Below are 56878 nucleotides of genomic sequence, written 5' to 3'. Positions count from 1 at the left end.
GGATCAGCACGGGGAGCGAGGCCGAGTGGTCGTCGAGGTCGTTGGCCAGCGTCTGAATTGCGCGGGTCTTGCCCAGCACGACCGGGTCCGCCGCCTCGAGGTGCGACGGGTTGGCGACCAGCGACATATGGACCTTGATCCCGTCGAACTCGCGGTCGGTCGAGGTGCCGAGGTGGTATTTGACGTCGCCCGATCCGCCCACGTCTTCTGGGTTCGCGCTACCGCCGCCGAATTCGTGGAAGATCACGCGCAACGGCTTCGCCATGACGTTGGCGAGGACGTTCAAGCGCCCGCGATGCGCCATGCCATAGACGATCTCGTTCACGCCCATCTGGCCGCCATATTTGATGACGCTTTCGAGCGCGGGGATCATCGCTTCGCCGCCGTCGAGGCCGAAGCGCTTGGTACCCACGTACTTCTTGCCGAGGAAGCGTTCCCACTGCTCGCCCTCGATGACCTTGGTCAGGATCGCCTTCTTGCCGTCGGGCGTGAAGGTGATCGCCTTGTCCTTGCCCTCCATGCGGTCCTGCAGGAAGCGGCGTTCCTCGACATCGGCGATGTGCATGTATTCCAGGCCGACATTGCCGCAGTAATTCGCGCGCAGGATGTCGACGAGCTCGCGGATCGTCGCCCATTGCAGCCCGAGCTGCCCGCCGAGATAGACCGGGCGGTCGATGTCGCTGTCGGAGAAGCCGTGATATTCGGTCTTGAGGTCGGCCGGCATTTCGTATTGCGAGAGGCCGAGCGGGTCGAGGTTGGCGGCCAGATGACCGCGCACGCGATACGTACGGATCAGCATCATCGCGCGGATCGAATCGGCGGCGGCGGCGATGATCGCGTCCTGCGACGGCGCGGCGGCGGGCACGGCCGGGGCGGGGGCCTTGGCGGGCTTGGCCGCGGGCTCCATTTGGGTCGGGTCGAGCGCCGCGGTCAGGTCGTCCGTGGCCGAGGGCGGCCAGGCGGGGTTCGTCCAGCTCGCTACGGAAGGCCCGGCCTCAAGCCCCTCGAACCAGCCGCGCCATGACGGCTCGACCGAATCCGGGGATTCGCGGAAGCGCTTGTAGAGAGTCTCGACGAACGCGGGGCTGACGCCGCCGGCGATCTCGCTGAAATCCTGACCTTCGTAGCCCATCTGGCTTCACCTCGTCGCCCCGGCGAAGGCCGGGGCCGCTAAGTAACAAGAGCCGCCAACGGCCCCGGCCTGCGCCGGGGCGACGGCTATGTTCAACCCTTCAACACTTCCACCAGCGTCTCGCCCAGCAATGACGGGCTCGACGACACCTTGATACCCGCGCTTTCCATCGCCGCGATCTTGCTTTCCGCGTCGCCCTTGCCACCCGACACGATCGCGCCGGCATGGCCCATGCGGCGGCCCGGGGGCGCGGTGCGGCCGGCGATGAAGCCGGCCATCGGCTTCTTGCGCCCACGCTTCGCTTCGTCCTTCAGGAACTGCGCGGCCTGCTCCTCGGCGTCGCCGCCGATTTCGCCGATCATGATGATCGATTTCGTGGCGTCATCCGCCAGAAACAGTTCGAGCACGTCGATGAAGTTGGTACCGTTGACCGGATCGCCGCCGATCCCGACTGCAGTGGTCTGCCCGAGCCCGGCATTGGTGGTCTGGAACACCGCCTCATAGGTAAGCGTGCCCGAGCGGCTGACAACACCCACCGAGCCTTTGGAAAAGATGCTGCCCGGCATGATGCCGATCTTGCATTCGCCGGGGGTCAGCACGCCGGGGCAGTTCGGGCCGATCAGGCGCGACTTGGAGCCCGACAGCGCGCGCTTGACCTTGACCATGTCGAGCACCGGAATCCCTTCCGTGATGCACACGATCAGCGGCACTTCGGCGTCGATCGCCTCCAGGATCGAATCCGCCGCGAAGGGGGGCGGCACGTACACGACAGATGCGGTCGCGCCGGTCGCGGCGACCGCTTCGTGCACCGTGTCGTAATTGGGCAGGCCGAGATGCGTCGTGCCGCCCTTGCCCGGGGTCACGCCCGCGACCATCTGCGTCCCGTAATCGAGCGCGGCCTGGGTGTGGAAGCTGCCGGTATTGCCGGTCATCCCTTGCGTGATGACCTTGGTATTCTTGTCGACGAGGATGCTCACGTCATTTGCCCTTCTTCTTGGCGTATTCGCTGTTGGGGTTGCCCACGACGAGCGTGACCAGCCGCTTATCTTTTTCGAGTGTCACCACGGTGACCAGCACTTCGCCGTTGGGCAGCTTGGTCACAGGATTCTTGGGATCGGTTGCGATCGGTACGCCGATCGCGGCGCCCAGATCGGCGTAGAAGGCGGCGGTGTCGAACGCCGCGTCTGGGTTCGCCATCACGACGCAGCCGCCCTCGCTGCCGGTGCGATAAATCAGCTGGATGTTGTCACGCATGACAATCGCGCCGTCGGAATTGACACCCTTCGCTTCGGCAGTCGTCGCGGGACGCCAACCGGTGAGCCGCGTCGCCTGCCCGTCGGGATCGGCGGTGACCCCGACGCACGCCTTCCCCGCCGCGACGATCGAAGGCTCGGCGGCCGGCTGCAGCTTGGCAGCGGCGGCGTCGGCCGGTGCGGCCAGCAGGAGGGGGAGGAAAAGCGGCATTGCGGTTAGCGGTTCCGTCCTGTGCAAGCGATCATATCATCCCATTCCGTGTTCCCCGGCGAAGGCCGGGGTCCAGCCAGGAAAGCGCGTCCCAATCACACGATGCGTTCGTAGAGATCGTCCCAGTCCGGATTCATCCCTTCGACCTCGCGCAATTTCCAGGCTCGCTTCCACTCCTTCATCCGCAGCTCGCGCTGCCTTGCGTCCTCGATGCTGTCGTAGGCCTCGTACCAGACGAGGAGATGACAGCCGTATTTCTTTGTGAACCCGCCGACGATGCCGTTGCGATGTTCCCAAACGCGTTTGGGTAGGTCGCTCGTTACGCCGATGTAGATCGTGCCGTTACGCCCGCTCGCCATGATGTAGACGAAACCGGCTTTCTCCACTTGGTTCTCCCTGCTGGACCCCGGCCTTCGCCGGGGAACAGCTTATGCCAGCGACCCGTCGATACCCCGACACGCCACCAGCAATTCCTTCACAGCATCGACCGACACGCCGAGGTTGGTCTTGGCTTCGTCGTCGAGCGCGATTTCGATGATTTCCTCGACGCCACCTGCGCCGATCCGGACCGGGACGCCCACGTAGAGCCCATCCACGCCATACTGGCCCTCGACATAGGCCGCGCAGGGCAGGACGCGCTTCTGGTCGCCGAGATACGCCTCCGCCATCGCGATGCCGCTGGTCGCGGGGGCGTAATAGGCCGAGCCGGTGCCGAGGAGCGCGACGATCTCGCCGCCGCCGCCGCGGGTGCGCTTGACGATCGCGTCGATGCGCTCCTGGGTCGATTTGCCCATCTTGATCAGGTCGGGGACGGGGATGCCGGCGACCGTCGAATATTGCACGACCGGGACCATCGTGTCGCCATGGCCACCGAGCACGAAGGTCGTGACGTCGCGCGCCGACACGCCGAACTCTTCGGCGATGAAATGGCTGAAACGGCCGGAGTCGAGCACGCCCGCCATGCCGACGACCATGTGGTGCGGCAGGCCGGAGAATTCGCGCAGCGCCCACACCATCGCGTCGAGCGGGTTGGTGATGCAGATGACGAACGCGTCGGGCGCGTTGTTCTTGATGCCCTCACCGACCGCCTTCATCACCTTCAGGTTGATGCCGAGCAGATCGTCGCGGCTCATGCCCGGCTTGCGCGCGACACCGGCGGTGACGATGATCACGTCGGCCCCGGCGATATCCTTGTAATCGTTCGAGCCGGTGATCTTCGCGTCGAAGCCTTCGATCGGGCCGCACTGCGACAGGTCGAGCGCCTTGCCCTGCGGCACGCCCTCCACGACGTCGAACAGCACGATGTCGCCGAGTTCCTTCTGCGCGGCGAGATGGGCGAGCGTGCCGCCGATATTGCCGGCGCCGATCAGCGCGATCTTCTTGCGGGCCATGAGCACTCCCTTTTGGCGCGTGGACGCGCACTCGGGCGCGCGAGACGCGACGGCGCTTAGGCGCTTCGCTACTCGCTGGCAACCGCTAAAGGGTGTTGGTTAACATCTATTACTGCAACTCATTCGCAAGAGCAATAGTAAGCTTTGGGCGCGTGCGATACGGGGTCTTAACCAGCGCATCGTATGACGGCCGCATGACGGGGGCGGCAAAGACTCAAGTGTTGGCGATCGACGTCGTCCGCTTCTCGTGCGCCCTGATGGTGCTGGGGTTTCACTACACCTATCTGTTTCCGCTCGCCGCCGACAGCGTGCCGTCGCTGTTCGACCCTTCCATCGCGATGCCGATCGAGGGCGCGCGGTTCGGCTGGTTCGGCTGGGTGGGCGTCGAGATCTTCTTCGTCGTGTCCGGCTACGTCATCGCCCTGTCCGGCGCGGAGGCGTCATCGCGGGTGTTCCTGCGGCGCCGCATGTTGCGCCTGGCCCCGGCCGCCTGGATCTGTTCGACGCTCAGCGCGCTGCTGCTGTTGGCCGGCACCATGACGCCGGTCGGTACCGTTGCGTTGCAATGGCTGGCGGCGGCGAGCTTCGTCCATTTCACCAAGCCGATCGACGCGAGTTACTGGACGCTGTCGGTCGAGCTGATGTTCTACATCTTGGTATCGACGCAGTTGCGCGCCGGCGGCAACGCGCCGCGGATCGAGCGTCTCGTCATGGCGATCGGCGGCGCGAGCGTGGCCTTCTGGGTCGCCGCCTATGCCGTTGCCCTGTCGCCGGACATGGCGTTGCGCAACACCGCGATCAACGCGACCCTGTTGCCGCACGGTGTGTTCTTCGCCCTGGGCGCGTTGCTGCAGGGCATGCGCAGCGGACAACCGAGGTCGCTGGCGCGGTCCGGCAGCCGTCCTGTTCCTCGCGGGTTCGCTCGTCGAGATCGCGTTCCATGCCGGCAGCATGCGCGACAATCCCCTGATCGACCCCAATCCGACCGCGCCGATCCTCGTATTCGTCGCGGCGATCGCGGCGATCGCTTCGGCCGATCGGCTACAGGGACCGCTCGCCAGGCTCGGACCGGCGCGGTTGGCGACGCTCGGCCTCGTGACGTACCCGCTCTATCTGCTTCACCAGACCGTCGGCGCCGCCCTCATCGCGGCGCTGATGGCGACGGGGCTGTCGGGCTGGGCGGCGATCGTGTTGGCGGCACTGGGCGTGATCGCGCTAGCCTTTGCGGTCACGCGTTGGTGCGAGCCCTGGGTGCGCCGGTGGCTGGCGCGCGTCAGTGCGCCCCGTGACCCTGCGCCAGATAGTCGTCCGACCGCATCTCTTCCAACCGGCTGACGGTGCGGTCGAACTCGAAGCGGCCGTCGCCCGTTTCGTAGAGCTGCGCGGGTTCGGCATCGGCCGCGGCGAGCAGCTTGACCTTGTGTTCGTAGAGCGCGTCGATGAGGCTGACGAAGCGCGCCGCCTCGTTGCGGTTTTCGGGCCCGAGCTTGGGGATGCCGACCAGGATCACCGTATGATAGCGCCGCGCGATCGCGAGGTAATCGGCCGCGCCCCGCGCCTCGCCGCATAGTTTTTTGAACGAAAAGACCGCGACGCCCTTCAGCGATTTAGGGACATGCAGCGTGCGGCCCTGCACGGTCAAATCCTCCGCGGGTACGTGGTCGCGATCCTCGGGCGGATAGTCGGTCAGGCGGAAGAAAGCGGCGGACAGCTGCTTGGTCGCCTCCGGCCCGTTGGGGACCAGCCACGTCTCCTGCTGGCCGAGCCGATCGCGGCGGTAATCGACCGGGCCGTTGAGCGGCAGCACGTCGAGACGCGTCTCGATGAGGTCGATGAAGGGCAGGAAATGCTCGCGGTTCAGGCCGTTCTTGTAGAGGTCCTGCGGTGGGCGGTTGCTCGTCGTCACCACCGTCACGCCGTGTTCGATCAGCGCGGTGAACAGCCGCGACAGGATCATCGCGTCGGGCGAGTTGGTCACCATCATCTCGTCGAACGCGAGGCAGCGCGCTTCGTCGGCCAATGCTTCGGCGACCGGCGCAATCGGGTCGCCGGCCTCTTTCTTGCGCTCCTCGGCGATGCGCTGGTGCACCTCGAGCATGAATTCGCCGAAATGGACGCGGCGTTTGCGGCCGATGTTCAGGCAGCCGAAGAACAGGTCCATCAGCATCGACTTGCCGCGCCCGACATCCCCCCACAGGTACACGCCGCGCGGGGCATCGGGCTTCTTGCCGAGCATTCTCCATAGCGTGCTGCCGCGCTTCGGCACCGCTTCGAGTTCGTGCTGGAGCCGGTCGAGCCGGGCGGCAGCGGCCTGCTGGTCGGGATCGGCGCGAAGCTCGCCCGCCGCGACCAGCGCCTGGTACTGGGCGAGGACGCTGGTCACCGGAGCGACGGCGGGGGGGCTCGATTTGCGGAGCGTGCCGGTGAAGCTGGCGATCGTCGGCGTGTTTTCCTGCACTACCAGTCCACGCAGGAACAGCATCCGGCTGGTCTCGCGCAGCAACTCGATCCGCGCCTCCAGCGGCTCGCCGATCACCCCGCCGCCGATGAATTGCGCCGACAGATCGAGCGTCACGGCGCCCCCGGCCTGGAGGCATCCGAACGCACGGCTCGCCGCGAACAGCGCCACGTCCATGAAGCCGAGCAGCGCACCGCCATGGACGTTGTCGCGCATGTTCGAATGTTCGTGCCGCGGCATCATCCGCACGCGGGCGATATTGCCTTCCAGCCGGACCTGGAGCGGTTCGAGGAACGCATTGAACCGCGTATTGTCGCGAAACTGCCAGCGCTTCCACCCCGGCGCATCGGGGTCGTCGTCATAGTTGAACAAGGGCTGCGCGGGCGGCGTCTCAGACAATCCGCTCGGCTTCCATCTTCTTGATCTCGGCGATCGCCTTGGCCGGGTTGAGGCCCTTGGGGCACGCATTCGCGCAGTTCATGATCGTGTGGCAGCGATAGAGGCGGAACGGATCCTCGAGATCGTCGAGCCGCTCGCCGGTCATCTCGTCGCGGCTGTCGGCGAGCCAACGATACGCCTGGAGCAGGATCGCCGGCCCCAGGAACTTGTCGCTGTTCCACCAATAGCTCGGGCAGCTGGTCGAACAGCACGCGCACAGGATGCATTCGTACAACCCGTCGAGCTTCTCGCGATCGGCGGGCGATTGCAGCCGCTCCTTGCCCGCGGGCGCCGGGGTGACGGTCTGCAGCCACGGCTTGATCGACGAATATTGCGCGTAGAAGTGCGTGAAATCGGGGACCAAGTCCTTGATCACTTCCATGTGCGGCAGCGGGGTGATCGTCACCTCCGACTTGCAATCCTCGATCGCGGTCGTGCAGGCCAGGCCGTTCTTGCCGTCCATGTTCATCGAACACGACCCGCAAATCCCTTCGCGGCACGAACGGCGGAAGGTCAGCGACGAATCCTGCTCCGACTTCATCTTGATCAGCGCGTCGAGCACCATCGGCCCGCACGTATCGAGGTCGATCTCGAACGTGTCGTAATGTGGATTCTGGCCGGCATCGGGGTCGTAGCGATAGACCTTGAAGCGCTTGATGTTGGTCGCGCCCGTCGCCGCCTTGTGGACCTTGCCCGTATTCTTGATGCGGCTGTTCTTGGGCAGGCGGAACTCGGCCATCGACGTGTCGTCCTATTGCAATGTTGCGGTGCGGCTATGCCTTTCGCCGCCGGAGTGCAAGTCAGATGACGTCGAGCACCAGCCCGAGGTCGCGGGCTTGCTCGGCCTCGATATACCAATTGTCGGGCGCGCGCTGGTGGACCTCGTCGAACGACACGCTGCTGCCCTTGATCAAGTCGCGAAAGCCTTCTTCCTCGATCGCCACCGACGTCTCGATCTCGTTGAGTGCGGCTTTAAGCGAAGCGACGACCATGCGCAGCGGGCCGTTGAGCGTCACCTGCTTCTGGATCTGCCTTTCATGGATCAGTAGCCGCGTGCCGTGGGTCAGGAAGCGGCGCTCGACCGGAAAGGCTGACATGAAGGTCGCCCCCGCCGAATAGACCGCAACCTTGCCGAGGAACAGGATGTCGCGCCCCTGGAATTCGCGGATCAGCCGGATGTCGTCGCCCATCGCGCGTGCCACTTCGGGGTCGCCGCCGAGCGTGGTCATCGTGACGACCAGCATGCCGTCCTTCGGGCACGCGGCAAGCTGGTCGCAGAAGCGATCGTACATCGCATCGTCGACCGCCCCGTGCAGGCGGACATGCGGCGCCGCGAGAAGCGGATATTTCCGCGCGATGCTGTCGGTCACCCGATCACTGCCTTCAGGTTCATGAATTCGTGCAGGCCCCACGGCCCCAGCTCGCGGCCGTGACCGGAGCGTTTGACCCCGCCGAACGGTGCCTCCGGGGTCGAGGCGAGCATGCGGTTGATCGCGGTCATGCCGGCCTGGATGTCGCGGGCGAAGCGTTCCTGCTCGTCCGCATCATTGGTCCAGACCGACGAGCCCAGTCCGAACGGCACGTCGTTCGCCAGCGCGATCGCCTCGTCCAGGTCGGCGACCTTGAACACCATCGCGACCGGGCCGAATATTTCCTCTTTGGCGACCTCCGTCTCGGGATCGACATCGACCAGCACGCCCGGGGTCATATACGCACCGGGCAGATCGGGCTTTTCGGCGCCGAACAACAGGGTCGCGCCGGCGTCGCGGAACTTGGCGAGCTGACCGAGTACGGTATCGCGTTGTTCTTCCGACGATAGCGGACCCATGTCGGTGGCGGGGTCCATCGGGTCGCCGGTCTTGACCGCCTGCATCCCCGCCGAAAACTTCTCCATGAACGCGTCGTAGACGTCGGTGTGGATGATCATCCGCTTGGCGCAGATGCACGACTGGCCGCTATTCTGCACCCGCGCGGTGACCGCGGTCTTGGCGGCGAGATCGATGTCCGCGGAGGGCATAACGACGAACGGGTCCGACCCGCCGAGTTCGAGCACGACCTTCTTGAGCGCCCGTCCCGCGGCCTCGGCGACCTTCGCGCCGGCGCCCTCACTGCCGGTCAGAGTCACCGCGACGATGCGGTCGTCGGCGATCAGATCGGCGACCTTGGCGGACTTGATCGGCAGGTTCTGGAACAGCCCCTCGGGCGCACCGGCCTGCAGGATCGCCGCCTCGATCGCCGCGGCGCAGCCCTGCACCGACGACGCGTGTTTGAGCAGGGCGACATTGCCCGCCATGATCGTCGGCGCGGCGAAGCGGATCACCTGCCAATAGGGGAAATTCCACGGCATCACCGCGAGCACCGGCCCCATCGGCAGCCAGCGCGCATGGACCGGGCCGGCGGGTGTCTCGACATCGGTCGTCTCGAGCAATCGCAGCCCGTGGCGCGCATAGTAACGGAATGCTGCAGCACATTTTTTCGACCTCCGCGACCGCGGATTTGAGCGTCTTGCCCATCTCTTCGGTCGCGATCCGCGCGAGCTTGTCGCGGTCGTCCTCAAACACTTCGGCGATCCGGCGGAGCAGCGCCATGCGGTCGTGCGGGTCGCTGGTGCGCCACGACTGGAACGTAGCGTGCGCTTTAGCGAGCCGCGTTTCGATCTGCGCATCGGTCAGCTCGGCATGGCTCTGGCCGGGTTCGCCGGTCGCGGGGTTGATGCTGGTGAACATGGGCCTCCCAACGCGTGCGTCTGCGCGAATATCCCAAGTATCATTGTGCAACCGGAACAAGCGTGCAACGTTGATGCACCTACCATCGTGGGAGAGGACAAAATGGGTATCATCCGCATGATCGTCGTCGGCTTCATCGTCGGCGTGCTGGCGCGCTTTTTCTATCCGGGCGCGGTCAATATGGGCTTCATCATGACCGTGCTGCTCGGCATCGCCGGGTCGTTCCTGGCCGGGCTGATCGGGATGGCGCTGTCGCCCGCTCAACGCGCGCAGGGGCTGCATCCGGCCGGGTTCCTGTATTCGATCCTGGGCGGCATGCTGGTGATCTTCATCGTCATCCGCTTCCATCTGCTCGGCGCCTGACGCCGTAACCGGCGGATCGGCGGTTGCTCCCGCCGGTCCGCTGACGCATAGCGCGGCGATGGATACGCCGATCGCCGACCTGTCGTTCGAGGACGCGCTGAAGCGTCTCGAGGAAATCGTCCACAAGCTCGAAACCGGCGAGGCCAAGCTCGGCGAGGCGCTCGACCTGTACGAAGAGGGCACGCGGTTGCGCCAGCAATGCAGCGCGCGCCTCGACGCGGCGCAGGCGCGGATCGAGGCGATCCGGCTCGGCCCCGACGGACGCCCGGCCGGCGTCGCGCCGTTCGACGGCGGATGAGTACGAAGCCGGTGGCTTCCTCGCTGACGCTCCAGGCCGCGCTGACCGACGTGGGCGACGAGATCGACCGCCGGTTCGACACGCTGCTCGCGATCCCCGACGATCCCCGCGCCGATCTGTATCGCGCGATGCGCCATGCCGCGATCGGCGGGGGGAAAAGGCTGCGGCCGTTGCTCGTCCATGCGACCGGCACGCTGTTCGGGGTCGATCGCGATTGCATCGCGCGCGTCGGCACCGCGATCGAGGCGATCCACGTCTATTCGCTGATCCATGACGATCTGCCGGCGATGGACGACGACGATCTCCGCCGCGGCAAGCCGACCGTGCACAAGGCGTTTACCGAGGCGGCGGCGGTGCTGGCGGGCGACTGTCTCCATGCGCTGGCGTTCGAATGGCTCGCCGACCCGGCAACGCATCCCGACCCGTTCGTTCGTGCCGAACTCGTCAGCGAAGTCGCGCGCGCGTCCGGTCCGAACGGCATGGCCGGCGGGCAGATGATGGACCTGGAGGCGGAAAAATCGCGCTTCGACCTCGCGACCGTGACTCGACTCCAGGCGATGAAGACCGGCGCGCTGATCGCCTGTTCGGTCGAGGCCGGCGCGATTCTCGGCCGTGTTCAGCCCGAGGGTCGCAAGGGTCTGCGCGGCTATGCCCGCGACATCGGCCTCGCCTTCCAGATCGCCGACGATCTGCTCGACGTCGAGGGCGACGAGGACAAGGCCGGCAAGAAACTCCGCAAGGACGCCGGCGCGGGCAAGGAGACGTTCGTCTCGTTGCTTGGGATCGACCGCGCGAAGGAACAAGCCGCGTTGCTGGTCGATCAGGCGGTGGATCACCTGCGCGGCTTCGGCGCGGAGGCCGACCTGTTGCGCGAGATCGGGCGATTCGTGCTCGCGCGCGAAAGCTGACTTTGGGGGATCTGGCATGACCACACGCATCGGCGTCTATCCCGGCACGTTCGATCCGATCACTTTGGGTCACATGGATATCATCCGGCGCGGCGCGAAGCTGGTTGATCGGCTGATCATCGGTGTCACGACCAACGCCGCCAAGTCGCCGATGTTCAGCGACGACGAGCGGATGGAGATGGTGCGACGCGAAGTCACCGCGATCGGTAATGGCGATATCGAAGTGGTCGGGTTCAACTCGCTGCTGATGGACTTTGCCGAGGCGCAGGGCGCGTCGATCGTCATCCGTGGGATCCGAGGCGTCACCGACTTCGAATACGAATATCAACTGACGGGCATGAACCGCGCGCTCAACCACAAGGTCGAGACGGTCTTCCTGATGGCCGACGTCGCGCTGCAGCCGATCGCGAGCCGGCTGGTCAAGGAAATCGCGACCTATGGCGGGGACATCACGAAGTTCGTGCCGCCGACGGTGCGCGACGAGGTGATGGCGCGAGTCGCCGAGCAGAAGTGCTAGGCTGCCTCAAATACGCCGCTTTATCTCCGCATTGGCGCGCTGACTGATTTGCTTTAAGCGACCAGTCGAACCAAGTTTTCCTCGGAGTCTCCATGCGTTTCTTACTCGGCCTGATCGCGACGATGTGCCTCGCGGTCACCGGCAACCCGTCGATGGCGGCCAAGAAGAAGACGGCCGCGGCCGTTGCGCCCACCGAACAGCGGATCGCGCCACCGGCGCTGACCGACAAGGAAAACCTGCTCTATCTCGACCTGTCGACCGGCGGTCGCGTGGTCGTGCGGCTCTATCCCAACGTCGCGCCGAAGATGGTCGAGCGGATCAAGATCCTGACCCGCCAGCATTTCTATGACGGGCTGAAGTTCCACCGCGTCATCGAAGGCTTCATGGCGCAAACCGGCGATCCCAAGGGCGACGGCACCGGCGGATCGACGCTTCCCGACCTGCCCGCCGAGTTCAACTGGATGCCGCACGTCCGCGGCGCGGTGTCCGCCGCGCGCGAGGGGGCGGCGCCCGATGCCGATGCCGCCGCCAAGAAGAAGGCCGAGGATTCGGCGAACAGCCAGTTCTTCATCGTGCTCGACCCCAAGCTGGTACTCGACAAGAAATACACGGTGTTCGGGCGCGTGATCAGCGGCATGGAATATGTCGATACGGTCGAGCGCGGCGAACCGCCGGCGAATCCGTCGACGATCGTCCACGCGTACATCGCTGCCGACAACCCGCCCGCCTACGCGCCAGCGCCGCCACCGCCGCCGCTCGCCGCACTGGCCCCTGCGCCGACGCCGACCCCGGCCGCCAAGCCGGTCCCGGCGAAGCCCGTGGCGAAGAAGCCGGCCGCGAAGAAGTAATCCGCAAGACCCGGAGGTTGGCGTGAACGTCGACCTGTTCGACTTCGACTTGCCGCCCGAACGGATCGCGCTCCGTCCCGCGTCGCCGCGCGATGCGGCGCGGATGCTGGTGGTCGACGGCGCGACGATGCGCGATCGCGTCGCGAGCGACTTGCCCAGGGAACTCCGCGCGGGCGATCTGCTCGTGTTCAACGATACGCGCGTGATACCCGCGCAGCTCGAAGGTACGCGCGGCGATGCCAAGATCGGCGCGACCTTGCATAAGCGCGAAGGACCGCGGCGCTGGCGGGCGTTCGTCCGCAACGCACGACGGCTGCGTGAAGGCGACGCGATCGATTTCGGCAACGGCGTCAGCGCCATCGCGTCGGATCGTGGCGAGGACGGCAGCTTCGCGCTCGACTTTGCGGGCGACGAGCCGGTCGAACTACTGCTCGAACGCTGCGGGCGGATGCCGTTGCCGCCCTATATCGCATCGAAGCGCGCAACCGATGCGCGCGATGCCGACGACTACCAGACGATGTTCGCCGACGAGCCGGGCGCGGTCGCGGCGCCCACCGCGGCGCTCCATTTCACGCCCGAGTTGATGGCGGCGCTCGACCAGGCCGGGATCGGCCACGTCACGCTGACGCTCCACGTCGGCGCGGGGACCTTTCTGCCGGTCAAGGCCGACGATACCGACGACCACAAGATGCACGCCGAATGGGGCCGGATCGACGGCGCGACCGCCGATCGCATCAACGCGACGCGCGCCGCGGGCGGACGCGTGATCGCGGTCGGCACCACCAGTCTCCGCCTGATCGAGAGCGCCTGCGATGAAGATGGTCGCGTCCGGCCATTCGAGGGCGACACCGCGATCTTCATCACGCCGGGCGTGCCGATCCGCGGCATCGACGGGCTGATGACCAACTTCCACCTGCCACGCTCGACGCTCTTCATGCTCGTCTCCGCGCTGATGGGCCTCGACGTCATGCAAAAAGCGTACGCGCACGCGATCGAAAGCGGCTATCGCTTCTACAGTTATGGCGACGCGTCGCTATTGCTGCCCGCGAAAGGATGATCATGCGCGTTGCCCTAGCCGTTGCCCTCGCGCTGATCGCGTCGCCCGCCGTGGCGCAGACCGATAATAACCGCGTGCCGATCCCGCTCGGCAGCAAGGGCCCGCCGCCGGTCGGCCCGACCCCGCCGAGCCTGGTGGTCGAACCCGTAGCTATGATGATCGCGACATGCGATGCGGACGGCGACGGCCGCACCAGCCGCGACGAGATGCACCGTTGCCTCGCGAAGAGCTTTGCGACGATCGATACGGGCAATACCGGCCAGCTCGGCTATATCGCGTTCGCCGACTGGGCGGAGCGTTACCTCGGCGACCGCACCGCGCTGCCCAGCCCGTTCGAGACGGACGCCGACGGCGATAACAAGATCACGCTGGCCGAGCTCGACGCCAAGTTCGACCAGATCTTCGCGCGGCTCGACGTCAACAAGGACGGGTATCTGACCCGCGCCGAACTGCTGACGATCCGTGCGGTCATCAACCCCGGCTACGAGAAGCGCAAAAAGGGCAAACCGTGACCGCGGCGCACCCGTACAAGCTCGTCATCTTCGATTTCGACGGCACGCTGAGCGACAGCGGCGAGTGGTTCATTTCGATCGTCGATGACTTGGCCGATCGCTTCCGCTTCCGTCGCGTCGATCGCGACGAGATCGAGACGCTCCGCCGGCGCCCGACGCGCGAGGTGATTCAGCATCTCGGCATACCGGGCTGGAAATTGCCGATGATCGCGCGCCACGTCCGGGCGCGGTTTCGCGACAGCGCCGCGCAGATCCGCACGTTCGACGGCGTCCGCGCGATGCTCCACACGCTGACCGAAGCGGGCATCCGCATGATGCTGTGCTCGTCGAACGGCGAGGCGAATGTTCGCGCGGTACTGGGCGCCGACGCAGCGCGGTTCGAAGCGTATTTCTGCGGTTCCGGGCTGTTCGGGAAGGTCGCCAAGTTCCGCCGCGCGATCAAGGCGAGTGGCCTGACGCCGCCCGCTATCCTGTCGATCGGCGACGAGACGCGCGACATCGACGCCGCGCGGGCGGTCGGGATCGGCGCGGGCGCGGTGCTGTGGGGCTATGCCAACCCGGAAACCCTGGTCGCGATGGGGCCGGACAAGGCTTTCGCCACGCCCGACGAGATCGTCGCCTACCTGACCTAGGCGGGTACCGCGTTCCCGATCGCGTCGAGATCGGTCATCGCATCGTCGTCCAGATCGATATCGGCGACAGCCAGGTTCTGCTCGAGGTGCGCGACCGACGATGTGCCGGGGATCAGCAGGATGTTGGGCGAGCGCCGGAGCAACCAGGCGAGCGCGGTCTGCATCGGCGTCGCGCCGATCCGCGTCGCCACATCGTTGAGCGTCGACGATTGCAACGGCGAAAATCCGCCGAGCGGGAAGAACGGGACATAGGGAATGCCCTGGTCGGCGAGGTCGTCGATCAGCGCGTCGTCGTGCCGGTTGGCGACGTTGTAGAGGTTCTGCACGCACGCGACCGGCGCAATGTCCTGCGCTTCGCTGACTTGGTCGGCGGTCGCGTTGCTGATGCCGAGATGGCGGATCAGCCCCTGGCGTCGGAGGTCGGCGAGCACCGCGAATTCCTTGCCGATCGAGCCTTCGGTCGGGCCGTGGCCGTCGCCCATCACGCGGAGGTTCGCGGCGTAGATCTGATCGATGCCCAAGTTCTGGAGATTGCCCTCGACACCGCGCTTGAGGTCGTCTGGCGACATGGCCGGATTCCACGACGCATCGTCGCCGCGCGTCGCGCCCAGCTTGGTAACGATCGCGAGCCCCGCCGGATAGGGCGACAAGGCTTCGCGGATCAGGCGGTTGGTGACGTGCGGGCCGTAGAAATCGCTGGTGTCGATATGATTGACGCCCGCTGCGACCGCCGCCTTCAACACTGCGATCGCCGCGTCGTGATCCTTGGGCGGCCCGAACACGCCCGGTCCGGCGAGCTGCATCGCGCCGTAACCGATGCGATACACTTGGCGGTCGCCGAGCTGATAGGTGCCGGCTTTTGCGAGATCGGACATGCTGGGTCTCCCGTGATCGTCGGGCGAAGGTGGGGAGTGCGGCGGCTTGCGGCAAGCGGGGCGGTCGACAGACCGTGCCTGCAATGGCTAGGAGCCGCGCGATGACTTCCCGTTTCCAATTCACCATCCACGCCACCGACGGCAAGGCGCGCACCGGGGAGGTCGCGATGCGGCGCGGCACGATCCGCACGCCCGCTTTCATGCCGGTCGGCACCGCGGCGACCGTCAAGGCGATGAAGCCGGCCGACGTGCGCGCGTCCGGTGCCGACATCATCCTCGGCAACACCTATCACCTGATGCTCCGCCCGACCGCCGAGCGCGTTGCGCGGCTCGGCGGGTTGCATGCCTTCATGGGCTGGGAACGGCCGATCCTGACCGACAGCGGCGGATATCAGGTGATGAGCCTGTCCGAGCTGACCAAGCGCGACGAGACCGGGGTCGAGTTCAAGAGCCACCTCGACGGCACGCGGCATTTGATGAGCCCGGAGCGGTCGATGGAGATTCAGCGGCTGCTCGGCTCCGACATCGTCATGGCGTTCGACGAATTGGTGCCGACGACTTCGACCAAGGACGTGCAAGCGGCGGCGATGGCGCGGTCGATGCGCTGGGCGAAGCGCTCGCGCGAGGCTTTCCTCGGCGGTGGCGCGCATGCCGACAACGCCGCGCAGTTCGGCATCCAGCAGGGCGCGCTCGACGAAGAGTTACGCGGGCAAAGCGCGGCGGCGCTGACCGAAATCGGGTTCGACGGCTATGCGATCGGCGGCCTTGCGGTGGGCGAGGGGCAGGCGGCGATGTTCGGTTGCCTCGACTTCGCGCCGGGCCAGCTCCCCGCCGACCAGCCGCGCTATCTGATGGGTGTCGGTAAACCCGACGACATCGTCGGCGCGGTCGAGCGCGGGGTCGATATGTTCGATTGCGTGCTGCCGACGCGCAGCGGGCGGACCGGCCAGGCCTTCACGCGCACCGGTCCGATCAACATCCGCAACGCCAAGTTCGCCGAGGATCGCGGGCCGATCGATCCCGAGTGCGGCTGTCCGGTCTGCGCGACGTGGGAGCGCGCCTATCTCCACCATCTCGTTCGCGCGGGCGAAATCCTCGGCGCGATGCTGATGACCGAGCACAACCTTTATTTCTACCAAGCGTTGATGATCGACCTGCGCGGCGCGATCGCGACCGGGACGCTCAATGCATTTGCGAGCGGATTCCGGGCGCGCTACGCAGGCGCCAAGGAGAGTGACGCGTGACCGACGAGATCAAGGAATTCGGACCCGAGGAAAACGAGATCATGCGCGCCGCGCGCGAGGCGAAAGCACGCGCGGAAGGCGCCAAGAAGACGCCCGAACCCGCGACGTTGAGCAAATGGGGTATCGCAGCGATCGGCGCTGGGGTCGGATCGGCGGCGGTCGCCGCGGCAGTGCTGTATGCCAACCGGAACAAGCGAAAGAGCTGAACCGCTTCGGCGCCTCGCAGAGGCGTATCGCTGGCAACGGCGGCTGGGGCATGACGCGATCGAGCTGCCCTGTTGCGGAATCGTCGCGGACGATCGGCATCCGGACCTGTGGGACGCCAATCACGCGGATAACGTGACGGCCGAAAGCGATGCGGAGATCGACGCCGTGCTCGCGGCGATGGATCAGCATCTCGGCCATAGCGAGTGGCGCGTCGTCCATACCGATCCCTTCACGCCAGAACCTTTTCTCGCGCGGCTGGCCTATGACGGGTTCGCGGAGCGGCCGGTCGTGATCCAGATGACGTGCGACCGATTGGCGCCGGCGCGCGCGGCGTCGGTGCTGATCGTCGAGGTCACGGAACAGCGCGAGTGGGATGTGCTGGGCGAGCTCGTCGCGGCTGACGTCCAGGAAGGCAAGCGCACCGGCGGGCTCGACCTTGATCTCGATTTCGTGCGCGGGATGATCGCCAATTACCGGCTCAAGACGCCGGAATATCGCTTCCATCTCGCGGTGCGAGACGGGCAGGCGTTGGCCTATGGCGCGATGGCGATCGCGCCCAACCGGATGGGGATGATCGAGGATCTGTTCACGCTGCAATCGGCGCGGCGACAGGGCATCGCCTCTACCCTGATCGCATATTTCGATCGCGAGTTGCGCGCTGCCGGATGTCACCAGCTATTCCTTGGTGCGGTGGCGGAGGAAGAAGCGAAGTCGCTCTATTTCAACCTCGGCTTTCGCCCCGCAATGCTGACGCGGTGTTGGGTGAAAAACGTCAGCTAGACTGGCCTGCGTCCGGTCAGCACGTCGACGGGTCCGAGCGAGCGCTTGGTATTGAGCGGCCAGGGGATGCCGAGCGTCGCGACGAGTCGCTCCCGGCGAAGATCGTCGACCGCCGCGAGGATCGCATCGAGGCGCGCGGGGTCGCCATAGTCGCCGGTGTCGCGGAATCGATCGATCAGCACGAACCGGCCGCCGGGCTTGAGCACGCGTAGCGCCTCGGCTACCGCCGTCAGCGGCCCCGGCAGCGCTGCCCCCTCCCGCGCAGGGACTTCGTGAAAACACATCACCGACGTGACGCGATCGAAGCTGGCGTCGGGGAAATCGAGATGCCCGGCATCCATCTTGCGGAACGTCACGTCGGGCAGCCGCGCCTCGCATGCCGTTTGCGCATAGTCCCAATCGCTGCCCCAGAAATCGATGCCGGTGGCCGCGACGTCCGGTGCACGGCGTAGCACGGTCGCGAGCAGGCTGGCGTCGCCGCAGCCGATATCGAGCACCGTATCCGTCGCGTCGGGCGCGAGCGCCAGGCGATCGGTAACGAGGTCGTGGATGCGCTGCTGCCACCCGGCGGAAAGTTGGTGCCTGATCCGCAACATGATGAAAGCCGCGACGCTCGCGCCCGCCGCCGGAATCAGTAGGAGAAACGCCCAGGGCGATTGCACCGCCCCCATCACGGCGACCGCGGCGAAGAACAAGGCGATGAAAATCGCGACGCGAATACGTCGCCGCGGAATCCAGTTCGATGCGCCGTCCATCGCTCCCTCCCTGTCGCGATTGACACCCAGCGTCTTAGCACGACACAACACCGCGACCCAACCTCCCGCCGGAGAACCGAATGCGCTTGACCCGTGCTGCCCTGTTGATGGGTGTTGCCCTTTTGCCTCTGGTCGCGACAGCTGCGCCCAAGAAGGCGGCGCCGCGGCCCGCTCCTGCCGCCGGCGTCAAGCCGATCGCCTACACCTCCCGCACGCTCGCCAATGGCCTGCGCGTCTATGCGATCCGCGACACCAAGACGGCGAACGTCTCCGTGCAGGTGTGGTACAATGTCGGGTCGAAGGACGACCCCAAGGGTAAGTCCGGTTTCGCGCACATGTTCGAGCATCTGATGTTCAAGGCGACGCGCAACTTGAAGTCGGAGAATTTCGACCGCCTGACCGAGGATGTCGGCGGTGAGAACAACGCATCGACCAATCCCGACTTCACCAATTACTACGAAGTCGTGCCGGCCAATCACCTCCAGCGGCTGCTGTTCGCCGAGGCCGACCGGATGGCGAGCCTGGTGGTCGAGCCGGTCAGTTACGCGTCCGAGCGCGACGTGGTGAAGGAGGAGCTGCGGCTGCGCACGCTCGCGACACCGTACGGGAAGCTCTATTCGATCTACTACCCGCAGATCAGCTATAAGGTGCATCCCTATGCGCGGCCGGGGATCGGCAGCCTCGACAACCTCGAAGCCGCGACGATCGACGATGTCCGCGCGTTCCATGCGACCTACTACCGGCCCGACAACGCGGTGCTGGTGATTGCCGGCAATTTCGAACCGGCCGACCTCGACAAATGGGTCGATCTATATTTCGCCGGCATCAAACGGCCCGACCGTCCGATCCCGCGCGTGACGGTGATCGAGCCGGCGCGAACCAAGGCGGAGAGCTACACCGTCTACGAACCCAACACGCCGCTGCCCGCGGTGCTGATCAGCTACCAAGCGCCGCCGGACAACGACGCCGATATTCCCGCATTGACGGTGCTCGACGCGATCCTGTCGCGCGGGGATTCGTCGCGGCTGTATCAGGACATGGTCTATCGCGATCAGTTGGCGCAGTCGGTCAACACCTTCGTCGAGACCAAGCAGGCTATCGGCGCGTTCGTCGCGCTGGCGATCATGGCCGAGGGCAAGAACGTCGCCGACGGCGAGAAAGCGTTGCGCGCAGAGATCGCGCGCGTCCGCGATACGCTGGTGACGCCCGCCGAACTGGCGCGCGCCAAGAACCAGTTGCTGACCGCGACGATCGAAAGCCGCGAAACCGCCGACGGCAAAGCGTCGACGATCGCGCGATCGGTGATCGTCGACGGCGATCCGGCGGCGGCCGACAAGCAGTTAACGGCGATCGCGCGGGTGACGCCGGCCGACATCCAGCGCGTCGCGCGTCGCTACCTGACCGACGATCGGTCGGCGGCGATCCGTTATATGCCGGCCGAAATGGCGAACGGCGCGAAGAGCGATGTGATCGGCGTCGCGAAGACGGTCGAGATCGCGGAGCTCAAGACGCCCGGGAACGTCGAGGTGGTGACGCCCGCAAGCGATGCCAAGCGCATCCTGCCGCCCGAACCGGCCAAGCCGATCGTCGCCGCCCTGCCCGCGCCGGTGACCATGAAGCTCGCCAATGGCATGACGCTGATCGTCGTCGAGAAGCACGATTTGCCGCTGATCAGTGCGTCGATGATCGCGAACGGTGGGGGCGCCGCGGACCCGGCGGATCGCGCGGGGCTCAACAACCTCACCGCCGATCTGATGACGAAGGGCACGACGACACGGTCGGCGACTCAGATCGCGACCGAGGTCGAGAAGCTGGGCGGCTCGATCCAGTCGGGCGCGGGCTGGGACTCCGCAGAAGTGGAGCTCCAGGTGAAATCGGACCAGATCGCCCCGGCGCTGGCGGTGCTCGCGGACGTCACGCGCAACCCGGTGTTCGCCGCCGACGAACTGGAGCGTGACCGCGCGCAGACGATCGACGGCGTCCAGGTTCAGCTCAAGGATCCGGCGCGGCTGGCCGGCCTCGTCGCGACGCGCGCGGTGATGGGGGACGGCCCGTACGCGCACCCCCTCGCCGGCACGCCCGTATCGCTCAAGGCGATCACGCGCGGCGACGTGCAACGCGCCTATGCCAAGACGTGGCAGCCCGACGGCGCGACGCTGATCATGGTTGGCGACATCACGCCCGCCGCCGCTAGGGTGCTGGCCGAGCGGAATTTCGGTACGTGGAAGAATGTCGGCAGCCGGCCGGTCGTGCCGGCGCCTGCGGCCATTGTCGACGCAATGCCGCCGCGCGTGATCGTCGTCGATATGCCTGCTGCCGGGCAAGCGGGCGTCGTGGTCGCACGGACGGGCATCGCGCGCAGCAGTCCGGTATTCTACGCCGCCAGCGTCGCCAACGCGGCGCTCGGGGTCGGCTATTCGGCGCGGCTCAACCAGGAAATCCGCATCAAGCGCGGGCTCGCCTATGGCGCGGGCAGCGCGCTCGCGGCGCGGCGTCAGCCGGGCTATGTCGCGGCCAACACGCAGACGAAGAATCCCTCGGCGCCCGAAGTGGTCGGCCTGATCGTCGATGCGATGCGCGGCATGGGATCGGCGCCGGTGTCCGCGAGTGAACTCGCTTCGCGCAAGGCGGTACTGATCGGCGATTTCGGCCGCGAGACCGAAACGACGGGTGGGATCGCCAACATCCTGGGCGATTATGTGATCGAGAACGTACCGCTCGACGAATTGAAAGCCTTCACGCCCAAGATCGACGGCATCGACGCGGCCGCGGTTCAAAGCATCTCGCAGCGCCTGCTAGATCCGACGAACGCGAGCATCATCGTCGTGGGGGATGCCAAGCTCTTCATCGACGAACTGCGGAAAAAATATCCGACCGTCGAGGTGATCGCGGCGGACAAGCTGAACTTGGACAATTCGACGTTGAAGTAGCGTCGTCGCCCCGGCGAAGGACTATCGCGCCGCGGGCAGCCAGCTGAGATCGAGCCCCTGATAGCGATCGACGTAATTCGCCTCGCGGATCAACGCGCGTTCGTTGGCGAAGGTGATCCGGCCGTGTTCGCGCGCGATCAGTCCATCGTCTTCGAGCTGACGGAGCATGCGGTTGACGTGAACGGCGGTCAGCCCGGTCGCGTCACCGATCTCTTCCTGCGTGAGCCCCAGCACCAAAGTATCCGTGATCGACTTGTCGATCATCCGTAGCCGGTTGCGCATGTCGATCAGTACCGCCGCGACCCGTGCCTTGGCCGACGTCCGGCCGAGCGCCGCGAGCCGGTCGGTCAGCGCGGCGCGTTCGATCTGGCCATAGACCATCATCAACGCACCGAGCCGGGGATGTGCGCCAACGATTTCGCTCAACGCCGCGCGTTCGAACGGGCAGATGACGCTGTCGGACAGAGCGGTGAGTGTCTCCGGCGCTTCGCGATAGGCGAGGCTCGACAAACCCATCATGTCGCCGGGAAACAGGAAGCGCAGGATCTGGCGGCTGCCGTCGTCGAGCAGCATCGACGACATCATCACCCCCTTCTTCAGGATGAAGAGCTCGCCGACGCGATCATTTTCTCGCTGGATCGTCGCGCCGCGCCGTACCGCGCGTTCGCGCTCTTCGAGCCGCGCCAACGCGTCGTGTTCAGCCGTTGTGATCGATACCAGATCGCCCAAACGCTCGGCGAAACAACTACCTGACACGCTATACTAACCCCCGCGACCTTTCTTTACACAAAGCAGGGCGCGGGCAGACGTGCATTAAAGTCGATCAATGGTGGTTGCGAACCCGTTGCATTACGCCACTGCTTGCGCGAGCGCGTAACGACGATAGATACCGCCCATGGACCGTATCCTCATTCGCGGCGGCAATCGGCTGTCGGGCAAGCTCCCTATCTCCGGTGCGAAGAACTCGGCGCTCACGCTGATGCCGTGCGCGCTGTTGACCGAGGAACCGGTGACGTTGCGCAATCTGCCACGCCTCGCCGATGTCGACAGCTTCGGTCATCTGCTCAACCAGCTTGGCGCGTCGACCGAGATCGAAGGCGCGCGTCCCACCGATTTCGGGCGCGTGATGACGATGCGCGCGGGCCGGCTGACCTCGACCGAGGCGCCGTACGACATCGTCCGCAAGATGCGCGCGTCGATCCTGGTGCTGGGGCCGTTGGTGGCGCGCGCGGGCGAGGCGACGGTGTCGCTGCCCGGCGGCTGTTCGATCGGCAACCGCCCGATCGATCTCCACCTGAAGGCGCTCGAAGCAATGGGCGCGGAGATCGAGATTGCCGCCGGCTATGTCCGTGCCAAGGCGCCGGGCGGGCGTTTGCCGGGCGGACGCGTGACCTTCCCGATCGTGTCGGTCGGCGCGACCGAGAATGCGGTGATGGCGGCGGTGCTGGCGAAAGGCTCGACGGTGATCGAGAATGCCGCGCGCGAGCCGGAGATCGTCGATCTTTGCAACCTGCTGCTCGCGATGGGCGCGCAGATGTCGGGCGTCGGCACCGAAACGCTGGAGATCGAGGGCGTCGATCGCCTCCACGGCGCGACCTACCGCGTGATGCCCGACCGGATCGAAGCGGGCAGCTATGCCTGTGCGGTCGGTATCGCCGGCGGGAATGTCGAACTGGCCGGGATCAAGGCCGACGATATGCGCGCGACGATCGCGGCGTTGGTCGATGCCGGCGTCACGGTCGAGGAAAAGGGCCATTCGCTCCACGTTTCGTCCGACGGCAAGCTCAAGCCGCTGACGCTCTCGACCGCGCCGTTCCCGGGTTTCGCGACCGACATGCAGGCGCAGTTCATGGCGATGCTGTGCAAGGCCGACGGTGCGAGCGTGCTGACCGAAACGATCTTCGAAAACCGCTACATGCACGTCCCCGAGCTGGCGCGAATGGGCGCCGATATCCAAGTGCGCGGCCGCACCGCCGTCGTGCGCGGGGTCGATCGCATGGTCGGCGCGCCGGTGATGGCGACCGACCTGCGCGCGTCCATGAGCCTGATCATCGCCGGCCTGATCGCCGACGGCGAGACCCAGGTCAGCCGTGTCTACCACCTCGATCGCGGGTATGAGCGGCTCGAGGAAAAGCTTCAGGCGGTCGGCGCCGATATCGAGCGCGTCGGCGACGGCTGATCGTGGCGCGGGGGCTCAGTTCGACGCTCAGCGACCGTCAGGCGATCTGGGCGTTCGCGCTTGGCTGCATCGCCGTCACGATCGGCGTCATGATGCACCTGCCCATGTTCCTGATGGGGCGGATGATGCATTTCCGCCTCGCCGGTATGGCGATGGGCTGGGACATGGTCGCCGGCATGGGGTTGATCATCGCCGGGGTCGGGATCGCCGCTTATGGCTTGCTCCCCCGTAACCTAGCCGATCAGCGCGCAGCCGCGGAGACGATCGAGATTTCGGCGCCCGAGGATGCCGCGCTCGGCTGGCCGCACTGGCGGCTGATGCTGGTGCTGGTCGTCGCGCTGATCATCGACGTGATGAAACCGGCTTCGCTCGGCTTTACGATTCCCGGCATGGTCGGCGAATATGCGGTGTCGAAGGCGACCGCGTCGCTGGTGCCGTTCGCGGCGCTGATCGGTACGGTCACGGGATCGGTATTGTGGGGTGTGATCGCCGATATCTACGGGCGAAAGGCGTCGATCCTGTTGTCGGCGGTGATGTTCGTCGGCACGTCGATCTGCGGCGCGATGCCCAGCCTCGCCTGGAACATCGGCATGTGCTTCATGATGGGCGCGGCGGCCGGCGGGATGCTGCCGGTGACCTATGCGCTGCTCGCGGAAATGATGCCCAACCGCCACCGTGGCTGGAGCTTGGTGTTGGTCGGTGGACTGGGCGCGGTCGGCGGCTATTTCGCGGCGAGCGGGCTGTCGGCGCTGCTCCAGCCCGTGTTCGGATGGCGCATCCTGTGGCTGCTCAACCTGCCCACCGGGCTGACGCTCGTTCTGTTGGGCGGGTTCATCCCGGAATCGGCCAAGTTCCTGCTCGCGCGGGGTCGCGACGCCGAGGCGCGTGCGGTGATGGCGCGCTTCGGAGCGACCGCCGTTCGCCACGACGCCCCGCCGCCGCTCCCCGCCGGAACGGTGAGCCACGCACTGACCGGGGCGAAGCTGATCGGTAAACTCGCCGCGCTGTCGACCGCTGCGATTGCCTGGGGTCTGGTCAATTTCGGGTTGCTGCTGTGGCTTCCCGCCGATCTGGTCGCGAAGGGTTATTCGATGGCGGTGTCGAGCAAATTGCTCGCCGAATCCGCGCTAATCGCGTTCCCGACGGTGTTCGTGTGTGCGTTGATGTATAGCCGCTGGAGCACCAAATGGTCGCTCGTCACGATGATCGGCGTCACGTTCCTGGGCCTTGTCGGCGTGTTGCGGCTCGAATTCGCGGGCGTCGGAAGCCCCGTCTTGCCCGTCGCTCTGCTGATCGTCGGGTCGAACGGGATCATCGCGATCCTGCTGCCCTATGCCGCCGAAAGCTTCCCCTTGCGCGTCCGTGGCCGTGCCACGGGCTGGGTCGCGGCGTGCACCAAGGCTGGCGGGGTCGGAGCGCAAGCGCTGAGCATCACCGCGCTGGTCCCGTCCATGGGCGTCGTGGCGGGCCTGATCATGGTGCCGACGATCGCCGCGCTCGGCCTGTGCGCCTGGTTCGGACGTGAGACGCGAGGTCGCGATTTGCGGCTGCTCGACGAAGGGGTGGCCGGCTGACTCTCGGTGCCAGCCGGCCGGCGGCGTCAATTGCGGGTGATCTTCAGCCCCATTCCCGCCCAAGCCACTGCGGTGTGGCATTCGGTCTTGTACATCGTGATGCCGAGCCGGTCGGCTTCGTCGGCCGTCAGCGGCTTCAGGCAATAATGACCGCGGTCGGCAAGATAGGTGATCTGATAGCCCTTCGCCGGACTTGCTACGGCAGGTCCGCCCGCCATCACCATCACCATGATCGCCAATACCGCCATCAGGCTAAGATACCCCAATATCCTCATTTGACTTCCTCCTCGTGTGCCCCGGCCAGTGCCGGTCGAGAAGGGCTATGCAGTTAGTGTGCCAGTTGAATAATACACCTGAAGCGGGGAAGCGACCGGGATTTCGCGCCAGATACCGAGCAAAAATCTCGCCGAGTGTTGGTGCGATGGCCTAAATCGCGTCGAGCGCTGCGGCGAAGTCGGCAATCAGATCGTCGGCATCCTCGACCCCGATCGAAATACGTACGAGGTTGTCGGTGATGCCGAGCGCCTGCTTGCGCTCGTCGGGGACGGAAAGATGCGTCATCGCGGCCGGGGCGGAGGCCAGCGTCTCGGTGCCGCCCAGGCTGACCGCGAGCTTGGCGATCTTGAGCGTATCGAGGAACTTGAACGCTTCCGCCTCGCCGCCCTTCAGATAGAGCGAGAAGGTGCTGCCGGCGCCGGTGCAATGGCGGCGATAGATGTCGGCCTGGCGCGCGTCGCCCTGTTGCTCGAGGAAGCCGAGATAGCCGACCTTCTCGACCTTCGGATGATCGTTCAGAAACTTGCAGACCTTGGCGGCATTTTCGCCCGCGCGGGTCATGCGCAGTTCCAGCGTTTCCAGGCTTCGCAGCAGCATCCAGGCGGTGTGCGGGTCGCAGATCGTGCCGATCGTGTTGCGCATCATCCGGATAGTGTTGATGTGCGCCTTCGACCCCAACACGCCGCCGGCGACGAGATCGCTGTGTCCGCCGGCATATTTGGTGAGGCTGTAGACGACCAAGTCGGCGCCCTGCTTGAGCGGTTGCGCCCAAACGGGACCGAGGAAGGTGTTGTCGATCGCGATCGGCGGCTTGTCGGCGCGGTCGGCGAAGATCGCGTCGCGGCTGGCGGCGACCGCCTCGACATCGACCAGCGCGTTGGTCGGGTTGGCCGGGCTCTCGAGATAGATGAGCGCGACGTTGCCGGTGTCCGCGCCCTTCTTCATGGCGGCATCGATTTCCGCGCGGGTCGAGCCGGCCGGGAAGTCGACCCAATTGACCCCGAACTTGCCGAGGATGCGCGCGATCAGCGTTTCGGTCGCGGCGTAGAGCGGTCCCGAATGAACGATCGTGTCACCCGGCTTGACCATCGCCAGGAACAGCGTGGCGATCGCCGACATGCCCGACGAAAAGGCGAGCGCGTCCTCGGCGCTTTCCCAGATGCCCAGGCGATCCTCGAGGATTTCCTGGTTTGGGCCGTTGAACCGCGAATAGACCAGCCCATCGGCACCGCCCGGGCGCTTGCCCGTCACGCCCTCAAAATGCCGCTTGCCCGCCGCAGCGTTGGGGAAAACGAAGGTCGAGGTCAGGAAGATCGGCGGCTTGAGCGAGCCTTCCGACAGCATCGGATCGTAGCCGTGGCCCATCATCATCGTCGACGGCTTGAGCTTGCGCCCGCCGATCGAGATCGACATGGGCCTTGGGCGCTTTCGCCTCGACGCCGGTCAGGTCGGCTTCGGTTCCGGTGGGCTGGTTGGGCATCGTTATCTCCTTGGGCGCCTGAACGCATAGAAGCAAAAAGGTTGCAAGTGAAACGACTCGAAGCGTTCCTTGGGCACTATGGTTAACGCGATTTTCACCACGATGATGCAAGCCCGGAGCGATGACCGGTCGCCGTCCCTCGCTCGCCGTCGTGCTGATCGTCCGCAATGAAGCACGCTGCATTGCGCGGTGTCTGGATAGTGTCCGACCGTGGGTCGATCGGATCGTGATGCTGGATACCGGATCGACCGACGACACGATCGCGATCGCGCAGGGGTGCGGGGCGGAAGTGCATGAAATGATCTGGCCCGACAGCTTCGCCGAAGCGCGCAACGCCGCGTTGCTGTTGGCGGATGCCGACTGGAATCTGGTCGTCGACGCCGACGAATGGATCGAGAGCGGCGGCGAATGTCTACGCGACTGGTGTGGGGGTTCCGCGCGGCTCGGGCGCGTGACCATCGCCAGCGATGGCGCCGCGGGCAACGTCACGCGCAACCGCATCACGCGCTTGCTGCCGCGCGGCGTCCGGTTCGTCGGTCGGGTGCACGAACAGGTCGAGTCCGACTTGCCGCGTGTGCATGTGGATCTGACGATCGGCCATGACGGCTATGCCGAGGCACAACTCGCGCGGAAATACGACCGCAATCGACCGCTGCTGCTCGCCGAACTAAGCGACGCGCCCGACGATCCATATCTCCACTATCAGCTCGGCAAGGACGCGCAGATGCGCGGCGACGAACGCGCGGCGAGCGTGCATTTCGCGACCGCGCTGACGCTGAGCCCGGTCGAAGCGAACTGGCGGCATGAATTGGTGGTCGCTCAGCTCCATGCGCTGGCGAAGAGCGGGCAGCTCGACGAAGCGATCGAGTTTGCCGAGGAGCATCGCCAGACGTGGGCGCGGTCGCCCGACTTCCACTTCGTACTCGGCGATGTGCTGCTCGACTGCGCGATAGCCGATCCGGCGAACGCGGTCGGGCATTGGCTGCCGCACGCTTGTGCGTCGTGGGAGCGATGCCTGGCGATCGGCGAGCGGCCCGACCTCGAAGGGTCGGTGCCGGGCCGGGGCAGCCATCTGGCGCGGCACAATCTCGACCTCGTCCGCGCGCAACTCGCGATGCTGGCCGCCTAGCCAGGCAACCCGATCAGCGAGATCTGGCGGCCGTAATCGGGTTCGCCGCGATGGGTCGAGCGCCGGAAGCTGTAGAAGCGGTCCGCGTCGGCATAGGTGTCCAGTCCCGTCGCTTCTACCGTACGAACGCCAGCGTCGGCGAGGCGGTGCGCGACATAGGCCTCCAGATCGAACTGCGCGTGGCCGTCGCGACCCGCGGCGAAGAAGCGTTCGTTGGCGGGGTCGTGCTGTTCGAAGCGATGCTGGAACGCGGCATCGACCTCGTAGCTGGCGCGCGAGATGCACGGGCCGATCGCGGCGTGGATGCGGTCGCGCCGTGCGCCCATTGCTTCCATCGCAAGAATAGTCGCGTCGGTGACCCCGCGGATCGCGCCCTTCCACCCGGCATGCGCCGCACCGACCACACCGGCCTCCCTGTCGGCCAGCAGCACCGGTGCGCAATCGGCGGTCAGAATGCCGAGCAGATAGCCGGGCCGGTTGGTCACCAATGCATCGGCATGCGGCCGGGCGCCATCTTCCCACGGCTTGATCATCGTGACGCAATCGGCCGAATGGACCTGGTAGAGCGTCATCAGCGTCGCGTCGGGCAACACGGCGGCGATCGCGCGACGGCGGTTCTCGGCCAGGTCGGGGCCGATCTCGATCTGGCCGCGCCGACCCATATCGAGTCCCGCCATCAGCCCGGTCGATACCCCGCCGCGGCGCCCGAGAAAGCCGTGCGCGACCCCGTCGAGCACCCGCGCCCGATTGACCTCGACGCTCATAATGTCAGCTGCATCAGTCGGTCGTCGTCGGGCTGGTCGCCGACCATGAACGTGTATTTCCCGATCTCGACGAACCCGTAGCGCTCGTAGAAGCGCCGCGCGCGGTGATTGTCGATATAGACCGACAGAATCACGTCCTTGGCGTCGCGGTTGCGTGCAGTGCCGAGCGCCCAGTCCATCAGCACCGGCGCGATGCCCTCGCCCTGCCACGGGCCGAGGACGTAGAGTTGGTGGAGCTCGATCGTGGTTTCCGGCCACTCGCCGGGGAAGACGACCGGGCCGACCTTGCAGAAGCCGATGATCGCGCCGTCGTCGGTGGCGACGCGGACGGTGTACGCGGGATCGCTCACGTGCGAGGGCAGTCCCGTCGTGCCGAACGCAGCGTCGAGGAACGTGGCAAGGTCTTCCTGGCGATAGAGGTTGCCGAACGTCTCGGTGAAACAGCGCCGCGCGACTTGCGCGAGTTCGGGGCCGTCGGCGGGCTTGGCGTCGCGATAGTCGATCATATGAACCCCGCAGGCTCGGGCCAGCTTGGCGCGGTCCACGCCATCGCCTTGAACAAGTCGCCCATCTGGTCGGCATCGCACAGTCGCGCGCGATCGGCGGCGAGTGCGTCGGCGCGGTCGGGGGAGGTGCGGGCGAGCGCGGCGGCGCGCGGTTCGATGCCGAGCGCCGACAGGAACACGCCCTGGCCGATCGGACCGGTGACGCGCACGCCCTCGACCGCCGCCGCGGCGCCCAACGTCGCGAAATCCACATGCGCGGTAAGGTCGCGGTTGCCGGGATCCTCGAACGGATTGGCGAACGCATGCCCGCTCATCGCTTGCAGCGTGTCGCCGATCGCCGGACCTTCATAGCCGTAGTCGATGACGAGCGCGGCGCCGCCCTGACGGGCCAGCCTCTGCGCCAGCGCGCGGGCAATCGCGACCGACGCGGGGGAGGTCTCGATGACCGATCCAGAGTCGGCGTCGCGCAGATGCTCGGGGATGACCGTGTCGGGCACTTGCTTGCCGGCGATCGGCAGGAACAGGACGTCCTGGCACGCGACCATCCGCTCGCGCCAGCCGTCGCCCCCGCGCACCAATTGGCGGATCGGCAATGCGTCGAAGAATTCGTTGGCGACGACGATCAGCGGGCGATCGTCGGGCAGGGTGGCGACGTCGTCGTGCCACATCGCATCGGGCACCGCCGCCTTCTGGCGCTGGCGCAGCGCCGCGCTGGTTTCGACGAAATGGACCGACGGGGTCAGGCCAACGGTCGCCATCGCCCGCAAGGCATCGGCGGTCAGCGTGCCGCGCCCCGGGCCGAACTCGACCCAGGCGACGGGCGGCGATCCAGCGCGTTGCCACAGGTCTGCCGCCCACAACCCGATCAACTCGCCGAACATCTGGCTGATCTCCGGCGCGGTCGTGAAGTCGCCCGCCGATCCCAGCGGGTCGCGGCTGCCATAATATTCGGCGTTGGCGGCGGCGATATATTGCGACAGCGGGATCGGCCCCGCCATCGTGATCGCGCGCGCCAGACGGTCGGGCAAGGACCCGTCGCTCACCTCACGCGACCGCTTCGTCTCCCGCGATCGGCGTCACGCGGTCGCGGCGGGTCTTGGCGGTCCAGATCAAATAGAGCCCGCCCAGCACCATCGGGATGCACAGCAACTGCCCCATATGCAGCCCCGCAACGCCGAGGATCGGACTGTCGGCATATTGGCTGTCGGGCTCGCGGAAGAATTCCACGATGTAGCGGAACAGGCCGTAGAACAGGATGAACAGCCCGACGAGCTTGCCCGGCTGGTAGCGCGCCTTGGTCTTCCAGAAGGCGAACCACAGGATCGCGAACAGGACGACGCCTTCGAGGCCCGCTTCGTAGAGCTGGCTCGGATGCCGCGCGACATCCTTTGGCGTGCCGTGGAAGATGACCGCCCAGGGCAGGTTGGGATCGGCGGGCTTGCCCCACAATTCGCCGTTCACGAAATTGGCGAGCCGGCCGAACAGCAATCCGAACGGCGCGCAACACGCGACGTAATCGTGGATGCGCAGCCAATCGAGCTTATGCCGCCGCGCGAACAGGATGATCCCCAGCGTCGTGCCGATGACGCCGCCGTGGAACGACATGCCGCCTTCCCACAGCATAAAGAATTTGACCGATAGGAACAGCGACGGATCGTAGAACAGCACGTAACCGATTCGCCCGCCCAGGATGATTCCGAGCGTCGCGTAGAACACCAGATCCTCGGCATGGCGGCTCGCCATCGGCGCGCCCGGCGCCTTGAGCAGGCGCATCAGGTACATCCAGCCGACGACGATCCCGGCGATGTACGCGATCGAATACCATTTGATGTCGAACAAATCGCGCCCGAACAAATGGATATGCAACAGCACCTTCGACAGATGCAGGTCGTTGAAATCGATCGCGGTCAGTGCGTGCAGGATCAAGGCTTTTCCCCGGGGTTTCGCGCCTCCATAAGGGTGTCGGGCAGTAAGACCAAGTGGAGAGAGCGATGCCGAGCGTGCTCGACGGGCGGATGGATGCGGGGATCGGCAAGCTGATCGGCGATGGCGGTCCGATGGGGCTGACCGAGGTGACGGTCGGCGGTCGCACCTACCCGATGATCGCCGCGGCGCCGCCGAGTCTGGCGCACTACTTCGCGCACTATTGCGCCGAGCATCAGGACGCGACGTTCCTGGTGTCGGGCGACGAGCGGCTGACGTTCGGCGAGGTCCATGCCGAGGCGGTGCGCGTGGCGAAGGCGCTGGTCGCGGGCGGGCTGGCGCGCGGCGACCGCGTGGGAATCGCGATGCGCAATTCGCCGTCCTGGATCGCGCTTTATATGGGCACGCTGATCGCGGGCGGGGTTGCGGTGCTGCTCAACGGCTGGTGGCAGTCGGAAGAGTTCGCCGGCGCGCTGACCGAGGTCGAATGCAGCATCGTGTTTGCCGACCCGCCGCGCGTGAAGCGACTGACCGAGGTCGATGGGCTGACGGCGCGCGTCGTGGTGATCGACGATCTCCAGCCGCTGGCGCAGGCGCTCGCATCGGTGGCGTCGGACGCCGATGCCGATTTGCCCGAGCTCGGCCCCGATGATCTCGCGACCATCCTGTTCACCTCGGGCTCGACGGGCCAGTCGAAGGGCGCGCTCAGCGATCATCGCGCGGTGCTGCAGGCGATTCTCAACTATCTCGCGCAGGCGCTGGTGATGCTCGGCCTCGCGACCGAGGACGGCAAGCCGCCGGAGGGGCAGCCCTCGACCCTGCTCAACGTGCCCTTGTTTCACGTCACCGCCGAAGTGCCGGTGATGCTGCAATCGTTCGCGATGGGGCGCAAACTCGTGCTGATGCCCAAATGGGACGCGACCGAGGCGATGCGGCTGATCGAGTTGGAACGGATCAGCTATTTCGTCGGCGTGCCACTGATGAGCTTCGAGATCCTGACGCATCCCGACCGCGCCAAGTACGACCTGTCGTCGGTGACCGATTTCGCCGCGGGCGGCGCGCCGCGCCCGGTCGATCACGTGCGGCGGATCAACGAGGAGATGGGCGGCGGCGCGCCGCTGATCGGGTACGGCCTGACCGAAACCAACGGTGTCGGCTGCGGCAATTGGCGCGACAATTACCTCGCCAAGCCGAATTCGACCGGACGCGCGTCGCTGCCGCTGGTCGACCTCGCGATCCTCGACAATGCGGGGAACAAGGTGCCGCAGGGCGAGCGCGGCGAAATCGCGATCCGCTCGATCTGCAACTTCCGCGAATATTGGCACCGGCCCGATGCGACCGCCGCGGCGTTCAGCAAGGACGGCTACTTCCTGACCGGCGACATCGGCTATCTCGACGCGGACGGCTATCTGTTCATCGTCGACCGCAAGAAGGACATCATCATTCGCGGCGGCGAGAATATCAGCTGTCAGGAGGTCGAGGCCGCGATCTACGAACATCCGCTCGTCGCCGAGACCGCGGTGTTCGGACTGGCCGACGAGCGGTTCGGCGAAGTGCCGGGCGCGGTGGTGCATTTCCATCCCGGCGACGATTGCACCGAAGGCGAGCTGCAGGATTTCCTCCGTCATCATATCGCGGCGTTCAAGGTGCCGGCGCGGATCTGGATCGCGCGCGACCCGCTGCCCCGGCTCGGGACCGAGAAGATCGACAAGGTCGGGCTCAGGGCGAAATATCGGGCGATGGCCTAGTCGTCACCCCGGCCTTGTGCCGGGGTCTGCCCTGCAACAGGCGGTATCGTTCGTGGTGATGCGGACCCCGGCACAAGGCCGGGGTGACGGATGGGAAGTGGCACGGTAGGGATTCACATGGCCGACGCCGCCCAGCCCGTATCGAAGCCGATGCTCACCCGCCGCAACCTCCTGATCGGCGGCGGCGCGGGCGTGGGGTTGGTCGTCGCGTGGGCGGTGTGGCCGCGGCACTATGCGGCGAACCTGACCGCCGCGAAGGGCGAGCACATCTTCAACGCCTGGCTCAAGATCGGTGAGGACGGGCATATCGCGGTCGCGGTGCCGCAGGCCGAGCATGGGCAGGGCGTGTGGACGACCTTGCCACAGATCGTCGCCGACGAACTGGGCGCGGACTGGCGGACCATCGCGGTCGAGCCGGCACCGCTCAACCAGCTCTACGCCAACCCGATGGCGGCGTCCGAACTGTTCGAAGGCGCGTTCGATCGGTTGCCGCAGGGCCTGCGCGACGGCCATGTCACGTCGAGCGCGCTGATGCTGACCGCGGGATCGACGTCGATCCGCCAGTTCGAAGGCGACCTGCGCGAGGCCGGCGCGGCGGCGCGCGTGTTGCTGCAAATGGCCGCCGCGAAGCGCTGGGGCCTGGACTGGCGATCGTGCGGCACGGCGGGCGGGTTCGTCGTGCACGGCAAGGACAAGCTCCGCTTCGGCGAATTGGCGGCAGAGGCGGCCGGCGGCAGTGTTCCCGATCCGGTACCGCTGCGCGGCGGCGAGACCGGGCGGCTGACCGGACAGTCGCTGCCCAGGCTCGACAGCCCGGCGAAGGTGGACGGATCGGTGAATTTCGCCGGTGACGTTCGGTTGCCGGGCATGGTGTTCGCGGCGGTCCGCGCGGCGCCTGCGCCCGACGCGACGCTGCTCGATTGCGATACCAAGGCTGCGGAGAAGATCCGTGGTGTCGTGGCGATCGTCAGGAAAGAGCGCTGGGTCGCGGCGATCGCGTCCGATTGGTGGGCGGCGGATCGTGCGATCGCGGCGGTGCGCCCGCGCTTCCGTATCCCCGGCACGCCGGGATCGACCACCACCATCCGCCGCGCGCTCGATACCGCGTTGAAGGGGCCAGGCGTCCGCATGGTGTCGGCGGGGGATGTCGGTGCGGCGTTCAAGGGCGTAAGCGTCGTGACCGCGACGTATCGCGCCGACCCCGCGCTCCACGCGCCGGTCGAAACGCGCGCGGCGACCGCGGCGTGGACCGACGGCAGCGTCGAAGTCTGGGCGCCGACGCTCGCACCCAGTCTGGTCCGCGCGGCGGTGGCGGCAGCGACGGGGGTCGCGGACGGCGCGGTCGTGATCCACCCCATGCCGATCGGCGGCGGGTTCGGGATCAACCTGGAACACGACGCCGCGGTCCAGGCAGCAATGCTCGCCCGCGATCTCAAGCGTCCGGTCCAGGTGATGTGGTCGCGGGCCGAGGACATCCAGCAGGACCGCCCGCGCGCGCCGGCACTCGCACGGATGGCGGGGCGGATCGACAATCAGGGGCGGATCACCGGCCTGCTGACGAAGATCGCCGCACCGGCGACCGGGCGCGAGCTTGCGCATCGTTTGCTCGCCGACGACCACACCGCCTTGGCGGCGCTGTCGCTGGCGAGCGGCCGGGACGGTTATGCGATGGCGGGCGCGACGCCCTTCTATCAAATCCCGTCCTACGCGGTCGATTTCCACGAGGCAGATATCGACTTGCCGACCGGGCATTGGCGGTCGGGCGCCCACAGCTACACCTGCTTCTTCACCGAATGCTTCATCGACGAACTCGCGCATATCGCCGGCACCGAGGCGATGTCGTTCCGCATCGGCATGCTGGGCGGCGATGCACGGCTGGCGCGGTGTCTGACGACCGCCGCGGCGCTGGGCGGCTGGGAAGGCGGCGTGACGGGCAGCGGGCAGGGCCTAGCCTGCCATAGTTTTCGCGGCAGCCATATCGCGGTGTTCGCGGAGGCGCATATCGACGAGGACCAATCGATCGGGGTCGACCGCATCGTCGCGGTGGCCGATTGCGGACGGACGATCAACCCGGACGTCGTCAAACAGAACATCGAAGGCGGACTGGTGTTCGGCATGGCGGCGGCGCTGGGCGGGTCCACCAAGTACAAAGGCGGCTGGGCGGAGAGCCTGGGGCTGGGCGGTCTCGACTTGCCGCGCCTCGCCGACGTTCCGGATATCACCGTCGAGCTGATCCCGAGCGAGGCCGATCCCGGTGGCGTCAGCGAACTCGCCGTCCCGCCGGTCGCCCCGGCCATCGCCAACGCACTGCAATCGGCGACGGGGTTCCGCATCCGCAGCCTGCCGTTAAAGGTGGGGGAAGCGTGAGCCTCTTCCACCGTCGTCACCCTGAACTTGTTTCAGGGTCCATGCGAGCCGCGACAAATGAGCGACGCGCTTGGGGTCAGCATTGCACATGGATGCTGAAACAAGTTCAGCATGGCGGTGTGAGCGTATCGTGAGGTTGCCCCCCCACCACCCCCCAATCCCGCCGCGCAAGATCGGGGTGCTGCTGGTCAATCTCGGTACCCCCGACGATGCCAGCCCCAAAGCGGTGCAGCGCTATCTCGCCGAATTCCTGTCCGACAAGCGCGTGGTTGAGATCCCGTCCTTGCTGTGGCAGCCGATCTTGCGCGGGATCGTGCTCACCACGCGACCGAAGAAGTCGGCGCACGCTTATCGCTTAGTCTGGCGCGACGACGGCTCGCCGCTCGCCGCGATCACGCGCGCGCAGGCGGCGGCGTTGAAGCATGCGTTCGGACCGGACGTCGTCGTGGATTGGGCGATGCGCTACGGCAAGCCGGCGATCGCGGACCGGCTCGCGGCGATGCAGTCGGCGGGATGCGACCGCATCCTGATCGCGCCGCTCTACCCGCAATATTGCGCCGCGACGACCGCGACCGCCAACGACAAGGCGTTCGCCGCGCTGGCCGGGATGCGCTGGCAACCGGCGGTGCGGACCTTGCCGCCCTATCACGACGATCCGGCCTATATCGAGGCGCTGGCGTCGTCGGTACGGGCGTCGCTGGCCGCTTTGGACTTCGAACCGCAAGCGCTGATCGCGAGTTTTCACGGCATGCCGCAACGCACGCTTGAGCTCGGCGATCCATATCATTGCCATTGCCAGAAGACCGCGCGCCTCCTCGGCGCGGCGCTCGGAAAAGACACGATCGTTACATTTCAATCACGCTTCGGCCGCGCGAAATGGCTCGAGCCGGCCACCGACAAAACGCTCGCCGCGTTGCCGGAGCAAGGGATCAAACGCGTCGCGGTCGTCGCGCCGGGCTTTTCCGCCGATTGCCTGGAGACGCTCGAGGAACTCGACATTCGCGGGCGCGAGACGTTCCGCGCGGCGGGCGGCACCGACTTCGCCTACCTCCCCTGCCTCAACGACAGCGCCGACAGCATCACGATGCTGACGACAATCATGTCGCGGGAACTTGCCGGGTGGACGGGCGCTCAATAGCGTAACGACCAACGACTCGCGAACCGCGAGCGAAACTAGGAGAGAAGACATGGCACGCGTTGCGATCGTGACCGGCGGCACCCGCGGCATCGGCGAGGCGATCAGCCTCGCGCTCAAGGATATGGGGATGACCGTCGTCGCCAATTATGCCGGCAATGACGAGCGTGCCAAGGCCTTCACCGACCGCACCGGGATCAAGACCGTCAAGTTCGACGTCGGCAATTACGACGACGCGCAGGCGGGTGTGCAGAAGGTCGCGGACGAGGTCGGCGCGGTCGATGTGCTGGTCAACAATGCCGGCATCACGCGCGATGGCACTTTGCTGAAGATGGACAAGGCGGCGTGGAACGAGGTGATCGACACCAATCTCGGCGGCTGCTTCACGATGGCCAAGGCGGTGTTCCCGGGCATGAAGGAGCGCGGCTGGGGTCGGATCGTCAATATCGGGTCGATCAACGGCCAGGCCGGTCAGTACGGCCAGGTAAATTACGCCGCCGCGAAGTCGGGCATCCACGGCTTCACCAAGGCGCTGGCGCAGGAAGGCGCGCGGTTCGGCATTACGGTCAATGCGATCGCACCGGGCTATATCGACACCGACATGGTGGCGGCGGTGCCGGCCGACGTGCTGGCGAAGATCGTCGCCAAAATCCCGGTCGGGCGGCTCGGCCAGGCGAGCGAAATCGCGCGCGCCGTCGGGTTCCTGGTGGCGGAAGATGCCGGCTTCGTGACCGGATCGACACTGAGCATCAACGGCGGGCAACATATGTACTGACGGGCGCAGGCGCGGAAGCCAGCTTCCGCGCCGGTCGCGCAAGCGCCCGACACGGCCGGCGGGTCGGCGCCAAGCCGAACCCGGCCGACGGCTTCGTCGTCGGCTGCTGCCGGACCTAGCGCACGCTCGCCAACCTTATCCCCAAAACCGATTGTTCACCACGTTGTCGCGGAGCACCCGCGCACGGCGCGCGTTCAGTCGGCGCATCGTAGCAAAGGAGAGCTTTTGTGGCCAAGATCGTGATCGTCGACGACGACGATGTGGTGATCGACCTGATTACTCCGGTGCTCGAACAGGCCGAGCACGAGGTGATCCCGATCCGCCACGGCGACGATGCCGTTGCGGGAATTTTGGACAACAAGGCCGATCTGGTCATCCTGGACCAGATGCTGCCCGGGCGATCGGGCATGCATATCCTGGCGGACTCCGCGACCATGCCGAGATCGCCAACCTGCCGATCATGATGCTGACCAGCAAAGCCAGTCACTTGCACATCGACCTCGCCGACAAAGGCGGCGCGGACGATTATGTGACGAAGCCGTTCGACGTCGCGAGTATTCCCGACCGGGTCGCGGCATTGCTGCGCGGGGCGGGCATAGCGCGGGCGGCGCTGGAGGGCGCTGCGGCGGGGGATGCAATCGAAGACGACTGAACGAGCGCCCTCGGCCGGATCGGCTGGCGCCGTCCGCCGGCCGTGCGAGCCGCCGGCTCGCATAACAAGAGACCGGCCCCTTTCGGGACCGGTCTCCGCCCTCAAACGCTACGCGAGGGACTATCTCTCCCGATAAGCGACCCGGGAGAAACCTTGGGAGGGAGTGCCGGCTGCGGCGCCCGTTGATTTAGACGGAACCGAGCCGGCGAACCTCAGCGGCGGCAGTAACCGGGCTGCCCCGACTTCGCGACTTCGCGACCGGCCAAAGCACCGCCCGCACCGCCGATCACCGTGCCAAGCAACCGGTCGCCACGGCCGGCAACGACGTTGCCGAGCAGGCCGCCGGCGATCGCGCCGATGATCGTGCCGCGGTCGGTCTTGCACTCGCGCGGCGTGCGATAGTTGCGGTAGTTCTGGTCGTAGCCGCGATACGTGCGGCCGTTGTCGTAATAGCGGTTGTTGTAACCGCCGCGGTCATAGCCGTTGTCGCGATAGCCGCGATCGTAGCGGCTTTGCGCCATGGCGGGCGCGGCGGGAATAACCGCGGTGGCGGTCATCACGAGCGCGGCGCCGACGAGGCTCAGTTTCTTCAACATGGATCGTCTCCTTACCGTCTCTCAAAAACACTCGGCGGCGATCGCCGTCGATGGAGAGCTTCTGCCCGATTCGCTTTGAGTGGATGCTGAATGCATCCGTTATCCGCCGTTAAGCCTGTTGGGCCTCGCGCTGGCGGGCGACGCCGCTATGAGGGCGGCGATGCGATGGCTGCGCCTGTTCCTGATACTCCTAATCGTGACGCAGCTGACCGCGAGCTGGCGCGACCAGCGGCCGATCCTGGGCCGGGACGCCGATATCGTCGCCCGCCCGGTCTCGCTCGACGCCGACGATCCGGCCAAGCGCCGCGTCGGTGCGCTGACTTTTTTGGGCGGGGTGAGCCTGACGAGCCGTGACGACGCATTTGGCGGGTTTTCGTCGCTGAGCGTCGCCGGCGACCGCTTCACGTTGCTGAGCGACTATGGCGATATCGTGCGGTTCCGGATGGACGCGCAATTCCGCGTCGGCGAACCCGCGTTCGGCGATCTCCCCGCGGGGCCCGGCATCGGCTGGGAGAAGCGCGAGCGCGACAGCGAATCGATGACGGTCGATCCGGCGAGCGGGCAGGTGTGGGTCGGGTTCGAACGCGCCAACGCGATCTGGCGTTACGGACCGGGGCTGACGCTGCCGGCTGATCAAGCGGCGCCGAAGGCGATGGCGCGTTGGGAGAGGAATGGCGGCGCCGAATCGCTGGTCCGGCTGCGCGACGGCCGCTTTCTAGTAATCGCCGAAACCGACCGGCAGGACCGGCCGGTGCGCGATTTGCTGCTGTTCCCCGGCGATCCGGTGACGCAGCCGGACAGCGCCATGCTCGCGTCGTATCGCCCGCCCGACGGCTACGACCCCAGCGACGCGACCGAATTGCCCGACGGGCGGATCCTGGTGCTCAACCGCCGGTTTGCGCTGCCGTTTCGCTGGAGCGCCGTACTGACGGTCATCGACGTACACGGCATCAAGCCCGGCCAAATCTTCACTGGCCGCGAGATCGCGCGATTCGACGCGCCGCTGACGGTCGATAATTACGAAGGGTTGGCGATCACGCGCGAGGGCGAAGCGACGATCCTGTGGATGGTCAGCGACGACAACCAGTTCTTCCTTCAACGCACGTTGCTGATGAAGTTCAGGCTGGACTTGTAGCCCGGACGCGAAAAGCCCGCCCTTCCGGATCGGAAAGGCGGGCCTTCAAGCTTCGCAGCGAATCGGCTTATGCCGCTGCGGCGGCGCTCAGCTTCTTCTTGATGTCGCGCTTCAAGCGGCGGGCGCGCAGCGACAGATCGTCGTCGCTCGTCTTCACCAGCCAATTGTCGAGACCGCCGTTGTGCTCGACCGAGCGCAGACCGTGCGTCGATACGCGCAGCTTCACCGACGTGCCCAGCGCGTCCGACATCAGCGTCACGTTCTGCAGGTTGGGCAGGAACGTACGCTTGGTCTTGTTGTTGGCGTGGGAAACGTTGTTACCCACCTGCCGGCCCTTGCCGGTCAGCTCGCAAATGCGCGACATGCTATTAATCCTGAGTTTCGGGCGGTTGCCCGGAAAGGTGGCGCGGATAGCGGCATGCGCCGCGAAGGTCAACAGATTCGCTGCGGGTCGATGCAACCCCGCGCGGCAATAGTGGTTTATTACGACAACGATTCGATTACAGGAGGGATTATAATGCGTTTCTTGCTCGCTCTGGTCGGCCTCGCGGCCGTGGTCGTCATCATCCTGCTCGCCACGGGCATGCTGCGCCTGAACGGCACTGCCGGCACGCTGCCGACCGTCAAACTCGAGGGCGGCTCTGCACCTGCTGTAACAGCCAATATGGCCACGGTGACCGTGGGAACCGAGAACAAGACGATCGAAGTGCCAAAGGTCAGCATCAACAAGCCTGGCGAGCCTGCCCCGGCCAATACGGCGACCGCGCAATAAGCGGGTTCGCGCTACCGGCCCCGATGCGCGCCGCGCTCGATGCGGCCGCCGCTGCCGCTGCCGAGGGGGAGGTCCCCGTCGGCGCGGCGGTGGTGTTCGGCGGGGAGATCATCGCCACCGCGGCCAATGCGCCGCGCGGGCTGCACGATCCGACCGCGCACGCCGAGATGCTGGCGATTCGCCGGGCGGCCGAGGCGATCGGCGACGACCGGCTGAGTGACTGCGATCTCTGGGTAACGCTGGAACCCTGCGCGATGTGCGCCGGCGCGATCGCGCATGCCCGGATCGCGCGGCTCTATTACGGTGCAAGCGATCCGAAGGGCGGCGCGGTCGAACACGGCCCGATGCTGTTCGCGCAGCCCACGGTGCATCACCGCCCCGAAGTCTATGGCGGGATCGGCGAAAGCGAGGCCGCGGGGTTGCTGCGCGACTTCTTCCTCAGCCGCCGCTAGCGGGGATCGGTTGCGCACCGCGCCCGCGCCCGTATAGGCTGACCCCGCATCATGGCACCCTATCCCTGGATCGACGTCGTCATCATCCTCGTGCTCGTCGCGGTGAACGGCGTATTCGCGATGAGCGAACTCGCGATAGCCTCGTCGCGCAAGGCACGGCTGGAGGCGTTGGCGCGGACCGGCAGCAGGGGGGCACGCGCGGCGCTGACACTCGCCGCCGATCCCGGCAAGTTCCTATCGACCGTCCAGGTCGGTATCACGCTGATCGCGGTGCTGTCGGGTGCCTATTCGGGCGAGGCGCTGGGCGGCCCGACCGCCGACCGGCTCGAGCCGCTGGGCCTGAGCCACGAAACCGCGCAGACCGTCGGCTTCGTACTGGTGATCGGCGTCACGACCTTCGTCTCGCTGATCGTCGGCGAGCTGGTACCCAAGCAGATCGCACTGCGCTCGCCCGAACCGATCGCAGCGGTGATGGCGATCCCGATGACCTGGCTGTCGAAGGCGGCGGCGCCCGTCGTGTGGCTGCTCGATTCGACCAGCAAGGCGATCTTCTGGGTGCTGGGCATGCGGCGCGAGAGCGAGGACCAGGTCACTGCCGAGGAACTACATCTGATCGTCGCCGAGGCGTCGAAATCGGGCGTTATCGAGGAGCACGAACGTTCGATCATCTCAGGCGTCGTGCGGCTGGCGGACCGCCCCGTGCGCGAGGTCATGACGCCGCGTACCGAAGTGGAATGGCTCGATATCGGGCTCGATCCCGCGGGCATTCGTGAGAAACTCGCGGCGTCGCCGCACACGCGCCTGCCGGTCGCCGAAGGATCGGTCGATGCGGTGATCGGGGTCGTCCAGGCGCGCGACATCGTCGCGGCGGCGATCAAGGGCGAACCGCTCGACCTCAAGGTGCTGATGCGCGCGGCACCGGTGGTGATCGATCAGCTCGACGCGATGGACGCGCTCGTCCGCCTGCGCCGTGCCGAGGTGCCGATGGCGCTGATCCACGACGAATACGGCCATTTCGAAGGGATCGTGACGCCCGCCGATCTGCTCGCGGCGATTGCGGGTGACTTCGCGTCGGACACCGATCCGCACGAAGCGCCCGATTTCGTCCATCGCGACGATGGCAGCTATCTCGTCGCCGGCTCGGCGTCAGCGGATCTGCTCGCGGAAAAGCTCGATCTCGATCTGCCCGACGACCGCGATTACGCCACAGCCGCGGGGTTCGCGCTCGCCGCGTTCCGGCGCCTGCCGGCGGAAGGCGAGAGCGTCACCGAGCAGGGCTGGACGTTCGAAGTGGTCGATCTCGATGGGCGGCGGATCGACAAGTTGCTGGTCAGCCGCGAGCGGTCCTAACCCAGCTTCCCGAACTCCGCTTCGTAGGCGGCGGTGTCGCCGCTCGCGAGAAGCTTCGCCTGATCGATCCAGCGGTCGCGCCCCATGCGGCCGGTAAACGCGCCGAGTTGGACGTCGAGCTCGCTCGCCTGATCGGATGTCAGCGCGGCGAGTTGATCGACCTGCGTGATGCCGCGCTCGGCGAGCATTGCCGCGACTTTCGGACCCAGCCCCTTGATCGTGGTCAGCGCAAGCGCGCCGGCGAAGTTCGGCGCGGGCTCCGGCGCGGGCGGCGGCGGGGGAGGTGCGGCTTCGACCGGAGCAGGCGCCGGTTCGGGATCGGGTGCCTGTTCGGGCGGTGCGACCGGGGCAGGAGCCTGTTCCGGCTTCGGTATCGGTGGCGCGACCGGAGCAGGCGCAGGGGCCGGTTTCGGCGCCGGCATGGGCTCGGGCGCCGGGACCGGCTCGGCCTTTACCGGCAGATCGTGGTCGGGCTCCTTGGCGACGGGTTCGACATTGGTCTCGGCCGCGACCGGGTCCGTTTCGGGCGGCAGGTCGACGCCGGCTTCGTCCGCGCGCTCCTCTGCGGCTTCTTCGGCGCGATGGCGTTCGGCGGCCTGGCGGCGGCCGTAGATGATGCCGGCGACGACGATCACCGCGGCGATCGCCATCACGATCAGGCCGATGATCGTCCAGCTATAAAAAGCGTCGGCGGCCCCGCCGGGGCTCATCGTTGACGTCTGCATAAGGTCCCCAAAAAGCTATCGCCCGCCACCCTAAGCGGGCGACGGGCGATACGCCAGAGACGCCGATCAGTCGGCGGCGCCGCGTCCACCGGCCATGCCGGTCAGGCGGACGAATTCCTGCCGCCAATAGCCGTTGGGCGATCCCGCCAGCCGCTGAATGTCGGCATAACGATAGCTGCCCAGATACTTGTCGCCGCGCAGCTTCTGGCCGAACGCCGCGACCGCTGTGACGAACGCCATGTCGCCGGACGGATACGCCGCGCTGACCATCAGCGATGCCGGGATCGGCCGGCTGATCAGCCGCGACGCGCCGCCTTCGGGCAGCTTGTAGCGCAGCTTGACGAACGCGAGCTCGTTCGCGCCGACCGATGCTGGGCGATTTGGCCGCGCATTGGCCGGATAGCGGCGGTCGGGAAGCCAGCCCGCACCGTTCGCTGGGACGATCTCGTACAGCGCCGTCACCTGATGCCCCGCGCCCATGTCGCCGGCATCGACCGCATCGTTGTTGAAGTCCTCCTCAGCCAGCGCGCGGTTCTCATAGCCGATCAAGCGGTATTCCTTGACGGCGGCGGGGTTGAACTCGACCTGGACCTTCACATCCCTGGCGATGGTCACCATCGTCGCGGAGAGCTCGTCGTCGAGCACCTTTTCGGCCTCGCGCTCGCTGTCGATATAGGCGTAGTTGCCGTTCCCGACATCGGCGATCTTTTCCATCATCGCTTCGTTGTAATTGCCTTGGCCGAAGCCGAGCGTGGTCAGCGTGATGCCGTCGTCGCGCTGTGCCTTGACCATTTCTTCCAGCGTCTTGTTGTCGCTGATCCCGACGTTGAAGTCACCGTCGGTCGCCAGGAAGATGCGGTTGATCCCGCCGCGCACGAAATTGGCCCGCGCGGTGTCGTAGGCCAGCTTGATGCCGGCCCCACCCGCGGTCGACCCGCCCGCTTGCAGGCAATCGAGCGCCGCCTTGACGTAGCGCTTGTCGCTCGTCGGTTCGAGCACGATCCCGGCATTACCGGCATAGACCACGATCGATACGCGATCGTCGGGGCGCAGGCGGTTGGCGAGCGTCGTCAGCGCCGATTTCACCAGCGGTAATTTATCGGCTTCGTTCATCGACCCGGACACATCGACCAGGAACACCAGGTTCGCGCGTGGGCGGTCGTTCGTGGAGACGTCATAGCCCCGCAGTCCGATGCGGAGCAGCCGCGTCGCCGGGTTCCACGGCGTCTTGGCGACATCGGTGGTCACGCTGAACGGCTGCGTCCGGTCGGACGGGCGCGGATAATCGTAGCGGAAATAGTTGATCATCTCCTCGGTCCGCACTGCGTCGGGTGGCGGCGTGCCGCCATCGCTGAGGAAGCGGCGGACGTTCGCGTAGGATCCGGTATCGACATCGACCGAGAAGGTGGAGACCGGCGCGGCGGCGACCGACTGGATCGATGCGACCGCCTTGCCATCATAGCGTTCGGTGTTTTGTTTGCTGCCGTAAGGCGGGGCGTAGCCACCGTTCGCGGCCGTGCTCATCGGCGCCGCCATGACGGGTGGCGGGGGCGCGGGCGGCGAAGGCGGTGCGTAGGACGGTATGGCTTCGGCGCGGCGGCGCTCACCACGCTTGGCCAGCGATCCGGTGACGACGATCGAATCCGCGCTCTTGTCGACCTTGGTGCTGCCGCGGCGCGGCTGCGGCACGACCGGCATCGGCGCATAATTGTATTCGGGCTGGCCGACGCGGCAGCGCACCGGCGAATAATCGTCGCGCGGTGGGACCACGGTGCGCTGTGCGACGAGCGGCACCGGCGCGGCGGACGTAAGGAGCAGGGCGCTAAGCCCCATCAGCAAGGCAGGCTTGGACTGCATGACAATTCCCCTCGGCTAACTGGGCCGGCTACGTTCCGGTCCCGTAAGGGTTGTCGCACCGCTTTCCTGAATGCCAGCAGAACAGAATGTTACAACATTACATTTGTAGCTAGCCCTGCACTACGTCGCCATTGTTGTCCGCCGGATTGTCTCAGAGATTCGGGGCGAGACCGAGCCGTCCCACCGTGGGACATGTCGTATTCCTGCAATCATTGATCGGTTAAAATCCGTTAACTTCGATCAAAGTGTATCAAGCGTGAGTCGATCGGCCCGCTTCGTGGGCCTTAGTCCATTGGGGAGATATATAATGAAAACCACACTTCTCGCCGCTGGCGCCGTCGTCGCGGCTGCCATTGCCGCGACACCGGCTCAGGCTCAGATGTCGGTCCAGTACTTCACCGTTCAGGACAATAACCGTGATATCAGCGGCACTGGCGCATCGGGCAGCTTTACGAACGGCGTGCTAACGACGCTCGGGCCGAACGGCCTGCCCGTGATCACGGCCGCCAACCCGTTGAACGCGGTCGATTACAACCCCGTCACGAAAGAACTCTATTGGTGGACGCCGGGCGCGCCGAACATCAACGTCGTGTCGACGGGGACCGGCCTCATCGCCGGCAACTCCTTCACCGATACGACGTTCTTCCCGACCAATGGTGCCGGGTCATCCAACGGGGGACAGAACGGTTTCCAGACCGCGATCTTCTCCGGCAATTTCTTCCTGAACGCCGCTCAGTCGGTGCTGTTCTCGATCAGCGCCGATGACGACGCCTTCCTGTTCGTCGATGGCGTATCGGCGCTGCAGAATGGCGGTATCCATGCGGCGACGACGCAGAATGCCAATGTCAACCTTGGGGCGGGTTCGCACTCGTTCGTTCTCTTCTATGCCGACCGGCAAGAGACGGATGCGCAACTGTCGTTCAGCCTGCCTTCCAATATCGTCATCACGCCGGGCGTTCCCGAGCCCGCTACCTGGGCGATGATGGTATTGGGCTTTGGCGCGATCGGTGGTGCGCTCCGCCGTCGTCAGGCTGTTGCGGCTCGCGTCCGCTTCGCCTGAGCCTTTCTATCGGCAAAAAAGGGGCGTCGGTCGCGAGACCGGCGCCCCTTTTTATTGGTGGCGGCGCGACCGTTACGCCTCCCGCGCCACCTCTTTGGCGCCAATGTCGCGGCGGCAGAAGCCGGTGGGGAAATCGATCGCATCGACCGCGCGATACGCAGCGGTTTGCGCGGCCCGAACGGTGGGGCCGGTGGCGGTGACCGCGAGGACGCGCCCGCCCGCGGCGACGAGCTGCCCGTCGACGAGCTTGGTGCCCGCCTGGAAGACTTTGGCGGGGGCGACGTCGGCGACGCCGTGGATCGCGCCGCCGGTTTGGGGCGTGCCGGGATAGCCTTTGGCAGCGATCACAACGGTCAGCGCGACCTCGTCGCGGAACACCGGCGGCGGGGCGTCGGCCAGCCGCCCTTCCGCCACCGCGAGCATCAGCGGGAGCAGGTCGCTCTCCAGTCGCATCATCAGGACCTGACATTCGGGATCGCCAAACCGCGCGTTATATTCGATCAGCTTGGGGCCGTCCGCGGTCAGGATCAGCCCGGCGTAGAGGACGCCCGAATAGGGCATCCCCTCCGCCGCCAGCGTCGAGACGGTGGGGGCGACGATCTCGGTCAGCGCGTGGCGTTCGAGCGCAGCGGACAGCACGCGCGCGGGGCTGTAGGCGCCCATCCCGCCGGTGTTCGGCCCGGTATCGCCGTCGCCAACGCGCTTGTGGTCCTGCGCCGATCCGAACGGAACGATCGTGGTTCCGTCGGTCAGCGCGAACAGGCTGACTTCCTCGCCGGTCAGGAATTCCTCGATCACCGCGCTGGAGCCCGGCTCGGCGAACAGCGTGACCACCGCCTCGATCGCTTCGGCCATCGTCATCGCCACGGTCACGCCCTTGCCCGCGGCGAGGCCGTCGGCCTTCACGACGACCGGCGCGCCGAACGCGTCGAGCGCGTCACGTGCTTCGTCGCGCGAATGGACAGCGCGATAGCGAGCCGTGGGAATGTTCGCGCGGTCGCAGACGGCCTTGGTGAAAGCCTTGGATCCTTCGAGTTGCGCGGCGGCCTTGCTCGGCCCGAACACGGCAAAACCGGCGGCGCGGAGGTCGTCGGTGATGCCGGCGACGAGCGGTGCTTCCGGGCCGACCACGACCAAGCCAATGTCGTGCGACCGACAGAAATCGACCACCGCCGCGTGATCGGCGACGTCCAGCGCGACGACCTCGGCCTCCTCGGCAATCCCAGGATTTCCCGGCGCGGCATAGAGTTTTGTCAGGAGCGGCGATTGCGCGAGCTTCCACGCGAGGCCATGTTCGCGTCCACCCGATCCGATCAGCAGGACGTTCATGCCAGACCCTTTTCCCGAAGATTCGCCGCGGCTGGTAGCCGAGGCCATGCCAGGCGACAATGCGGCGCCCGAAAGCGTCGGCGAACTGTCCAACAGGCTCAAGCGCATGGTCGAGGGCGAGTTCGGCCGCGTGCGGCTGCGCGGCGAGATATCGGGCTATAAGCGCGCGGCGTCGGGACACGTCTATCTGGCGCTGAAGGACGATGCCGCGGTGATCGACGGCGTGATGTGGAAGGGGCAGGCGGCCTTGCTGCCTTTCACCGCGCAGGACGGGATCGAGGTAATCGCGAGCGGCAAGCTGACGACGTATCCCGGCCGCTCCAAATACCAGATCGTGATCGACCGGATGGAACTGGCCGGCGAGGGCGCGCTGATGGCGCTGTTCGAGAAGCTCAAGGCGCAATTGGGCGCGGAAGGGCTGTTCGATCAGGCGCGCAAGAAGTCGCTGCCGTTCATGCCGCGTACGATCGGTGTGGTGACCTCGCCGACCGGCGCGGTGATCCGCGACATCCTCCACCGCCTCGCCGATCGGTGTCCGACGCGCGTGATCGTCTGGCCGGTCAAGGTGCAGGGGGCGGGCGCGGCCGAGGAAGTCGCGGCGGCGGTGCGCGGGTTCGATGCGCTCGAGCCCGGCGGCGCGTTGCCGCGGCCCGATCTGGTGATCGTCGCGCGCGGCGGCGGGTCGATCGAGGATTTGTGGGCGTTCAACGAGGAGGTGGTCGTGCGCGCGGTCGCGGGTTGCTCGATCCCGATCGTCTCCGCGGTGGGCCACGAGACCGACACGTCGCTCTGCGACCACGCCGCCGATCTACGCGCGCCGACCCCGACCGCGGCGGCGGAACTGGCGGTGCCGGTGCTCGCCGATCTGCGGCTCAGCCTCGACGCTTACGCCCAACGCAGCGAGCGGTGCGCGCGGCGCTACGTCGAGCGCGGGCGCGAGCGCGTCGAGGCGCAGGCGCGGTTGCTGCCCAAGCGCGACGCCTTGCTCGGCCCGCAGCGCCAGCGCGCAGACGATGCGGGGCAACGGCTCGACCGCGCGCTCGAACGCCGGGTGACGGTGGCGCGGGGCGAACTCGATCGGACGGCAGGCGCGTTGCGGCCAGCGCTGCTCACGCAACGCATCGCAGCGGCGCGGCAGCGGATGGACCAGACGTTCAAGCTGATCGAGGCGCTCAATCCGAAACACGTGCTCGACCGCGGCTATGCGCTGGTGACCGATCGCACGGGCGGCGTGCTCAGTTCGGCGGCTGCGGCGCGCAAGGCGGGTGCGCTCACTGTCCGGTTCGGGGACGGCGAGGTTGCCGCGCGGGTTGAGGGGACGGCACCCAAAACCTATGCTAAACCGACGCCCGACCAGCCGACTTTGCTTTGAGGAACCGCCAATGCTGATGTCCAATACCGACCGGCCGGCGCGGCTCCATTATATGGCGAACGGCTTTCGCGTGCTCACGCCGGGCAACCATGTGACGTGCGCGGTGTCGGGGGCGGCGATCGATCTCGACGATCTTCGTTACTGGAGCGTGGCGCGGCAGGAAGCCTATGCCGACGCAAGCTTCGCGCTCGAGGCCGAAACTAAGGCATGAAGCGTGCGCGGCGATGGGTGGCGGGGTTCGCCGTCCTGATCGCCAGCGGTAGTTGCGTGGAAGCAGCACCCGCGCCGCAAGCCTTGCCGCCCGCCGTCATCGTGACGCCAACGCGTCCGGTACCCAAGGCGCCGCCGGTGCCGCTCGGCGATTTCGTGCTGAAGGGCAGCTTGATCCAGGGCGGGTTAGTACTCGGCATGGCGCCCGCCGGGACGTCCGCCCTGATGCTCGACGGCGCGCCCGTGCCGATCGCGGCGGACGGATCGTTCGTGATCGCGTTCGACCGCGATGCCCGACCCGTCGCGATGCTGGAGGCGCGGTCGGCGAGCGGGGAAACCATTTCGCGCACGCTCAGCATCAGCCCGCGCGCCTGGGCGATCTCGCGGCTGGCCACACTCCCCAAATTCCCCGTCCCGCCCGCCGATTTCGACCGTATCCGCCCCGGCGAAATCGCGCAGATCAACGCCGCGCGCAAAGTGCCGGTGGATAGCCAGGGATGGCGTCAGCCGTTCCTGTGGCCGGCAACCGGGCGCATTTCGACGTTGTTCGGCTCGCAGCGCATCTATCGGAACGGCGTGGCGGGGGCGTATCATTCGGGCATCGACATCGCCGTCCCGCAAGGCACGCCGGTGCTCGCACCGGCCGACGGCGTCGTTACCCTGGCGTCGGATCACGCCTTCCTGCTCGAGGGCAACCTGCTGCTGGTCGCGCACGGCATGGGCGTCGAAAGCGCGTTCATGCATCTGTCGCGGATATTGGTGTCGCCGGGCCAGCGCGTGCTACGCGGTCAGGTCATAGCCTATTCGGGAGCGACCGGGCGCGTTACCGGCGCTCACCTGCACTGGTCGCTGCGCTGGTGGAGTGCGAAGATCGACCCTTTATTGGTGGCGGGGCCGATGTCGGGCACGCGGTAGGCAATGCGGCCGACTGTCCTATCGTGATAAGACACCAATTCTGACCCATTGTGGCAAACTAGTTACAAACCAGCAACAATCGTCACCCCGTATATTGCATCCCCTTTACTTGACGGACGCCCTCCGCGACGAAGCGTGATCGGTTGGGCTGGAGGGCTTGCGACCGTTTTTGGGGGATTTGGCTGGCGAGCGGAGGGTCCGTGCGCCGGTCCGATCCCATATTGGGGATGTCTACCACCATGGCTTTCACTCGCTCGACGTCGAAGCGCCGCTTGCTCGCGACCGCGGCTCCGCTCGGAATTCTCTTGCTGGCGATGCCGGCACACGCGCAAACCGCTGCGCCTGACGCCACGCCAGCGCCGGCTGCCGCCGACGATCAGACGGCAGCGTCCGATTCGGCCGACATCGTCGTGACCGGTACGCTGTTCAGCACGAAGGGTCTGACGACCACCGCGTCGCCGGTGACCGTGCTGACCGCGGAGACGCTCGACAAGGCGGGCATCACCAACGTGTCCGACGCGGTGCGTTCGATCTCGGCCGACGGCGCGGGGTCGATCGGCAACGGCTTCTCGAGCGGCTTCTCGGCCGGTGGCTCGGCGGTCTCGCTGCGCAACCTCGGCGTGTCGTCGACGATCACGCTGATCGACGGTCAGCGGTCGGCCAACTTCCCGCTGAACGACGACGGTCACAACAATTACGTCGATCTCAACTCGATCCCGATGGTCAACGTCGCCAGCGTGCAGGTGCTGAAGGACGGCGCCTCGTCGCTGTACGGCGCGGACGCGATCGGCGGCGTGGTCAACATCATCACGCGCAAGACCGTGAACGGTGTCGAAGGCGGCATCGACGGCGGCGTGTCGGAGCGGGGCGACCTGCCCAAGTATCGCGCGCGCCTGCTCGCCGGGTTCGGCGACTACAACACGCAAGGCTTCAACATCTATATCGGTGCCGATTACGACCGTAGCGGCCTCGTCACCAACGACTCGCTCGGCTTCCCGTTCAACACGCTCGACCTGCGCGCGATCGGCGGCAACGACAACAACCGTGCCGACGACACGCTGACCACGGCGACGACGAACGCGGTTGTCACGCGTACGACCCAGACCGACCTCAACAACCCGCTGGCGGGTTCGGTCGCCAACGCGACGACCCCGGCGATCTTCAACTCGCTGACCCCGCTCGCCAACTGTCCGTACGGCACCTTCTCGGAAAATACGGCGTCGCGCATCGGCACCGCCTGCGCGCACGACATTCAGAAGGAATATGCGATCTTCCTGCCGAAGCAGGAGCGCTACGACTTCGTCGGTCGCGCCAGCTTCCGTCTCGGTAGCAGCATCGAAGGCTATCTGTCGGGCAGCTATTCGAGCAACCGTGTCACGCTGACCGGCGCGCCGGCTGCGATCCGCCAGACCCAGGCATTCGGCGGCAGCCCGGCGACCGCGACGAGCGCTCCCGGCATCGTTCTGCCGGTGTGGATCTGCCCGTCGGGCGTGAACTGCGCGGATCCGGCGACCGCCGGCCGCACGCTCAACCCGAACAACCCCTACGCCGCCGCTTTTGCCGCCAACCCGGCCGCCGGCGCTGCGCGTATCTATTATCTGTTCGGCGACATCCCGGCGGTCCGCAGCCGCGTCAACACGGTCTACCGGATCACCGGCGGGCTGAAGGGCAGCATCGGCGATAACTGGAACTGGAACATCAATTCCGCTTATTCGCGCGACAACCTCGACGCGAAGCAGACCGGTCCGTTCAACCTGGCCGGCCTGGTCAAGGCGATCAACACGGGCGCCTACAACTTCGTCAACCCGAGCCTGAACAGCCAGGCGGTGCGCGACATGGTAGCGCCGCCGATCCGCGCGAAGTCGGATTCGACCGAGTTCACGGTCGACGCGACGGTCAGCGGCAAGCTGATGACGCTGTCGGGCGGCGATCTGCAGCTCGCGGTCGGCGGCCAGTTCCGCCGCGAGGAGTTGAACAACCGCAGCATCAACCCGAACCTCGACCTGCCGGGCGTCTCGACCGCGCAGGCGTTCGGCAAGCGCTCGGTCTGGGCCGGCTATTTCGAACTCGACGCGCCGGTCCTCAGCATCCTCGATATCCAGGTGTCGGGCCGCTACGACCATTATTCGACGGGCATCGGCCGGTTCTCGCCGAAGGTCGGCGTGAAGTTCGAGCCGGTGAAGGGCGTCGCGCTGCGCGGCACCTATTCGGAGGGCTTCCGTGCCCCGACCTTCGCCGAATCGGATCCGCGCAGCTCGTTCTCGGGCTTCGTCGGCTACACCCCGAACGCCGCGTTCGTCGCGGCTCACCCGGGCAATGCCGGCTACACGGCGGCCTACAGCCTGGGCCGCGGTTTCGTCGGTAACCCGAACATCCAGCCGGAAATCTCGCGCAGCTTCACGGCGGGTGCGATCATCGATCCGGTGCCGTGGCTGACGTTCACGGCCGATTACTTCCGCGTGAAGAAGTCGAACCTGATCATCACCGGTCCGCTGGTGGCCGATGCGATCAACGCTTATTATTCGGTCGCGAACCAGACCTTCGCATCGGCCGCCGCTGCGTCGGCGGCGGGCTGCGCCAAGGTCGCCGCGATCGGCGCGGGCTATTCGTGCAACGTCATCGACGGCGCCGATCCCTCGAACCTCAACTCGCTGCCGCGTCTGCTCGTGCTCAACGCGCCGTACGTGAACTCGGCGTACCTGGTCGTCTCGGGCCTCGAGTTCAGCCTCGATGCGCGCATTCCGATCTCGGACGGCGTGCGGTTCGAAAGCCGCCTCGACGTCCAGGAGACGCTGCAGTACGACCTGCATCCGACGGGCGGCGCGGTGCAGAAATATGCCGGCACGGTGGGTCCGGAAGATCTGTCGTCGGGCGGCGGTACGCCACGCTGGCGCGGCAACTGGCAGAACTCGCTGGTCGCCGGTCCGTTCTCGCTGACCGCCACGACCTATTATATCAGCCGCATCAAGGCGGTCGCCGCCGACCAGGCATCGTCGGTCAACGGCGACATCTCGTGCAACGCGGCGATCTACAAGGTCGCGGGTCAGCCGGTCGAGAAGTTCTGCTACGTCAAGAAGTTCATCTACACCGACCTGAACCTCGGCGCGAAGGTGAGCGATCAGTTCTCGTTCTCGCTGACCGTGGGCAATGTGTTCGGTGCGCGCGCACCGACGTTCGCGAACACCGCCTATGCCACCCAGACCAACTATCTGGCATCCTGGCACGCGGCCGGCCTCATCGGCCGGACGTTCAAGGCAGGCGCCACATTCAAGTTCTGAGCTACCGGATCCGGGGGCGGTTCGCCGCTCCCGGCATCCCAGGCACTTCGCTTTCCGACCGGTTGCCAGCCGCCCGACATTAGTGTCGAGGCGGTTTCGGTGCTGCCACAAGCCTGTGTCATTTTAGCTACAGCCGCTTTGAAATTTCGGCTGCAAACTCAAAGCTGCCTTTACAGAGAAGGTCCCGCGCTCCAATCCCCGCCTCCATGGCCCTTTAGACGCATTGCGTCGTGGAGGGGCTTGGCAACCGCCCGGCGAGATCGCGAACAGCGACCGTGGGTTAAGCGAGGGAAACCGCTACGTGACCAAGACTTCGAATTTTTCGCGCTCGCTGCGTGACACCACCGCGCTGACGCTCGTCGGCGCCGTGTCGGCGATGTTCGCGACTCCGGCGATGGCGCAGGACGCTACTGCCGCTGTGGCGCCTCCCGTGGCGGCCGCGGCCGACCAGCCCCAGGACACCCAGGCATCGAACGCCGACATCATCGTCACCGGCTCGATCACGCGCAACCCGGCGTCGGCAACCGCCTCGCCGGTCGTTTCGGTGACCTCGGCCGACCTGCAGAACCGCGGCATCAGCACCGTCGCCGACGCGCTGCAGCTGCTGAGCGCCAACAATGCCGGCACCGCGGCTCCCAGCTGGTCGTCGTTCGGTTTCGCGACGGGCGCCAGCTCGCCGTCGCTGCGCGGTCTGAACAACTCGTACACGCTGGTGCTGTTCAACGGCATGCGTACCGCCAGCTACCCGCTGGGCGATGACGGCTATCGTACCTTCGTCGACATCAACACGATCCCGTCGTCGATCGTCGATCGCATCGACGTGCTGCAGGACGGCGCGTCGGCGACTTACGGTTCGGACGCGATCGCGGGCGTGGTCAACGTCATCATCAAGCGCGAGATTACCGGTCTGCACCTGAACGGTTCGGCCGCTATCTCGCAGCGTGGCGACAATGGCGAGCGCAAGCTCAGCGCGAGCGCCGGTTACGGCAAGCTCGACGAGCAGGGCTTCAACGTTTACATCAACGGCGAGTATCAGAAGAGCGATCCGCTGTTCCTGCGTGACCGTGGCTATCCGTTCAACACCGCCGACCAGAGCAAGATCTGCGGCACCGCGGCGCAAGGCTGCTTGTTCAACGGCATCCGCAACGGCATCCAGGCCAACGGTTCGTACGGCGGCTTCGCATCGACGTCCGTGCCGTTCGTTCGGCCGTACAGCGCAGCCTTCACTTCGCTCGGCGGCAACCAGCTGCTCAACCCGGCTTTGGGTTGCCAGGGCCTGACGGCATACACGCTGACCGCCGCGCAGCGCGCAGCGGGCGGTGTCGATGGCGCCGGTAACTTGATCGCACCGGCGACGGTCTGCCAGGAAGACTTGGTCAACGAGTATCGTTCGTACAACTCGAACATCGAGCGCAAGGGCCTGAACGCTCGCGCGACCTTCAAGCTGGGGTCGTTCGGTGAAGCCTATGTGATGGCCAACTACTACAACACGAAGACCAGCGGCAACAATGCGGGCCCAACCAGCCTGGTCAGCTCGACCGCGAACGGCGGTCCGGTGGTAACGGTCGCTTCGATCTATCTGCCGGCTTATGTCTGCGCCGCGGGCGTGGGCTCGGTCGACGCCGCCGGTCGCGTCGTGGCCACGGGCTGCACCGCGGCCAACGGTACGCTCAACCCGAACAACCCGTTCGCGGCCGCCGGCAATCTGGCGCGCCTGACCGGGCTGGTGCCGGTAACGCGCACGACCGACACCGACACCAAGACTTATCGCTTCACCGGTGGCATCACCGGCACGATCGGCGATGGCTGGAACGTCGCCTTGAACGGCACCGCATCGTCGGTGATCCTCAAGACCGAGAACCGCGGCTATCTCTACCTCCAGGGCTTCCTGGACGCGGTGGCGAAGGGTACGTACAACTTCGTCGATCCGTCGAAGAATACCGAAGCGCAGACGCAGGGCGTGTTCCCGACCAATCGGAACCGCTCGATCTCGAAGCTGACTCAGATCCAGGCGTCGGTCGACAAGGACGTGTTCAAGCTGCCGGGTGGCGACGTCAACATCGCCGTCACCGGTGCCTATCGCTACGAATCGATCAACCAGCCGAGCTCGAACCCGCCCAACACGGTCAACCCGGCCGCGCGCTACTACAGCATCAACGCGGTCAGCGTGGTCGGTAGCCGCCACGTCTGGTCGGCGGGTTACGAAGTCACCGTTCCGATCATCGATCAGCTGAAGCTCAAGGCGCTCGGTTCGTACGACAGCTATTCGAGCGGTCAGAAGGCGTTCTCGCCGAAGTTCGAAGCCGAGTTCAAGCCGATCGAGCAGATCAAGCTGCGCGGTACCTATTCGAAGGGCTTCCGTGCACCGAGCTTCAGCGAATCGTTCGCGTTGCCGACCACTGGCTTCGTGACCGCCTCGACGCCGTGTACGTCACCGACCTATGCCGCGTTCTGCGCTGCGCACACCACCGGTACGGCTACGCCGAACCCGGCTTACGTGAACGGCTACACCTACGGCCTGACGTCGTCGGGTAACCCGAACCTGAAGCCGGAACGGTCCACGTCGTTCACGGGCGGTATCGTGCTCAACCCGATCCCGGCCGTCACGATCACCGTCGATTACTGGCAGACGAAGATCAAGAACGTGATCGTCGGTGCCTCGGCGTCGGACGACATCTTCCAGCAATACTACACCAACAACGGTGTCGTTAACATTCCGAACGTCGTCGTTACGCGGGGTGTGCCGGACGCGTTGAACCCGACGGCGCTGCCGACGATCGGGACGATCGCCGCTCAGTACAAGAACGCGAACCAGTTCCAGGCACGCGGCATCGACTTCTCGGTCTCGGCCCGTGTTCCGATCACGAACGACGTCAAGTGGATCACGAACGCAAACGCCTCGCTGCTGCTGCGCCTTGATCAGACCCTGGAAGACGGCACGGTCAACCGCTTCGACAACTCGCTCGGCCAGTGCGGCATCACCGCCTGCTCGGGTGCGCCGAAGTGGCGCGGTACCTGGCAGAACACGCTGGACTTCAACGGCCAGGGTAACATCAGCCTGACCGCCTACTACACCGCTGGTTATTCGCAGGTCGCGACCGACTCGGGTGGTGTGTATGGCGATTGCCAGCAGAGCACCGACAATGGCCAGATCCTAGCTTACAACAATGGCGATCCGGTGCAGTGCAACACCAAGGCGGTTTTCTATCTCGACGGTCACGCCGAGGTGAAGGTTCAGAACCGCATGACGCTGTATGTCGACGTCAAGAACCTGCTCGACCGCAAGCCGAGCTACGACCCGAACGGCGGTTACGGACTGTATCAGTTCCAGCCGGCCTGGAGCGACAGCCTGTTCGTGGGCCGCTTCTTCCGCGTCGGTGCGAAGGTCGATTTCTAAACCGACCTGAAGACCAAAAATCGGGGCCGCTCCTCTACGGAGCGGCCCTTTTTTGTGCCTGCGATGTCGGGCGCGACGCGCCGTAGGCCCGGAGCGTCAGGAGACGCTGAGGCTGAGCTTCCCATCGCCTTCGTCGACCGCGACCGTCTGACCGTCCTTCACGTCGCCGCGTAGGATCAGGTCGGCGAGTGGATCCTGCAGATAACGCTGCACCGCGCGCTTCAACGGACGCGCGCCATAGACCGGGTCGTAGCCGACGCGACCGAGCCAGTCGCGCGCCGCCGGAGTCAGGTCGATCGCGATTTTACGATCCGCCAGCAGCTTGCCGACGCGCGCGACCTGAATATCGACGATCGGCGCCATTTCGCTCTGGCCGAGCCGGTGGAA

54 protein-coding genes and 4 pseudogenes (2 of these 58 running past the window's edge) are annotated in these 56878 nt (G+C 66.2%); 33 read left to right on the top strand and 25 right to left on the bottom strand.

What is annotated here, in order from left to right:
• The 5 genes from FPZ24_RS14205 to mdh all read right to left on the bottom strand — a co-directional run.
• Positions 1–1132, bottom strand: partial view of a 2-oxoglutarate dehydrogenase E1 component gene (locus tag FPZ24_RS14205; protein ID WP_146573050.1) — the 5' end (the start) only. It extends 1796 nt beyond the left edge of the window; 1132 of the gene's 2928 nt are visible here — the first part of the coding sequence; it begins with the start codon at positions 1130–1132; its stop codon lies beyond the left edge, outside the window.
• Positions 1133–1224: 92 nt separating this feature from the next.
• The gene (sucD, locus tag FPZ24_RS14200) at positions 1225–2109 is read right to left on the bottom strand and encodes a succinate--CoA ligase subunit alpha (RefSeq protein ID WP_146573048.1); all 885 of its coding nucleotides are present in this window, start codon (positions 2107–2109) and stop codon (positions 1225–1227) included.
• 1 nt (position 2110) lies between these two features.
• On the bottom strand, positions 2111–2596 hold the full coding sequence (locus tag FPZ24_RS14195; protein ID WP_146573045.1) for a hypothetical protein: 486 nt from the start codon (positions 2594–2596) through the stop codon (positions 2111–2113).
• A 95-nt stretch (positions 2597–2691) separates the two neighbouring features.
• Positions 2692–2982: a GIY-YIG nuclease family protein gene (locus FPZ24_RS14190; protein WP_146573044.1), complete on the bottom strand. Its 291-nt coding sequence runs from the start codon at positions 2980–2982 to the stop codon at positions 2692–2694.
• A 42-nt stretch (positions 2983–3024) separates the two neighbouring features.
• Complete coding sequence (mdh, locus tag FPZ24_RS14185) at positions 3025–3987, bottom strand: malate dehydrogenase (protein ID WP_146573042.1); 963 nt, start codon at positions 3985–3987, stop codon at positions 3025–3027.
• A gap of 194 nt (positions 3988–4181) precedes the next feature.
• Here mdh and FPZ24_RS17980 point away from each other — a divergent pair.
• Both FPZ24_RS17980 and FPZ24_RS17975 read left to right on the top strand, forming a co-directional pair.
• Positions 4182–4781 (top strand): annotated as a pseudogene (locus FPZ24_RS17980) (acyltransferase family protein); the annotation flags it as partial.
• Positions 4741–5322 carry an acyltransferase family protein gene (locus FPZ24_RS17975; RefSeq protein WP_420853403.1) on the top strand — a complete coding sequence of 194 codons (582 nt, stop codon included), beginning with the start codon at positions 4741–4743 and terminating at the stop codon, positions 5320–5322. The pseudogene FPZ24_RS17980 and the gene FPZ24_RS17975, both read left to right, overlap by 41 nt.
• Here the strand turns inward: FPZ24_RS17975 and zapE are convergent.
• From zapE to FPZ24_RS14160, 5 genes and pseudogenes are all read right to left on the bottom strand, one after another.
• Positions 5261–6370, bottom strand: a complete 1110-nt coding sequence (gene zapE, locus FPZ24_RS14175) for a cell division protein ZapE (protein WP_205012899.1) — start codon at positions 6368–6370, stop codon at positions 5261–5263. The two genes, FPZ24_RS17975 and zapE, sit on opposite strands and share 62 nt — an antisense overlap.
• 114 nt (positions 6371–6484) lie before the next feature.
• Positions 6485–6622, bottom strand: a pseudogene (locus FPZ24_RS17650) (PaaI family thioesterase); the annotation flags it as partial.
• A gap of 214 nt (positions 6623–6836) precedes the next feature.
• A complete protein-coding gene (locus tag FPZ24_RS14170) occupies positions 6837–7622 on the bottom strand; it encodes a succinate dehydrogenase iron-sulfur subunit (protein WP_146573036.1) in 786 nt (261 codons plus the stop codon).
• Positions 7623–7683: 61 nt separating this feature from the next.
• Entirely contained in the window at positions 7684–8253 is a 570-nt protein-coding gene (locus FPZ24_RS14165) for an ATP-dependent Clp protease proteolytic subunit (RefSeq protein ID WP_146573034.1), read from the bottom strand.
• Positions 8250–9609 (bottom strand): annotated as a pseudogene (locus FPZ24_RS14160) (NAD-dependent succinate-semialdehyde dehydrogenase). Before FPZ24_RS14160 ends, FPZ24_RS14165 begins: the two are co-directional and overlap by 4 nt.
• 102 nt (positions 9610–9711) lie before the next feature.
• Between FPZ24_RS14160 and FPZ24_RS14155 the strand changes: the two are divergent.
• From FPZ24_RS14155 to FPZ24_RS14120, 8 genes are all read left to right on the top strand, one after another.
• Positions 9712–9972 carry a GlsB/YeaQ/YmgE family stress response membrane protein gene (locus FPZ24_RS14155; RefSeq protein ID WP_146573032.1) on the top strand — a complete coding sequence of 87 codons (261 nt, stop codon included), beginning with the start codon at positions 9712–9714 and terminating at the stop codon, positions 9970–9972.
• Between the two features lie 58 nt (positions 9973–10030).
• Entirely contained in the window at positions 10031–10270 is a 240-nt protein-coding gene (locus FPZ24_RS14150; protein WP_146573030.1) for an exodeoxyribonuclease VII small subunit, read from the top strand.
• Positions 10267–11178, top strand: coding sequence for a polyprenyl synthetase family protein (locus tag FPZ24_RS14145; protein WP_146573028.1), 912 nt, complete (start codon positions 10267–10269; stop codon positions 11176–11178). Before FPZ24_RS14150 ends, FPZ24_RS14145 begins: the two co-directional genes overlap by 4 nt.
• Before the next feature lie 16 nt (positions 11179–11194).
• The gene (gene coaD / locus FPZ24_RS14140) at positions 11195–11695 is read left to right on the top strand and encodes a pantetheine-phosphate adenylyltransferase (protein ID WP_146573026.1); all 501 of its coding nucleotides are present in this window, start codon (positions 11195–11197) and stop codon (positions 11693–11695) included.
• 92 nt (positions 11696–11787) lie between these two features.
• Positions 11788–12543: a peptidylprolyl isomerase gene (locus tag FPZ24_RS14135; protein ID WP_146573024.1), complete on the top strand. Its 756-nt coding sequence runs from the start codon at positions 11788–11790 to the stop codon at positions 12541–12543.
• A gap of 22 nt (positions 12544–12565) precedes the next feature.
• Entirely contained in the window at positions 12566–13600 is a 1035-nt protein-coding gene (gene queA, locus FPZ24_RS14130; RefSeq protein WP_146573023.1) for a tRNA preQ1(34) S-adenosylmethionine ribosyltransferase-isomerase QueA, read from the top strand.
• A gap of 2 nt (positions 13601–13602) precedes the next feature.
• Positions 13603–14112 (top strand): EF-hand domain-containing protein, encoded by a 510-nt coding sequence (locus tag FPZ24_RS14125; protein ID WP_146573020.1) that lies wholly within the window; start codon positions 13603–13605, stop codon positions 14110–14112.
• Positions 14109–14744: an HAD hydrolase-like protein gene (locus tag FPZ24_RS14120; RefSeq protein WP_146573018.1), complete on the top strand. Its 636-nt coding sequence runs from the start codon at positions 14109–14111 to the stop codon at positions 14742–14744. The genes FPZ24_RS14125 and FPZ24_RS14120 overlap by 4 nt, the downstream gene beginning before the upstream one ends.
• Here FPZ24_RS14120 and FPZ24_RS14115 read toward each other — a convergent pair.
• Entirely contained in the window at positions 14741–15619 is an 879-nt protein-coding gene (locus tag FPZ24_RS14115; RefSeq protein ID WP_146573016.1) for an oxidoreductase, read from the bottom strand. The two genes, FPZ24_RS14120 and FPZ24_RS14115, sit on opposite strands and share 4 nt — an antisense overlap.
• 101 nt (positions 15620–15720) lie before the next feature.
• Here FPZ24_RS14115 and tgt point away from each other — a divergent pair, with 101 nt between their 5' ends.
• The 3 genes from tgt to FPZ24_RS14100 all read left to right on the top strand — a co-directional run bounded on the left by tgt (position 15721) and on the right by FPZ24_RS14100 (position 17850).
• Complete coding sequence (tgt, locus tag FPZ24_RS14110; protein ID WP_146573014.1) at positions 15721–16863, top strand: tRNA guanosine(34) transglycosylase Tgt; 1143 nt, start codon at positions 15721–15723, stop codon at positions 16861–16863.
• Positions 16860–17069 (top strand): hypothetical protein, encoded by a 210-nt coding sequence (locus FPZ24_RS14105; RefSeq protein ID WP_146573012.1) that lies wholly within the window; start codon positions 16860–16862, stop codon positions 17067–17069. The genes tgt and FPZ24_RS14105 overlap by 4 nt, the downstream gene beginning before the upstream one ends.
• Positions 17070–17202: 133 nt before the next feature.
• Positions 17203–17850, top strand: coding sequence for a GNAT family N-acetyltransferase (locus FPZ24_RS14100; RefSeq protein WP_186728880.1), 648 nt, complete (start codon positions 17203–17205; stop codon positions 17848–17850).
• On the opposite strand, the gene FPZ24_RS14095 is transcribed toward FPZ24_RS14100, so the two are convergent.
• On the bottom strand, positions 17847–18605 hold the full coding sequence (locus FPZ24_RS14095) for a class I SAM-dependent methyltransferase (protein ID WP_146573008.1): 759 nt from the start codon (positions 18603–18605) through the stop codon (positions 17847–17849). The two genes, FPZ24_RS14100 and FPZ24_RS14095, sit on opposite strands and share 4 nt — an antisense overlap.
• An 80-nt stretch (positions 18606–18685) precedes the next feature.
• Between FPZ24_RS14095 and FPZ24_RS14090 the strand changes: the two genes are divergently transcribed.
• The gene (locus FPZ24_RS14090; protein WP_146573006.1) at positions 18686–21535 is read left to right on the top strand and encodes a M16 family metallopeptidase; all 2850 of its coding nucleotides are present in this window, start codon (positions 18686–18688) and stop codon (positions 21533–21535) included.
• Positions 21536–21556: 21 nt separating this feature from the next.
• On the opposite strand, the gene FPZ24_RS14085 is transcribed toward FPZ24_RS14090, so the two are convergent.
• A complete protein-coding gene (locus tag FPZ24_RS14085; RefSeq protein WP_420853402.1) occupies positions 21557–22255 on the bottom strand; it encodes a Crp/Fnr family transcriptional regulator in 699 nt (232 codons plus the stop codon).
• 175 nt (positions 22256–22430) lie between these two features.
• On the opposite strand from FPZ24_RS14085, the gene murA reads away from it, so the two are divergent.
• Both murA and FPZ24_RS14075 read left to right on the top strand, forming a co-directional pair.
• Positions 22431–23714, top strand: coding sequence for a UDP-N-acetylglucosamine 1-carboxyvinyltransferase (gene murA / locus FPZ24_RS14080; RefSeq protein WP_146573002.1), 1284 nt, complete (start codon positions 22431–22433; stop codon positions 23712–23714).
• A gap of 2 nt (positions 23715–23716) precedes the next feature.
• On the top strand, positions 23717–25288 hold the full coding sequence (locus tag FPZ24_RS14075) for an MFS transporter (RefSeq protein WP_240047489.1): 1572 nt from the start codon (positions 23717–23719) through the stop codon (positions 25286–25288).
• A gap of 26 nt (positions 25289–25314) precedes the next feature.
• Here the strand turns inward: FPZ24_RS14075 and FPZ24_RS14070 are convergent, their stop codons facing one another.
• Positions 25315–25563 (bottom strand): hypothetical protein, encoded by a 249-nt coding sequence (locus FPZ24_RS14070; RefSeq protein WP_146573000.1) that lies wholly within the window; start codon positions 25561–25563, stop codon positions 25315–25317.
• A 151-nt stretch (positions 25564–25714) separates the two neighbouring features.
• Positions 25715–27044: pseudogene (locus FPZ24_RS14065) on the bottom strand (cystathionine gamma-synthase family protein).
• A gap of 121 nt (positions 27045–27165) precedes the next feature.
• Here FPZ24_RS14065 and FPZ24_RS14060 point away from each other — a divergent pair.
• Positions 27166–28173, top strand: coding sequence for a glycosyltransferase family 2 protein (locus tag FPZ24_RS14060; protein WP_146572996.1), 1008 nt, complete (start codon positions 27166–27168; stop codon positions 28171–28173).
• On the opposite strand, the gene pgeF is transcribed toward FPZ24_RS14060, so the two are convergent.
• The 4 genes from pgeF to lgt are packed head-to-tail and all read right to left on the bottom strand — an operon-like array spanning position 28170 to position 31369.
• A complete protein-coding gene (pgeF, locus tag FPZ24_RS14055; protein WP_146572994.1) occupies positions 28170–28937 on the bottom strand; it encodes a peptidoglycan editing factor PgeF in 768 nt (255 codons plus the stop codon). The two genes, FPZ24_RS14060 and pgeF, sit on opposite strands and share 4 nt — an antisense overlap.
• The gene (locus FPZ24_RS14050; protein ID WP_146572992.1) at positions 28934–29443 is read right to left on the bottom strand and encodes a GNAT family N-acetyltransferase; all 510 of its coding nucleotides are present in this window, start codon (positions 29441–29443) and stop codon (positions 28934–28936) included. The genes pgeF and FPZ24_RS14050 overlap by 4 nt, the downstream gene beginning before the upstream one ends.
• Positions 29440–30441, bottom strand: a complete 1002-nt coding sequence (locus FPZ24_RS14045) for a class I SAM-dependent methyltransferase (protein WP_146574568.1) — start codon at positions 30439–30441, stop codon at positions 29440–29442. The genes FPZ24_RS14050 and FPZ24_RS14045 overlap by 4 nt, the downstream gene beginning before the upstream one ends.
• Before the next feature lie 46 nt (positions 30442–30487).
• On the bottom strand, positions 30488–31369 hold the full coding sequence (gene lgt / locus FPZ24_RS14040; protein WP_146572990.1) for a prolipoprotein diacylglyceryl transferase: 882 nt from the start codon (positions 31367–31369) through the stop codon (positions 30488–30490).
• Positions 31370–31434: 65 nt separating this feature from the next.
• Between lgt and FPZ24_RS14035 the strand changes: the two genes are divergently transcribed.
• From FPZ24_RS14035 to FPZ24_RS14010, 6 genes are all read left to right on the top strand, one after another.
• Positions 31435–33114, top strand: coding sequence for a class I adenylate-forming enzyme family protein (locus tag FPZ24_RS14035; protein WP_186728878.1), 1680 nt, complete (start codon positions 31435–31437; stop codon positions 33112–33114).
• A gap of 117 nt (positions 33115–33231) precedes the next feature.
• The gene (locus tag FPZ24_RS14030) at positions 33232–35481 is read left to right on the top strand and encodes a xanthine dehydrogenase family protein molybdopterin-binding subunit (RefSeq protein ID WP_186728876.1); all 2250 of its coding nucleotides are present in this window, start codon (positions 33232–33234) and stop codon (positions 35479–35481) included.
• A gap of 88 nt (positions 35482–35569) precedes the next feature.
• On the top strand, positions 35570–36619 hold the full coding sequence (hemH, locus tag FPZ24_RS14025; RefSeq protein ID WP_146572988.1) for a ferrochelatase: 1050 nt from the start codon (positions 35570–35572) through the stop codon (positions 36617–36619).
• Between the two features lie 49 nt (positions 36620–36668).
• Positions 36669–37391, top strand: coding sequence for an acetoacetyl-CoA reductase (phbB, locus tag FPZ24_RS14020; protein WP_146572986.1), 723 nt, complete (start codon positions 36669–36671; stop codon positions 37389–37391).
• A gap of 227 nt (positions 37392–37618) precedes the next feature.
• On the top strand, positions 37619–37855 hold the full coding sequence (locus FPZ24_RS14015) for a response regulator (RefSeq protein WP_146572984.1): 237 nt from the start codon (positions 37619–37621) through the stop codon (positions 37853–37855).
• Entirely contained in the window at positions 37855–38043 is a 189-nt protein-coding gene (locus tag FPZ24_RS14010; RefSeq protein WP_186728874.1) for a response regulator transcription factor, read from the top strand. Before FPZ24_RS14015 ends, FPZ24_RS14010 begins: the two co-directional genes overlap by 1 nt.
• 212 nt (positions 38044–38255) lie before the next feature.
• Here the strand turns inward: FPZ24_RS14010 and FPZ24_RS14005 are convergent, their stop codons facing one another.
• Positions 38256–38639, bottom strand: coding sequence for a glycine zipper 2TM domain-containing protein (locus tag FPZ24_RS14005; protein ID WP_146572980.1), 384 nt, complete (start codon positions 38637–38639; stop codon positions 38256–38258).
• A 160-nt stretch (positions 38640–38799) separates the two neighbouring features.
• On the opposite strand from FPZ24_RS14005, the gene FPZ24_RS14000 reads away from it, so the two are divergent.
• Positions 38800–39774 carry an esterase-like activity of phytase family protein gene (locus FPZ24_RS14000; RefSeq protein WP_240047488.1) on the top strand — a complete coding sequence of 325 codons (975 nt, stop codon included), beginning with the start codon at positions 38800–38802 and terminating at the stop codon, positions 39772–39774.
• Between the two features lie 67 nt (positions 39775–39841).
• Here FPZ24_RS14000 and rpmB read toward each other — a convergent pair whose 3' ends face one another.
• The gene (rpmB, locus tag FPZ24_RS13995) at positions 39842–40138 is read right to left on the bottom strand and encodes a 50S ribosomal protein L28 (RefSeq protein ID WP_146572976.1); all 297 of its coding nucleotides are present in this window, start codon (positions 40136–40138) and stop codon (positions 39842–39844) included.
• 153 nt (positions 40139–40291) lie between these two features.
• On the opposite strand from rpmB, the gene FPZ24_RS13990 reads away from it, so the two are divergent.
• From FPZ24_RS13990 to FPZ24_RS13980, 3 genes are read left to right on the top strand one after another with little or no spacing between them, the layout of a single operon-like run.
• Positions 40292–40546 carry a hypothetical protein gene (locus tag FPZ24_RS13990; RefSeq protein ID WP_146572974.1) on the top strand — a complete coding sequence of 85 codons (255 nt, stop codon included), beginning with the start codon at positions 40292–40294 and terminating at the stop codon, positions 40544–40546.
• Between the two features lie 23 nt (positions 40547–40569).
• Positions 40570–40998 (top strand): nucleoside deaminase, encoded by a 429-nt coding sequence (locus FPZ24_RS13985; RefSeq protein ID WP_146572972.1) that lies wholly within the window; start codon positions 40570–40572, stop codon positions 40996–40998.
• Between the two features lie 51 nt (positions 40999–41049).
• The gene (locus FPZ24_RS13980) at positions 41050–42348 is read left to right on the top strand and encodes a hemolysin family protein (protein WP_146572970.1); all 1299 of its coding nucleotides are present in this window, start codon (positions 41050–41052) and stop codon (positions 42346–42348) included.
• Here the strand turns inward: FPZ24_RS13980 and FPZ24_RS13975 are convergent.
• Positions 42345–43058 (bottom strand): hypothetical protein, encoded by a 714-nt coding sequence (locus FPZ24_RS13975; RefSeq protein ID WP_240047486.1) that lies wholly within the window; start codon positions 43056–43058, stop codon positions 42345–42347. The genes FPZ24_RS13980 and FPZ24_RS13975 overlap by 4 nt on opposite strands.
• Positions 43059–43139: 81 nt before the next feature.
• A complete protein-coding gene (locus FPZ24_RS13970; protein WP_240047485.1) occupies positions 43140–44930 on the bottom strand; it encodes a vWA domain-containing protein in 1791 nt (596 codons plus the stop codon).
• A gap of 307 nt (positions 44931–45237) precedes the next feature.
• Here FPZ24_RS13970 and FPZ24_RS13965 point away from each other — a divergent pair, with 307 nt between their 5' ends.
• Entirely contained in the window at positions 45238–45990 is a 753-nt protein-coding gene (locus FPZ24_RS13965) for a PEPxxWA-CTERM sorting domain-containing protein (RefSeq protein WP_146572966.1), read from the top strand.
• A 72-nt stretch (positions 45991–46062) separates the two neighbouring features.
• Here the strand turns inward: FPZ24_RS13965 and purD are convergent, their stop codons facing one another.
• Complete coding sequence (gene purD, locus FPZ24_RS13960) at positions 46063–47319, bottom strand: phosphoribosylamine--glycine ligase (RefSeq protein ID WP_146572964.1); 1257 nt, start codon at positions 47317–47319, stop codon at positions 46063–46065.
• Here purD and xseA point away from each other — a divergent pair.
• From xseA to FPZ24_RS13935, 5 genes are all read left to right on the top strand, one after another.
• Entirely contained in the window at positions 47318–48691 is a 1374-nt protein-coding gene (gene xseA, locus FPZ24_RS13955) for an exodeoxyribonuclease VII large subunit (RefSeq protein ID WP_146572962.1), read from the top strand. The genes purD and xseA overlap by 2 nt on opposite strands.
• Positions 48692–48701: 10 nt before the next feature.
• Positions 48702–48902, top strand: a complete 201-nt coding sequence (locus tag FPZ24_RS13950) for a DUF2093 domain-containing protein (RefSeq protein WP_146572960.1) — start codon at positions 48702–48704, stop codon at positions 48900–48902.
• The gene (locus FPZ24_RS13945; RefSeq protein WP_146572958.1) at positions 48899–49816 is read left to right on the top strand and encodes a M23 family metallopeptidase; all 918 of its coding nucleotides are present in this window, start codon (positions 48899–48901) and stop codon (positions 49814–49816) included. The genes FPZ24_RS13950 and FPZ24_RS13945 overlap by 4 nt, the downstream gene beginning before the upstream one ends.
• 239 nt (positions 49817–50055) lie before the next feature.
• On the top strand, positions 50056–53094 hold the full coding sequence (locus tag FPZ24_RS13940; protein ID WP_146572956.1) for a TonB-dependent receptor domain-containing protein: 3039 nt from the start codon (positions 50056–50058) through the stop codon (positions 53092–53094).
• A gap of 301 nt (positions 53095–53395) precedes the next feature.
• On the top strand, positions 53396–56491 hold the full coding sequence (locus FPZ24_RS13935; protein WP_240047484.1) for a TonB-dependent receptor plug domain-containing protein: 3096 nt from the start codon (positions 53396–53398) through the stop codon (positions 56489–56491).
• A gap of 96 nt (positions 56492–56587) precedes the next feature.
• Here FPZ24_RS13935 and clpB read toward each other — a convergent pair whose 3' ends face one another.
• Positions 56588–56878: the final stretch of an ATP-dependent chaperone ClpB gene (clpB, locus tag FPZ24_RS13930; RefSeq protein WP_146572954.1), read on the bottom strand. 2289 nt of this gene lie beyond the right edge of the window; only the last 291 of its 2580 coding nucleotides appear in the window; its start codon lies beyond the right edge, outside the window; the stop codon is at positions 56588–56590.

It is taken from the genome of Sphingomonas panacisoli, from assembly GCF_007859635.1.
Classification (GTDB): domain Bacteria; phylum Pseudomonadota; class Alphaproteobacteria; order Sphingomonadales; family Sphingomonadaceae; genus Sphingomonas; species Sphingomonas panacisoli.
This window is presented reverse-complemented; position numbering and strand designations above follow the sequence as displayed.

Coding starts and splice junctions, on each gene's coding strand:
- FPZ24_RS13950 (WP_146572960.1), top strand. CDS start 48,702: ATGCTGATGTCCAATACCGACCGGCCGGCGCGGCTCCATTATATGGCG.
- FPZ24_RS13965 (WP_146572966.1), top strand. CDS start 45,238: ATGAAAACCACACTTCTCGCCGCTGGCGCCGTCGTCGCGGCTGCCATT.
- FPZ24_RS14150 (WP_146573030.1), top strand. CDS start 10,031: ATGGATACGCCGATCGCCGACCTGTCGTTCGAGGACGCGCTGAAGCGT.
- FPZ24_RS13970 (WP_240047485.1), bottom strand. CDS start 44,930: ATGCAGTCCAAGCCTGCCTTGCTGATGGGGCTTAGCGCCCTGCTCCTT.
- pgeF (WP_146572994.1), bottom strand. CDS start 28,937: ATGAGCGTCGAGGTCAATCGGGCGCGGGTGCTCGACGGGGTCGCGCAC.
- FPZ24_RS14115 (WP_146573016.1), bottom strand. CDS start 15,619: ATGTCCGATCTCGCAAAAGCCGGCACCTATCAGCTCGGCGACCGCCAA.
- FPZ24_RS13990 (WP_146572974.1), top strand. CDS start 40,292: ATGCGTTTCTTGCTCGCTCTGGTCGGCCTCGCGGCCGTGGTCGTCATC.
- FPZ24_RS13945 (WP_146572958.1), top strand. CDS start 48,899: ATGAAGCGTGCGCGGCGATGGGTGGCGGGGTTCGCCGTCCTGATCGCC.
- FPZ24_RS14195 (WP_146573045.1), bottom strand. CDS start 2,596: ATGCCGCTTTTCCTCCCCCTCCTGCTGGCCGCACCGGCCGACGCCGCC.
- mdh (WP_146573042.1), bottom strand. CDS start 3,987: ATGGCCCGCAAGAAGATCGCGCTGATCGGCGCCGGCAATATCGGCGGC.
- tgt (WP_146573014.1), top strand. CDS start 15,721: ATGACTTCCCGTTTCCAATTCACCATCCACGCCACCGACGGCAAGGCG.
- FPZ24_RS14090 (WP_146573006.1), top strand. CDS start 18,686: ATGCGCTTGACCCGTGCTGCCCTGTTGATGGGTGTTGCCCTTTTGCCT.
- FPZ24_RS14005 (WP_146572980.1), bottom strand. CDS start 38,639: ATGTTGAAGAAACTGAGCCTCGTCGGCGCCGCGCTCGTGATGACCGCC.
- FPZ24_RS14010 (WP_186728874.1), top strand. CDS start 37,855: ATGCTGACCAGCAAAGCCAGTCACTTGCACATCGACCTCGCCGACAAA.
- FPZ24_RS13980 (WP_146572970.1), top strand. CDS start 41,050: ATGGCACCCTATCCCTGGATCGACGTCGTCATCATCCTCGTGCTCGTC.
- FPZ24_RS14050 (WP_146572992.1), bottom strand. CDS start 29,443: ATGATCGACTATCGCGACGCCAAGCCCGCCGACGGCCCCGAACTCGCG.
- FPZ24_RS13975 (WP_240047486.1), bottom strand. CDS start 43,058: ATGAGCCCCGGCGGGGCCGCCGACGCTTTTTATAGCTGGACGATCATC.
- purD (WP_146572964.1), bottom strand. CDS start 47,319: ATGAACGTCCTGCTGATCGGATCGGGTGGACGCGAACATGGCCTCGCG.
- FPZ24_RS14125 (WP_146573020.1), top strand. CDS start 13,603: ATGCGCGTTGCCCTAGCCGTTGCCCTCGCGCTGATCGCGTCGCCCGCC.
- FPZ24_RS14000 (WP_240047488.1), top strand. CDS start 38,800: ATGCGATGGCTGCGCCTGTTCCTGATACTCCTAATCGTGACGCAGCTG.
- coaD (WP_146573026.1), top strand. CDS start 11,195: ATGACCACACGCATCGGCGTCTATCCCGGCACGTTCGATCCGATCACT.
- FPZ24_RS14145 (WP_146573028.1), top strand. CDS start 10,267: ATGAGTACGAAGCCGGTGGCTTCCTCGCTGACGCTCCAGGCCGCGCTG.
- FPZ24_RS14035 (WP_186728878.1), top strand. CDS start 31,435: ATGCCGAGCGTGCTCGACGGGCGGATGGATGCGGGGATCGGCAAGCTG.
- FPZ24_RS14095 (WP_146573008.1), bottom strand. CDS start 18,605: ATGGACGGCGCATCGAACTGGATTCCGCGGCGACGTATTCGCGTCGCG.
- FPZ24_RS14060 (WP_146572996.1), top strand. CDS start 27,166: ATGACCGGTCGCCGTCCCTCGCTCGCCGTCGTGCTGATCGTCCGCAAT.
- FPZ24_RS14045 (WP_146574568.1), bottom strand. CDS start 30,441: ATGGCGGGGCCGATCCCGCTGTCGCAATATATCGCCGCCGCCAACGCC.
- rpmB (WP_146572976.1), bottom strand. CDS start 40,138: ATGTCGCGCATTTGCGAGCTGACCGGCAAGGGCCGGCAGGTGGGTAAC.
- hemH (WP_146572988.1), top strand. CDS start 35,570: ATGGATGCTGAAACAAGTTCAGCATGGCGGTGTGAGCGTATCGTGAGG.
- phbB (WP_146572986.1), top strand. CDS start 36,669: ATGGCACGCGTTGCGATCGTGACCGGCGGCACCCGCGGCATCGGCGAG.
- FPZ24_RS14070 (WP_146573000.1), bottom strand. CDS start 25,563: ATGAGGATATTGGGGTATCTTAGCCTGATGGCGGTATTGGCGATCATG.
- murA (WP_146573002.1), top strand. CDS start 22,431: ATGGACCGTATCCTCATTCGCGGCGGCAATCGGCTGTCGGGCAAGCTC.
- xseA (WP_146572962.1), top strand. CDS start 47,318: ATGCCAGACCCTTTTCCCGAAGATTCGCCGCGGCTGGTAGCCGAGGCC.
- FPZ24_RS14030 (WP_186728876.1), top strand. CDS start 33,232: ATGGCCGACGCCGCCCAGCCCGTATCGAAGCCGATGCTCACCCGCCGC.
- FPZ24_RS14135 (WP_146573024.1), top strand. CDS start 11,788: ATGCGTTTCTTACTCGGCCTGATCGCGACGATGTGCCTCGCGGTCACC.
- FPZ24_RS13940 (WP_146572956.1), top strand. CDS start 50,056: ATGGCTTTCACTCGCTCGACGTCGAAGCGCCGCTTGCTCGCGACCGCG.
- FPZ24_RS14170 (WP_146573036.1), bottom strand. CDS start 7,622: ATGGCCGAGTTCCGCCTGCCCAAGAACAGCCGCATCAAGAATACGGGC.
- FPZ24_RS17975 (WP_420853403.1), top strand. CDS start 4,741: ATGCCGTTGCCCTGTCGCCGGACATGGCGTTGCGCAACACCGCGATCA.
- FPZ24_RS13985 (WP_146572972.1), top strand. CDS start 40,570: ATGCGCGCCGCGCTCGATGCGGCCGCCGCTGCCGCTGCCGAGGGGGAG.
- FPZ24_RS14155 (WP_146573032.1), top strand. CDS start 9,712: ATGGGTATCATCCGCATGATCGTCGTCGGCTTCATCGTCGGCGTGCTG.